This window comes from Mycobacterium angelicum (assembly GCF_002086155.1).
GTDB classification, from domain to species: Bacteria; Actinomycetota; Actinomycetes; order Mycobacteriales; family Mycobacteriaceae; genus Mycobacterium; species Mycobacterium angelicum.
The window spans coordinates 172,401-226,834 of the sequence record NZ_MVHE01000005.1 but is presented as its reverse complement, the minus strand read 5'-3'; the positions used below and the strand labels follow the sequence as shown (position 1 = coordinate 226,834).

Annotated in this window: 37 protein-coding genes, 2 tRNA genes and 2 pseudogenes (1 of these 41 only partly in view); 19 read left to right on the top strand and 22 right to left on the bottom strand. The window is 64.9% G+C overall.

Features of this window, described 5'->3' with window-relative positions:
• Positions 1-323: 323 nt before the first annotated feature.
• Positions 324-2,714, top strand: coding sequence for a PE family protein (locus BST12_RS31895; protein WP_425437387.1), 2,391 nt, complete (start codon positions 324-326; stop codon positions 2,712-2,714).
• Positions 2,715-2,768: 54 nt separating this feature from the next.
• Here BST12_RS31895 and BST12_RS06110 read toward each other — a convergent pair whose 3' ends face one another.
• The 3 genes from BST12_RS06110 to BST12_RS06100 all read right to left on the bottom strand — a co-directional run bounded on the left by BST12_RS06110 (position 2,769) and on the right by BST12_RS06100 (position 4,798).
• Positions 2,769-3,452, bottom strand: a complete 684-nt coding sequence (locus BST12_RS06110; RefSeq protein WP_083112107.1) for a uracil-DNA glycosylase — start codon at positions 3,450-3,452, stop codon at positions 2,769-2,771.
• Positions 3,449-3,739 carry a DUF1330 domain-containing protein gene (locus tag BST12_RS06105; RefSeq protein ID WP_083112106.1) on the bottom strand — a complete coding sequence of 97 codons (291 nt, stop codon included), beginning with the start codon at positions 3,737-3,739 and terminating at the stop codon, positions 3,449-3,451. The genes BST12_RS06110 and BST12_RS06105 overlap by 4 nt, the downstream gene beginning before the upstream one ends.
• An 87-nt stretch (positions 3,740-3,826) precedes the next feature.
• Positions 3,827-4,798 (bottom strand): thiamine-phosphate kinase, encoded by a 972-nt coding sequence (locus BST12_RS06100; protein ID WP_083112105.1) that lies wholly within the window; start codon positions 4,796-4,798, stop codon positions 3,827-3,829.
• Positions 4,799-4,875: 77 nt separating this feature from the next.
• Here BST12_RS06100 and BST12_RS06095 point away from each other — a divergent pair, with 77 nt between their 5' ends.
• Positions 4,876-5,412, top strand: a complete 537-nt coding sequence (locus BST12_RS06095; RefSeq protein WP_083112104.1) for a DUF3515 domain-containing protein — start codon at positions 4,876-4,878, stop codon at positions 5,410-5,412.
• Between the two features lie 55 nt (positions 5,413-5,467).
• Here the strand turns inward: BST12_RS06095 and BST12_RS06090 are convergent, their stop codons facing one another.
• Positions 5,468-6,592: a D-alanine--D-alanine ligase family protein gene (locus BST12_RS06090; RefSeq protein ID WP_083112103.1), complete on the bottom strand. Its 1,125-nt coding sequence runs from the start codon at positions 6,590-6,592 to the stop codon at positions 5,468-5,470.
• A gap of 76 nt (positions 6,593-6,668) precedes the next feature.
• On the bottom strand, positions 6,669-7,676 hold the full coding sequence (locus tag BST12_RS06085) for an NAD(P)H-dependent glycerol-3-phosphate dehydrogenase (RefSeq protein WP_083112102.1): 1,008 nt from the start codon (positions 7,674-7,676) through the stop codon (positions 6,669-6,671).
• Between the two features lie 89 nt (positions 7,677-7,765).
• Here BST12_RS06085 and cofC point away from each other — a divergent pair, with 89 nt between their 5' ends.
• From cofC to mutT1, 3 genes are all read left to right on the top strand, one after another.
• A complete protein-coding gene (cofC, locus tag BST12_RS06080; RefSeq protein WP_245850095.1) occupies positions 7,766-8,419 on the top strand; it encodes a 2-phospho-L-lactate guanylyltransferase in 654 nt (217 codons plus the stop codon).
• 102 nt (positions 8,420-8,521) lie between these two features.
• Positions 8,522-10,741 (top strand): RNA degradosome polyphosphate kinase, encoded by a 2,220-nt coding sequence (locus BST12_RS06075; protein WP_083112128.1) that lies wholly within the window; start codon positions 8,522-8,524, stop codon positions 10,739-10,741.
• A gap of 80 nt (positions 10,742-10,821) precedes the next feature.
• On the top strand, positions 10,822-11,766 hold the full coding sequence (gene mutT1 / locus BST12_RS06070) for an 8-oxo-(d)GTP phosphatase MutT1 (protein ID WP_083112100.1): 945 nt from the start codon (positions 10,822-10,824) through the stop codon (positions 11,764-11,766).
• 58 nt (positions 11,767-11,824) lie between these two features.
• Here mutT1 and BST12_RS06065 read toward each other — a convergent pair whose 3' ends face one another.
• The 3 genes from BST12_RS06065 to leuC form a co-directional block, all read right to left on the bottom strand.
• The gene (locus BST12_RS06065; RefSeq protein ID WP_083112099.1) at positions 11,825-12,424 is read right to left on the bottom strand and encodes an HU family DNA-binding protein; all 600 of its coding nucleotides are present in this window, start codon (positions 12,422-12,424) and stop codon (positions 11,825-11,827) included.
• A 222-nt stretch (positions 12,425-12,646) separates the two neighbouring features.
• Positions 12,647-13,243 carry a 3-isopropylmalate dehydratase small subunit gene (gene leuD, locus BST12_RS06060; RefSeq protein ID WP_083112098.1) on the bottom strand — a complete coding sequence of 199 codons (597 nt, stop codon included), beginning with the start codon at positions 13,241-13,243 and terminating at the stop codon, positions 12,647-12,649.
• A gap of 27 nt (positions 13,244-13,270) precedes the next feature.
• Complete coding sequence (leuC, locus tag BST12_RS06055; RefSeq protein ID WP_083112097.1) at positions 13,271-14,686, bottom strand: 3-isopropylmalate dehydratase large subunit; 1,416 nt, start codon at positions 14,684-14,686, stop codon at positions 13,271-13,273.
• 277 nt (positions 14,687-14,963) lie between these two features.
• Between leuC and BST12_RS06050 the strand changes: the two genes are divergently transcribed.
• From BST12_RS06050 to BST12_RS06040, 3 genes are all read left to right on the top strand, one after another.
• Positions 14,964-16,193, top strand: coding sequence for an aminotransferase class I/II-fold pyridoxal phosphate-dependent enzyme (locus BST12_RS06050; protein ID WP_083112096.1), 1,230 nt, complete (start codon positions 14,964-14,966; stop codon positions 16,191-16,193).
• Between the two features lie 190 nt (positions 16,194-16,383).
• Positions 16,384-16,812, top strand: a complete 429-nt coding sequence (locus BST12_RS06045; protein WP_083112095.1) for an MmpS family transport accessory protein — start codon at positions 16,384-16,386, stop codon at positions 16,810-16,812.
• Positions 16,809-19,679 carry an MMPL/RND family transporter gene (locus tag BST12_RS06040; protein WP_083112094.1) on the top strand — a complete coding sequence of 957 codons (2,871 nt, stop codon included), beginning with the start codon at positions 16,809-16,811 and terminating at the stop codon, positions 19,677-19,679. Before BST12_RS06045 ends, BST12_RS06040 begins: the two co-directional genes overlap by 4 nt.
• A gap of 46 nt (positions 19,680-19,725) precedes the next feature.
• On the opposite strand, the gene BST12_RS06035 is transcribed toward BST12_RS06040, so the two are convergent.
• The 3 genes from BST12_RS06035 to BST12_RS06025 all read right to left on the bottom strand — a co-directional run bounded on the left by BST12_RS06035 (position 19,726) and on the right by BST12_RS06025 (position 29,286).
• Positions 19,726-26,199, bottom strand: coding sequence for a non-ribosomal peptide synthetase (locus BST12_RS06035; protein WP_083112093.1), 6,474 nt, complete (start codon positions 26,197-26,199; stop codon positions 19,726-19,728).
• A 64-nt stretch (positions 26,200-26,263) separates the two neighbouring features.
• A complete protein-coding gene (locus BST12_RS06030) occupies positions 26,264-27,802 on the bottom strand; it encodes an amidase (protein WP_083112092.1) in 1,539 nt (512 codons plus the stop codon).
• 134 nt (positions 27,803-27,936) lie between these two features.
• On the bottom strand, positions 27,937-29,286 hold the full coding sequence (locus BST12_RS06025) for an ATP-grasp domain-containing protein (protein ID WP_083112091.1): 1,350 nt from the start codon (positions 29,284-29,286) through the stop codon (positions 27,937-27,939).
• 495 nt (positions 29,287-29,781) lie between these two features.
• On the opposite strand from BST12_RS06025, the gene BST12_RS06020 reads away from it, so the two are divergent.
• From BST12_RS06020 to BST12_RS06010, 3 genes are read left to right on the top strand one after another with little or no spacing between them, the layout of a single operon-like run.
• Positions 29,782-31,023, top strand: coding sequence for a radical SAM protein (locus BST12_RS06020; RefSeq protein ID WP_139801510.1), 1,242 nt, complete (start codon positions 29,782-29,784; stop codon positions 31,021-31,023).
• Between the two features lie 54 nt (positions 31,024-31,077).
• A complete protein-coding gene (locus BST12_RS06015) occupies positions 31,078-31,734 on the top strand; it encodes a nitroreductase family protein (RefSeq protein WP_170062060.1) in 657 nt (218 codons plus the stop codon).
• Positions 31,735-31,775: 41 nt separating this feature from the next.
• A complete protein-coding gene (locus BST12_RS06010) occupies positions 31,776-32,726 on the top strand; it encodes an aspartate carbamoyltransferase (RefSeq protein ID WP_083112088.1) in 951 nt (316 codons plus the stop codon).
• Here BST12_RS06010 and BST12_RS06005 read toward each other — a convergent pair.
• Positions 32,643-36,605, bottom strand: a complete 3,963-nt coding sequence (locus BST12_RS06005) for a non-ribosomal peptide synthetase (RefSeq protein ID WP_170062059.1) — start codon at positions 36,603-36,605, stop codon at positions 32,643-32,645. The two genes, BST12_RS06010 and BST12_RS06005, sit on opposite strands and share 84 nt — an antisense overlap.
• A gap of 116 nt (positions 36,606-36,721) precedes the next feature.
• Here BST12_RS06005 and BST12_RS06000 point away from each other — a divergent pair, with 116 nt between their 5' ends.
• The 3 genes from BST12_RS06000 (at position 36,722) to BST12_RS05990 (ending at position 39,693) form a co-directional block, all read left to right on the top strand.
• Positions 36,722-38,362 carry a DHA2 family efflux MFS transporter permease subunit gene (locus BST12_RS06000; RefSeq protein WP_083112086.1) on the top strand — a complete coding sequence of 547 codons (1,641 nt, stop codon included), beginning with the start codon at positions 36,722-36,724 and terminating at the stop codon, positions 38,360-38,362.
• 103 nt (positions 38,363-38,465) lie between these two features.
• On the top strand, positions 38,466-39,167 hold the full coding sequence (locus BST12_RS05995; protein ID WP_083112085.1) for an IclR family transcriptional regulator: 702 nt from the start codon (positions 38,466-38,468) through the stop codon (positions 39,165-39,167).
• Between the two features lie 13 nt (positions 39,168-39,180).
• Entirely contained in the window at positions 39,181-39,693 is a 513-nt protein-coding gene (locus tag BST12_RS05990; RefSeq protein WP_083112084.1) for a PPOX class F420-dependent oxidoreductase, read from the top strand.
• Positions 39,694-39,698: 5 nt separating this feature from the next.
• On the opposite strand, the gene BST12_RS05985 is transcribed toward BST12_RS05990, so the two are convergent.
• The 4 genes from BST12_RS05985 to BST12_RS30615 all read right to left on the bottom strand — a co-directional run bounded on the left by BST12_RS05985 (position 39,699) and on the right by BST12_RS30615 (position 42,324).
• Positions 39,699-39,771: transfer RNA gene (locus tag BST12_RS05985), tRNA-Glu, on the bottom strand.
• Positions 39,772-39,867: 96 nt separating this feature from the next.
• Positions 39,868-39,939, bottom strand: a tRNA-Gln gene (locus BST12_RS05980).
• Between the two features lie 124 nt (positions 39,940-40,063).
• Positions 40,064-41,530: a glutamate--tRNA ligase gene (gene gltX, locus BST12_RS05975; RefSeq protein WP_170062052.1), complete on the bottom strand. Its 1,467-nt coding sequence runs from the start codon at positions 41,528-41,530 to the stop codon at positions 40,064-40,066.
• The gene (locus BST12_RS30615; RefSeq protein WP_170062058.1) at positions 41,527-42,324 is read right to left on the bottom strand and encodes a fumarylacetoacetate hydrolase family protein; all 798 of its coding nucleotides are present in this window, start codon (positions 42,322-42,324) and stop codon (positions 41,527-41,529) included. Before BST12_RS30615 ends, gltX begins: the two co-directional genes overlap by 4 nt.
• Positions 42,325-42,454: 130 nt before the next feature.
• On the opposite strand from BST12_RS30615, the gene BST12_RS05960 reads away from it, so the two are divergent.
• Positions 42,455-43,663 carry an MFS transporter gene (locus BST12_RS05960; protein WP_083112127.1) on the top strand — a complete coding sequence of 403 codons (1,209 nt, stop codon included), beginning with the start codon at positions 42,455-42,457 and terminating at the stop codon, positions 43,661-43,663.
• Positions 43,664-43,696: 33 nt separating this feature from the next.
• Positions 43,697-44,752, top strand: a pseudogene (locus BST12_RS05955) (MFS transporter); the annotation flags it as partial.
• Between the two features lie 133 nt (positions 44,753-44,885).
• Here the strand turns inward: BST12_RS05955 and BST12_RS34810 are convergent.
• Positions 44,886-44,960: pseudogene (locus tag BST12_RS34810) on the bottom strand (hypothetical protein); the annotation flags it as partial.
• A 35-nt stretch (positions 44,961-44,995) separates the two neighbouring features.
• Between BST12_RS34810 and BST12_RS05950 the strand changes: the two are divergent.
• Positions 44,996-46,204: an MFS transporter gene (locus BST12_RS05950; RefSeq protein ID WP_211281216.1), complete on the top strand. Its 1,209-nt coding sequence runs from the start codon at positions 44,996-44,998 to the stop codon at positions 46,202-46,204.
• On the opposite strand, the gene BST12_RS05945 is transcribed toward BST12_RS05950, so the two are convergent.
• Entirely contained in the window at positions 46,201-47,211 is a 1,011-nt protein-coding gene (locus BST12_RS05945; RefSeq protein WP_083112126.1) for a 3-isopropylmalate dehydrogenase, read from the bottom strand. The genes BST12_RS05950 and BST12_RS05945 overlap by 4 nt on opposite strands.
• 10 nt (positions 47,212-47,221) lie before the next feature.
• A complete protein-coding gene (gene serA, locus BST12_RS05940) occupies positions 47,222-48,808 on the bottom strand; it encodes a phosphoglycerate dehydrogenase (RefSeq protein ID WP_083112080.1) in 1,587 nt (528 codons plus the stop codon).
• Positions 48,809-48,949: 141 nt separating this feature from the next.
• On the opposite strand from serA, the gene BST12_RS05930 reads away from it, so the two are divergent.
• Together BST12_RS05930 and wrbA are read left to right on the top strand one after the other, a co-directional pair.
• Positions 48,950-50,392: a phytoene desaturase family protein gene (locus tag BST12_RS05930; protein WP_083112078.1), complete on the top strand. Its 1,443-nt coding sequence runs from the start codon at positions 48,950-48,952 to the stop codon at positions 50,390-50,392.
• The gene (gene wrbA / locus BST12_RS05925) at positions 50,389-50,991 is read left to right on the top strand and encodes an NAD(P)H:quinone oxidoreductase (RefSeq protein ID WP_083112077.1); all 603 of its coding nucleotides are present in this window, start codon (positions 50,389-50,391) and stop codon (positions 50,989-50,991) included. Before BST12_RS05930 ends, wrbA begins: the two co-directional genes overlap by 4 nt.
• A gap of 63 nt (positions 50,992-51,054) precedes the next feature.
• Here the strand turns inward: wrbA and ilvC are convergent, their stop codons facing one another.
• The 3 genes in view from ilvC to BST12_RS05910 are tightly spaced (at most 49 nt apart) and all read right to left on the bottom strand, a layout consistent with a single transcriptional unit that may run on beyond the window.
• Positions 51,055-52,056: a ketol-acid reductoisomerase gene (gene ilvC, locus BST12_RS05920; protein ID WP_211281220.1), complete on the bottom strand. Its 1,002-nt coding sequence runs from the start codon at positions 52,054-52,056 to the stop codon at positions 51,055-51,057.
• A gap of 33 nt (positions 52,057-52,089) precedes the next feature.
• Complete coding sequence (ilvN, locus tag BST12_RS05915) at positions 52,090-52,602, bottom strand: acetolactate synthase small subunit (RefSeq protein ID WP_083112075.1); 513 nt, start codon at positions 52,600-52,602, stop codon at positions 52,090-52,092.
• Between the two features lie 49 nt (positions 52,603-52,651).
• On the bottom strand, positions 52,652-54,434 hold the 3' portion of the coding sequence (locus BST12_RS05910) for an acetolactate synthase large subunit (protein ID WP_083112074.1). 74 nt of this gene lie beyond the right edge of the window; only the last 1,783 of its 1,857 coding nucleotides appear in the window; its start codon lies beyond the right edge, outside the window; it ends in the stop codon at positions 52,652-52,654.

The window sequence follows — 54,434 nt, the reverse complement described above, 5'->3', positions numbered from 1 at the left end:
CCGCAGCAGGCAGCGGCGCCACCGGCGGGACCGGGTTTGCTGGCGGCACCGGCGGGCAAGGCAGCGCGGGTACCAACTCCAGCTCCCCCACGCCAGGCAAACCGGGCGGTCAAGGTGGCGACGGCGGGACCGGCGGAGCCGGCGGAGCGGGTATCGGCAACCAAGGCGGTGGCGCCGGCGGCATCGGCGGTATCGGTGGCCAGGGCGGGCAGGGCGGCACCGGCGGCACCAACACCGGCAGCAGCGGGCTGGGTGGCACCGGTGGTCAGGGTGGCACCGGCGGCACCGCGGGAGCGGCGGGGACCGGAACCGACGGCGGCGGGCTGGGCGCCATCGGGACCGGAGGCCAGGGCGGTATCGGCGGCACCGGCGGGCAAGGTTTCACCGGCACGTCCGGCGCAAATTCGCCCAGCACGCCCGTTGCCGGCACACCCGGCGGCCAGGGCGGCGCTGGCGGCCAGGGCGGTGACGGCGGCGCAGGCAACGGCGTAACCAACGGCGGCGCCGGCGGAACCGGCGGCAAGGGCGGTGCCGGCGGAAACGGCGGCAACGGCGGCAGCAACACCGGCAGCAGCGGCGGCGACGGCGCAAACGGCGCCGCCGGCGGCACCGGCGGAACTGCCGGAGCAGCCGGCGCGGGAACCGACGGCGGCCACAGCGGCACCGTCGGCACCGGCGGAACCGGCGGCGCCGGCGGCGGCGGCGGTAACGGCGGCGCCGGTACCAAAGGCAGCGGCAGCGGCGCCGGCGGTAACGGCGGCACGGGCGGCGACGGCGGTGCCGGCGGGCAGGGCGGCGCGGGTATCGGCGGGATCGGCGGCGGTCAGGGCGGCCAGGGCGGCGGCTCGGGTGCTGGCGGGGCGGGCGGTGCCGGCGGCAACCCCGGCATATTCGCCCATGGCGGCAAGGGCGGTGACGGTGGCAGCGGCGGCACTGCCGGCAATGGCGGTGCTGGCGGCAGCGGCGGCGGCGCCGGCGGGCAGGGGGGTGCCGCAGGCAACGGCGGCGATGGCGGCAACGGCGGCGTCCCGGAAACCGCGGGCTACTCGGGAGGCGAGGGCGGCCAGGGCGGCGCCGGCGGCGCCGCCGGAATCGGCGGCGCCGGCAACGGCGTCGGCAACGGCGGGGCCGGCGGTGCCGGCGGAAACGGCGGCAATGGCGGAAACGGAGGCTTCAGCCGTGGTGCGGTCCCCGGCGCACCGGCAGGTGCCGGTGGCGCGGGCACCGCCGGCGGAAACGGCGGGGCGGCCACCGGCAGCGGCATCGGCGGAACCGGCGGCGACGGCGGGACCGGCGGAAACGGCGGGACCGGCGGTGACGGCGGCGACGTCGTCCACGGCGCAGGCGGGGCGGCCGGCGCCGCCGGGGCAGGCGGCGCCGGCGGTGCCGGCGGCAACAACACCGGCACCGGCAACGGCGGAAACGGCGGCAACGGCGGGCAGGCCGGCAACGGCGGCAACGGCGGCAACGGCGGCAGCGGCGGTTTCGGAAACTCCAACCAAGGCGCCCCTGGCGCCCAGGGCGGCCTCGGCGGTGCCGGTGGGGCGGGCGGCAATGCCCTGGGCACCAGCGGCAGCGGCGGCAACGGCGGCAACGGCGGCGGTGGCGGCAACGGGGGCAAGGGCGGCGTCTCGGCGGGACTCGGTGACGGCGCCAGCGGCGGCGGCGGCGGCAATGGCGGCAACGGCGGCGTAGGCGGCAACGCCAGCGCCGGTGGAGGCACTGGCGGCCACGGGGGTGCCGCCGGCGCCGGCGGCGCCGGTGGCACCGGCGGCAATGCCACCATCGCCGGCTTTTCCGGCGGCGCCGGCGGTGCCGGCGGCGCGGCTGGAAGCGCAGGCAACGGCGGCACCGGCAGCGGCAGCGGCAACGGCGGCGGCGGTGGCGCCGGCGCCAACGGCGGGACCGGCGGCAACGGCGGCCACAGCCTGGGTTCGATAGTCGGCGGCTCTGGCGGTTCCGGTGGCGCAGGCAGCGCGGGCGGCGCCGGCGGGATCGCCACCGGCAGCGGCACCGGCGGTAACGGCGGCAACGGCGGCAACGGCGCCGGCGGCGGCACCGGCGGCAACGGTGGCAACACCGTCAACGGGGCTGGCGGCGCCGGCGGCAACTCCGGCGCCGGCGGCGCCGGCGGGGCCGGCGGCAACAACACCGGTACCGGCAATGGGGGCGCCGGCGGCAGCGGCGGCAACGCCGGCACCGGCGGCACCGGCGGCGACGGCGGCAGCGGCGGCACCGGTGATGCCAACAAGGGCGGCACCGGCGGCACCGGCGCCGTCGGAGGCGCCGGCGGCGCCGGCGGTAAAGCCCTCGGTACCAGCGGCAACGGCGGCACCGCCGGCAACGGCGGCAACGGTGGCACCGGCGGCATCGGCGGCAACGGCGGTTTCGCCTGCAACGGCGGCACCGGCGGCGGCTCCGGCCAAGGTGGCGCAGGCGGCGTCGGTGGCAACGGTGCCGGCACGGGGCAAGGTGGCGCAGGCGGCAGCGGCGGCAACGGCGGCAGCGGGGGCAACGGCGGCAACGGGGGCGGCGGCGTCACCAACAACGGCAACGGCGGCAGCGGCAGCAGCGGCGGCACCGGCGGCAACGGGGGCAGCAACGGCAAAGGCGGCCCCGGCGGCATCGGCAAGGCCGGCACGCCCGGCTCCGGCAACATCGGTCAAACCGGCGGCGGCGGCGGCAGCGGCGGTGGCGCCGGCGCCGGCGGCTGATCTAACCCAAGCCAGCGTCCCGCCGCATCGGTGCGCGCAGCGCCGTCATCTCGGTCACGGCAGCCGCCAATCGATCGGCTCGGCCCCCATTCCGGCCAGCAGCTCGTTGGCCCGGCTGAACGGCCTGGACCCGAAGAAGCCGCGCGAAGCCGACAGCGGCGACGGGTGGGGCGATTCGATGGCCACACAGTCGCCGGTGGCCAGCATCGGCTTCAGGGTGGACGCGTCGCGACCCCACAGAATCGCCACCAGCGGCCGCGACCGGGCGACCAGTGCGCGAATCGCGCACTCCGTCACCGCTTCCCAGCCCTTGCCCCGATGTGAAGCGGGGTTGCTGGGCCGCACGGTGAGGACCCTGTTCAACAGCATCACCCCGCGCTGCGCCCAGGGCGTCAGATCGCCGGAGGAAGGTTGCGGATAACCCAGATCGGCACCGTACTCATCGAAGATGTTGGACAGGCTGCGCGGCAGCGGGCGAACGTCGGGAGCAACCGAAAAACTCAGTCCCACAGCATGTCCCGGTGTCGGGTAGGGGTCTTGGCCGACGATCAGGACGCGCACCTGATCGAAGGGAAAAGTGAAGGCGCGCAACACATTCTGTCCGGCGGGCAGGTATCTGCGCCCGGCCGCGATCTCCTCACGCAGAAACTGCCCCATGTGCGCGACCTGGTCGGCCACCGGTTGCAGCGCCGCGGCCCACCCCTGCTCGACGATTTCGTTGAGCGGGTGGGCGGTCACTGCAGCCCCTTGGCCAGCAGCACGACCGTGTTGGCGCCGGCCCGGCGGTCCTTCGAAATGTCCTGATACTCCGGGGATTCCGCCCAGCTGTAGAAGGCGGCCTCGTCCGGAAACGACATCAGCACCACCTTTTCGCGGTCCCACTGCCCCTCGACCACCTGCGGCGATTCGTCGGCCGTCAGCAGCGTCCCCGGATGACGACGAAAGACCTCCAGAAACCGTGCCTGGTACCGGTCATATGCCGCCCGGTCGGTGAATTTCAGCTGGGCGATCGCGTAAACGGTCACCGCGCCACCCTAGCGCTCCGTCAGATTGCCCGCTTCTCCCCCGCAAGCGGGTGGTGCCCCCACCTCCGGCCGTACCGGCCGGCATCGTCACCGGGCTGGAAAAGACTCCCACCCCGCGTACCCATCCCACCGGGCGCCGTCGACAAGCACCCGGGCCGGCCCGTCCAGCACCCGTCCGATCACCCGCCAGCCGGCCGGCACCGGTCCGGCGAAACAGGCCGCCAGCGCATGGTCTTCGCCGCCGCCGAGCACCCACTCCCACGGGTCGGTGTCCACCGCCACGGCGGCCCGCGCCAGCGCGTCGTGATCTTCGGCGAGCGCCGCTGTGCTCAGATCGATGCCCACCCCGGACGCTTCGGCGACGTGGCGCAGATCGGCGATCAGCCCGTCGGAGATGTCGATCATCGCCTGAGCCCCGGCCGCCGCGGCCACGCGGCCTTGCCCGTACGGCGGCTCCGGTACCAGATGCCGGCGACGCAAAGCGTCGAAGCCGTCAATGCTGTTGTGCCACAGCGCATACCCGGCCGCCGAGCGGCCGAGATCGCCGGCGACCGCAAGCACCGAACCGGCCCGCGCCCCCGAGCGCAACACCGGAGCCCGCCCGCCGAGATCGCCCAGTACTGTCACCGACACCACCCATTGCCGGCAGCTGACCAGATCGCCGCCGGCGATCCCGGCGCCGACCCGCGCCGCCTCGTCCCACATTCCGTCGGCCAGCGCGCTGACCTGCTCGGCCGGCGTATCGCCCGGCGCCCCGAAACCCACCACGAATGCGGTGGGATTCGCGCCCATCGCCTCGATGTCGGCCGCGTTCTGGGCGATCGCCTTGCGGCCGACGTCGTGTGGTGTGGACCAGTCCAACCGAAAATGCCGGTCCTGCACCAACATGTCCGTCGACACCGCGGTGCGTCCGTCGGCGGCGGTCACCACCGCCGCGTCGTCGCCGGGCCCGACGGTGACGGCCGCGGGCTGCCGGCGGCCGGGAGCCAATCGGTCGATGACGGCGAACTCGCCGAGCTGCGCCAGCGTCGGGGACGGTCCCGATGCGTCCTGGCTCACGTCGCCTGCACCTTCCCCGACCTGCGGTAAGTTGAGTCCCCTGCCCGCGCCAGTCTAGGAGAAGCCGGAGGTGTTCGGTGCCCGAGCCGGACGGGCCGCCACGCGCGGTGATCATCGCCGCCGTGGCACTGGCCGTTGCGACGATCGCGGTGATTCTGGTGTTCGCGGCCAGCCGCCATCCGTCGTCGCAGCCCGTGGCCATTGCCGCGGTGCCCGCCCCGCAGGCGGCCGCGCCACCGTGCCGGTCGCTGACGGCGGCCCTGCCGCAGCGGCTCGGTGACTTTCAGCGCGTCCCCCTGGCGCAGCCCGCGCCTGAGGGCGTCAGCGCTTGGCGCGACGGGTCCGGCGGCGAGCCGGTGATCCTGCGCTGCGGGCTCGACCGCCCAGCCGATTTCGTGGTGGGTTCCCCGATTCAGATCGTCGACCGGGTGCAGTGGTTCGAGATCGCCGCACAGTCCGGGGAAAACAGGTCCACCTGGTACACCGTGGACCGTCCGGTGTATGTGGCGCTCACGCTGCCCAACGGATCCGGGCCCACCCCCATTCAGCAACTGTCCGAAGTGATCGACCACACCATGCCCGCGGTTCCCATCAACCCCGCATCGGCCCCCTAGTGCCGATCGCAAGCGCGGCGCTCGCGCCGGGCGCAGCGGGTCGGCACCATCTGGCCTAACGCAACCCCACCCCACGCGCCAGTGCAGTGTCCACCATGGTCGCCAGCAGAGTGGGATAGTCGACGCCGGTGGCCGCCCACATCCGCGGATACATTGAAATCGTGGTGAATCCGGGCATGGTGTTGATCTCGTTGATCACCGGGCCGTCGTCGGTGAGGAAGAAGTCCACCCGGGCCAGGCCCTGGCAGTCGATGGCCGTAAACGCCCGAATCGCCAACTGCCGCAACGTATCTGCGACATCGTCGTCGATCTTGGCGGGCACGTCCAGTTCCGCTGCGTCATCGAGGTATTTGGTCTCGAAGTCGTAGAAGCCGTCCTCGCGGCCCCGCACACCGGCCACCCGAATCTCCCCGATCGTGCTGGCTTCGATTGTGCCGTCCGGCATTTCGAGAACGCCGCATTCCAGCTCACGGCCGTTGATGGCCGCCTCGACGATCACCTTCGGATCATGACGGCGAGCCAGCGCGACGGCGCCGGGCAGCTGATCCCAGCTCGAGACCCGGCTGACGCCGATCGATGAACCGCCCCGGGCCGGTTTGACGAACACCGGCAATCCCAGGTGCTCGCGCTCCTGGCGGTCCAGTGTTGCCCGCGACGGGCGCAGCACCGCATACGCACCCACCGGAAGCCCCTCGGCGACAAGCAGCTTCTTGGTGAATTCCTTGTCCATGCCGGTCGCACTGGCCAGCACACCGGCGCCGACGTAAGGCAGACCCGCGAGTTCGAGCAGCCCCTGGATCGTGCCGTCTTCGCCGTACGGGCCGTGCAGGATGGGGAACACCACGTCGACCGAGTCCAGGACGGCTCCCGCGTTGAGTCCGGCGCTGCCCGCAAGCGAAACCAGTTGCCCGCCACGCTGCGGATCGGCCGGCAACGCCAGTTCGGTGCCTGATTCGGCGGTGACCGCGGGCAGTTGCCGGTTGGTGATCGCCAGCGCGTCGGGATCGCCGTCGGTGAGCACCCAGGAACCCTGCGGGGTGATGCCGATCGCGATCACCTCGAACCGCTGCGGGTCCAGATTGCGCAGGATGCTGCCCGCGGACACACACGAAATGGCGTGCTCGTTGCTGCGGCCGCCGAATACGACGGCGACGCGCACGCGGCGCTCGCTGGCATTCACAACCTGGAGAGGCTACCGGGTGAGCCGGCGCTGGGTCGGATCTGGCGTCGCGAGCTGGGCTTTAGCCACCCCGATATCACTCGGGCTTGGTGCTGCGGCCCAACAGCAGGGCTATCGCGTCGTTCACCGACAGTCCCTTGTGACAGACCCGGTGCACGGCGTCGGTGAGCGGCATCTCGACGTCGTAACTGGACGCCAGCGCAAGCACCGATTCGCATGACGTCACACCCTCGACGACATGCCCGTCGCGGCTTTGCATGGCCAATTCCACGGTCTCGCCGCGGCCCAGGCGTTCGCCGAGTGACCGGTTGCGCGAATGCGGTGAGGTGCACGTGGCCACCAAGTCACCCACCCCGGCCAGGCCGGCCAGCGTGGCGCCCTTGGCGCCCAGCGCAATTCCCAGCCGCATGATCTCGGCCAGCCCGCGGGTGATGATGGCCGCCGCGGTGTTCTCACCCAGGCCGACGCCGACCGCCATCCCGCAGGCCAGCGCGATGACGTTCTTGCAGGCTCCGCCGATCTCGGTGCCAACCACGTCGGCGTTGGTGTACGGGCGGAAGTAGCCACTGTTCAAGAAGCGCTGTAACGCAACGGCCCTGCCGGAGTCGTTGCACGCGACGACGGTGGCGGCCGGCTGGCACTGAGCGATCTCGCTGGCCAGGTTCGGCCCCGAGATCACCGCGACCTGTGCCGGATCCCATCCGGTCACCGCAACGATCACCTGGCTCATCCGCATCAGGGTGCCGAGCTCGATGCCCTTGGCCAGACTGACCAGGGTTGCCGCCTCGTCGAACAGACCCGACCACTGTTCGAGATTGGCCCGCATCGTCTGCGCGGGCACGCCCAGCAACACGGTCGTGGCGCCGCTGAGTGCCTCGGCCGCGTCCGCGGTTGCCCGGACGGCGGGCGGCAGCAGTGTGCCCGGCAGATAGTCGGGGTTGTACCGGGTGGCGTTGATCTGATCGGCGATCTCGGCCCGGCGCGCCCAGAGCGTCACCTCGCCGCCGGCGTCGGCGAGCACCTTGGCCAGGACCGTGCCCCACGCACCAGCTCCCATCACCGCGACGGTTCCCGTGCCGGCCATCTACCACCCCTGTGTCGTCCGTTACGCCCACCTGCAGCCGCTACACAGTAGACCCGGCGATGGGTTGGCGTCACGCTAATGTGGCGCTCGTGGGCCTTGAGGGCAGGGGTGCGGGTACGGGTGACGTCGGCTTGATCATCGCCGTGAAACGGTTGGCCGCGGCCAAGACCAGGCTGGCGCCGGTCTTCTCGGCGCAGACGCGCGAAAGCGTGGTGCTGGCCATGCTGGTGGACACCCTGAGCGCGGCGGCGCGAGTGGCAGCAGTGCGCTCGATCAGCGTCATCACGCCCGACGAAGCGGCGGCCGCCGCCGCGGCCCGGCTCGGAGCCGAGGTGCTGGCCGACCCGACACCGGCAGGCGATCCCGATCCGCTGAACAGCGCCATCGTCGCCGCCGAACGCGCGGTGTCCGGATCCACCCCGAATCTTGTTGTCCTGCAAGGTGATTTGCCCGCACTGCAGACGCAGGAACTCACCGAGGCGATCGCCGCCGCCCGTCAGCACCAACGCAGTTTCGTCGCGGACCGGCTGGGTACCGGAACGGCCGTCCTGTGCGCCTTCGGAACCGCGCTCGATCCACACTTCGGGGCGGATTCGTCCGCGCGGCACCGTCGTTCGGGTGCCATCGAGCTGACCGGTGCGTGGCCCGGACTGCGCTGTGACGTCGACACACCCGCCGACCTGACGGCTGCCCGCCGGCTCGGGGTGGGACCCGCGACCGCACGTGCCTTCGCACGCCGCTGATGCGACGTTGATGCGCCGATAGCCGCTCCGGTCAAGCGTCCGCCCGATGAACGCCGGGCCAACGACGGATGGATGTCGCCCGGGCGCTGGCCGCACGACCGGGTGATAAGCAATGATCGCAAGGTGACTGAAATCGACGCCAGCCCAGAGGCAGAGATGAGTGCCGACGAGAACGCCTGGGATCCAGACGACTCCGCCCTTGCCGCACCTCCCGCTGCGACCGCCAACGCGATCAGCGATCTGTTGCCCGAAGATCGTTACCTCAACCGGGAACTGAGCTGGCTGGACTTCAACGCGCGCGTGCTCGCCCTGGCCGCCGACAATTCGTTGCCGCTCTTGGAGCGCGCCAAGTTCCTGGCCATCTTCGCCTCCAACCTCGACGAGTTCTACATGGTCCGGGTTGCCGGCCTCAAGCGCCGCGACGAGATGGGCCTGTCCGTGCGCTCGGCGGACGGTTTGACCCCCCGCGAGCAACTGGCCCGCATCGGCGAACAGACCCAGCGGATCGCGAGCCGGCATGCGCGGGTTTTCCTCGATTCGGTGTTGCCCGCGCTCGGCGACGAAGGCATTTATATAGTCGCGTGGGCCGACTTGGACGATGCTGAGCGCGACCAACTGTCGACCTATTTCAACGAGCAGGTCTTCCCGGTCCTGACACCGCTGGCCGTCGATCCGGCCCACCCGTTCCCGTTCGTCAGCGGGCTGAGCCTGAACCTGGCTGTCACGGTCCGTCAGCCCGGCGACGGCACCCAGCATTTCGCCCGAGTCAAGGTGCCCGACAACGTCAATCGCTTCGTCGAACTCGAAGGCCCCGGCACAGCCGATGGGTCAGACGCCCACGGCGTAGTCCGGTACCTGCCAATGGAAGAACTGATCGCCGCGTTCCTGCCGGTGCTCTTCCCCGGCATGGAGGTCGTCGAGCATCACGCATTCCGGATCACCCGCAACGCGGACTTCGAGGTCGAAGAGGACCGCGACGAAGACCTGCTGCAGGCGCTGGAGCGGGAATTGGCGCGCCGCCGGTTCGGGTCGCCGGTGCGGCTCGAAGTCGCCGACGACATGACCGAAAGCATGCTGGAGCTGTTACTGCGGGAACTCGACGTGCATCCCGGTGATGTCATCGAAGTGCCGGGGCTGCTGGACCTGTCGTCGTTGTGGCAGGTGTACGGCCTGGACCGGCCAGACCTCAAGGACCGGGCATTCGTGCCAGCCACCCACCCGGCGTTCGCGGACCGCGAGACACCCAAGAGCATCTTCGCCACGCTGCGCGAAGGCGATGTGCTGGTGCACCATCCGTATGACTCGTTCTCCACCAGCGTGCAGCGCTTCATCGAGCAGGCCGCCGCGGACCCCAATGTGCTCGCCATCAAACAGACGCTGTATCGCACTTCCGGTGATTCGCCGATAGTTCGGGCTCTGATCGACGCGGCCGAAGCCGGCAAGCAGGTGGTGGCGATGGTGGAGATCAAGGCCCGCTTTGACGAGCAGGCCAACATCCGCTGGGCACGCGAGCTTGAGCAGGCGGGCGTGCACGTGGTGTACGGATTCGTCGGGCTCAAGACGCACTGCAAGACGTGTCTGGTGGTGCGCCGCGAGGGTTCGGTCATTCGGCGCTACTGCCACATCGGTACCGGCAACTACAACGGCAAGACCGCACGGCTCTACGAGGACGTCGGGTTGCTGACGGCGGCTCCCGACATCGGCGCCGACCTCACCGATCTGTTCAACACGCTGACCGGCTACTCGCGCAAGCTGTCCTACCGAAATCTGTTGGTGGCGCCACACGGAATTCGCACCGGCATCATCGAGCGCGTCGAGCGTGAGGTTGCCGCTCACCGTGAAGACGGCCCGGCCAAAGGAAGAGGCCATATCCGGCTCAAGATGAATGCCCTTGTCGACGAACAGGTCATCGATGCGCTGTACCGCGCATCGCAAGCAGGCGTGCGGGTCGAGGTCGTGGTGCGCGGCATCTGCGCGCTGCGCCCGGGCACCGAGGGCTTTTCCGAAAACATCGTCGTGCGCTCGATTCTCGGCCGTTTCCTGGAACACTCGCGGATCATTCACTTCCGGGCCATCGACGAATTCTGGATCGGCAGCGCCGACATGATGCACCGCAATCTCGACCGGCGCGTCGAGGTCATGGTTCAGGTCAAGGATCCACGATTGACCGCGCAACTCGACGACTTGTTCGAGTCCGCGCTCGACCCGTCCACCCGCTGTTGGGAGCTGGGGTCCGACGGACAATGGACCGCCTCGCCTCAGGACGGCCAGAACGTGCGCGATCATCAGGTATCGCTGATGGAAAGGCATACCAGTCCCTGACACTGTGCACTTGATTGCGGTTTTGCGGGCCACACTGACTACCGCGAGCGGCCCTCGCGAATTGACCTGCAGGAGTTGAAGTGTCGATCCAGAACTCGTCGGCCCGCCGACGCCCGGGAGACCGGGTCGTCTATGCCGCCGGCGCGGTGTTGTGGCGTCCCGGCAAAGCCGATTCCGGCAAGCCGGTGGAGATCGCGGTGATTCATCGCCCCCGTTATGACGACTGGTCGCTGCCCAAGGGCAAAGTGGACCCGGGCGAGACGGCCCCGATGGGGGCCGTCCGGGAGGTGCTCGAGGAGACCGGTCACCATGCGCACCTTGGCCGGCGGCTCACCACGGTGACCTATCCGATCGAGCAGGGCGTCAAGAAGGTGCACTACTGGGCGGCGCGCAGCACCGGCGGAAAATTCGTTCCCGGCAACGAGGTCGACGAGCTGATCTGGTTGCCGATTGCCGACGCGATGAAGAAGCTCGACTACGCACCGGACCGAAAGGTGTTGCGCCGGTTCGCCAAACAACCCGCCGACACCCACACCGTTCTGGTGGTGCGGCACGGCACCGCGGGCAGCAAGCAGCGTTTCTCCGGCGACGACAACAAACGTCCGTTGGACAAGAAGGGGCGCGCACAGGCAGAGGCTCTGGTGGGCCAGCTGCTGGCGTTCGGCGTCACCGACGTGCACGCGGCCGACCGGGTGCGCTGCCATCAAACGGTAGAGCCGCTCGCGGCCGAGTTGGATGTGCCGATTCGCAACGAGCCCACCCTGTCCGAAGAGGCCTACGCAAAGAACCCCAAACGCGGCCGCCATCGGGCGCTGCGGATCGCCGCGCAAAAAGGCACACCGGTGATTTGCTCGCAGGGCAAGGTAATTCCGGACCTGATCGCGTGGTGGTGTGAGCGCGACGGGATACGCCCCGACAAATCGCGCAACCACAAAGGCAGTACCTGGGTGCTGTCGCTATCGGGTGGCAAGCTCATCGCGGCCGACCACATCGGCGGCGCACTGGCCGCCAACGTGCGCGCCTAACACGCAAATACCCTTCGGGGGCATCGCTGCCGCCCGAAGGGTATTTGCTTTTACGAACTTACTTGCGACCGCGCCTGGCCGGAGCCTTCTTGGCCGGAGCCTTCTTGGCCGGAGCCTTGCTTGCGGCCTTCTTGGCCGGAGCCTTGGTGGCCGCCTTGCGAACTGGGGCCTTGGTGGCTGCCTTCTTGGCCGGAGCCTTGGTGGCTGCCTTCTTGGCCGGAGCCTTGGTGGCTGCCTTCTTGGCCGGAGCCTTGGTGGCCGCTTTCTTAGCCGGAGCCTTGCTGGCGGCCTTCTTAGCCGGCGCCTTCTTTGCCGCCTTCTTGGCTGCCGCGCTCGCGACCACGCCGCGCTTCACCGCGGGGCCTTCAGACGGGAGACGCTGTGCGCCAGCCACAACCGCTTTGAATTGAGCGCCGGGACGGAACGCCGGGACCGACGTCGGCTTCACCTTCACCGTCTCGCCGGTACGCGGATTGCGCGCCACGCGCGCTGCGCGGCGGCGCTGTTCGAACACACCGAAACCGGTAATGGTGACGCTGTCGCCCTTGTGTACCGCACGCACAATCGTGTCGACGACATTCTCAACGGCGGCGGTCGCTTGTCGACGGTCCGAGCCCAATTTCTGTGTGAGCACATCTATGAGCTCTGCTTTGTTCATCCAACCCTCCGAAGCCAGTGGTCCTCGTTTTGGAACCGACTAGTGGACACGGTAAACCCTGACCTGGCAAATTGCCAAGAGCCACGCGCAATTTCAGGCGCCGGCGATCGATATTCTCGGAATCCGATTGCCGCCCTTGACCGGTGGCGCGGGGACAAAATCGTGCCCGCATACCCGCACTGCCGCGGTTTGCAACGGTGAAATTCCGCCCCGTTCAGCCCGTCACGGGATGGGCAATGTTCGCGGTTTCCAGTCCGGGCGGGCCGCCTCGAAAGATTCGATTTCGTCGAGTTTCCGCAGCGTAAGGGCTATATCGTCAAGACCTTCAAGTAGTCGCCACGCGGTGTGATCGTCAATCTTGAACGGCAGCACCGCCGTTCCCGCGGTGATAATTCGATCTTGAAGATTGGCAGTGATTTCCAGCCCCGGACTCTGCTCGATGAGCTTCCAAAGAAGTTCGACTCCGTCTTGGTCGACTTCGGCCGCCAGCAGCCCCGCCTTGCCGGCGTTCCCGCGAAAAATGTCGCCGAACCGAGACGAGATAACCACTCGGAATCCGTAGTCCATCAGCGCCCAGACCGCATGCTCCCGAGAAGATCCGGTGCCGAAATCGGGTCCAGCGACCAACACTGAGCCCCGATCAAAGGGACTGAGGTTGAGCACGAATGAGGGATCCGAACGCCATCCCGCGAACAAGCCGTCCTCGAAACCGGTTCGGGTGACGCGCTTCAAAAAGACTGCCGGAATGATCTGATCAGTGTCGACATTGGACCGCCGCAGTGGCACACCGATACCGGTGTGGGTGTTAAAGGCTTCCATGCGCTTCCTTTTTCTTTCTGGGTGAGTTCAATTCAAATCGGCCGGCGCGGACAGGGTGCCGCGTACCGCCGTGGCTGCGGCAACCGCGGGCGACACCAAATGTGTTCGCCCTCCCTTGCCCTGGCGCCCTTCGAAGTTGCGGTTCGAGGTCGCGGCGCAGCGTTCCCCCGGCGCGAGCTGATCGGGGTTCATTCCCAGGCACATCGAGCATCCCGCTTGTCGCCATTCGGCGCCCGCGGCGGTGAAAACCTCGCCGAGCCCTTCGGCTTCCGCCTGCGCGCGCACCCGCATGGAGCCAGGAACAACCAGCATCCGCACGCCTGGCGCCACCTTGCGGCCGCGCAACACGTCGGCCACGACCCGCAGATCCTCAATGCGCCCGTTGGTGCACGAACCGACGAACACCGCATCCACCGCGATATCGCGCATCGGGATGCCGGGGCGAAGGTCCATGTACGCCAACGCTTTCTCGGCGGCCTGGCGCTGCGCATCGTCGGTCATCAGCTCCGGATCGGGCACCGCCGCGGCCAGCGGCACACCCTGGCCGGGGTTGGTGCCCCAGGTGACGAACGGGCTCAAGGATGCCGCGTCGAGGTACACCTCGGTGTCGAAGACGGCGCCGGGATCGGTGCGCAACTGTTGCCAATACGCCAGCGCGGCATCCCACTGGGCGCCGGTCGGTGCGTGCGGGCGACCCCGGATGAATTCGAAAGTGGTCTCGTCGGGAGCCACCATCCCGGCCCGGGCGCCGGCTTCGATGCTCATGTTGCAGATCGTCATTCGGCCTTCCATGGACAGCGATTCGATGGCGCTGCCGCGGTATTCGATGACATGTCCCTGCCCGCCGCCGGTACCGATCTTGGCGATCAGCGCAAGGATGATGTCCTTGGCCGAGACTCCGGGGGGCAGTTGTCCATCGGCCCCCCCATTGACGGTGACCGCCATCGTCTTGAACGGCCGCAGCGGCAATGTCTGGGTGGCCAGCACGTGCTCGACCTCCGAGGTGCCGATGCCCATTGCGATCGCGCCGAATGCGCCGTGCGTCGAAGTGTGGCTGTCGCCGCAGACGATCGTCATTCCCGGTTGGGTGAGGCCCAGTTGCGGGCCCACGACATGCACGATGCCCTGATCGATGTCGCCCATCGGATGCAGCCGGATGCCGAACTCGGCGCAGTTTCGGCGCAACGTCTCCACTTGGGTTCGTGACACCGAGTCGGCGATCGGCTTGTCGATGTCGACCGTGGGCACGTTGTGATCCTCGGTGGCAATAGTCAGATCCGGGCGTCGCACCGGGCGGCCGGCAAGACGCAGGCCGTCGCACGCCTGCGGACTGGTCACCTCGTGCACCAGATGCAGATCGATATAGATCAAGTCGGGTGCACCGTTTTCGCCCCGCACCACGACGTGGTCGTCCCAGACCTTCTCGGCCATCGTGCGCGCCATTTTCGCCTCGTTTCTGTAATGGGCGGCTCGCCAATGCTGAACTCGCGTGACGTCTCACGATGCGAGACGCAAGTATCTTCTAGTGAGACAGCATACCGGCATCAGCGTGCCCGGCAAAGCCGGGCGCCGCCGTCCGCGGCCGGCCGGCGATGTCGCTTCTGGCGCAGCGATACAGCGGCCTAATGCTATAACGCTCGATATGCCGAACGCGTAGTAAAACCAGGGGTGCTGAGCTACTGTTTCACCGGAAACCAGGGCGCGTTTACTTTGGAGCAAAATGGATCTGTTCGATAAGTTCCTCAATAGCGAAGCACCCTTGGCGCAAATTTCACATGCTGTGCACGGAGTAGGCACATATCCCAAGCTCACCGGCGATATCGGTAACCGCATGATGTGGCGCGATCGCGAACACATCGTGTGGAGCAACAACAATTATCTCGGGCTTGCCAATCTTCCCGAAGTGCGGGCAGCCGAGGAGGAGTTCACGCGCCAATACGGACTTTCGGCGCCGATGGGCTCCAGAATGATGACGGCCGAAACCGATGCGCACGAGCAGCTGGAAAGCGAACTGGCGGACCACACGAAAAAGCCGGCGGCATTCGTTCTCAACTACGGTTACCAGGGCATGGTCTCGCTTATCGATGCCCTTACCTCCCCCTCGGACTGGGTGGTGTCCGACGCGGAGAACCACGCGTGCATCATCGACGGGATTCGGCTGCACAAGAGCGGCGGCGGCCAGACCCGCACCTTCGCGCACAATGACATCGACCAGCTCGAGGCGCGCCTTGCCGAGATCGACCGGGTGCGAACCGCCGATACCGCGGTCTTGGTGGTCACCGAAGGAGTTTTCGGGATGTCCGGGGACCAGGGCCGGATACGCGAGATCGTCGAACTCAAAAAGAAATACGACTTCCGGCTACTCGTCGACGACGCGCACGGCTACGGGGCCATGGGCCCGAGCGGCAGCGGTACCGGGCATGGACAGCGTGTCCAAGACGGCATCGACATCTACTACTCGACGCTTGCCAAATCGGTCGGCAGCATCGGGTCATTCGTCGCCTCGGCAGCCGACATCATCTGGAAGCTCCGCTACACGATGCGCTCGCAGATCTTCAGCAGGGGCCTGCCCTGGCCGATCGTCGCGGGGGTCCGGGTACGTGTGCAACTACTGCGTACCCGTGACGATCTGCGCAAACAAGCGCACGCCGTGGCCTCCGAATTGCAGGGGTCGTTGACCTACAACGGGTTTGATATCGGCAAGACAAACAGCCTTGTCACCCCCGTTTACCTGCCATTGAACCCGCTGGCCGCCCTCACCTTTCTGGCCCGATTGCGTGAAGAGCACGGAATATTCTGTTCAGCGGTGACATACCCGGTGGTACCGCCCGGAATCGTGCAGTTGCGCCTGATTCCCACCGCATGCCACGAGATTGCCGATGTCGAACCCACCGTGAACGGCATCGCGTCGGTCTATAAAGAACTGACCGGGCACTCGCCTGAGCGGTAGGCAATTAAACCGGCGCACGGCAACGGAGCGGCATCAAAAAGGGCACGTTTCCACACGCATGACGCCATTTTCGCGGGAATAGTCCAACCTAATGAAGGAATTCTACGACCGCCGGCGCGGGACAGCGAGCAGTCAAGTTTTGCCAGCAGACAAGACTGAACGGGAGTTCGATGATCGGCTTAGGAGTTCGATGATCGGCTTTGCCAGGCGGATGTGGGTGCCGATCGTTATGGTCGTCGTTTTCGTAGTCGGGGCAGCAGTGGTGATGCGACTGCACGGAGTGTTCGGCTCACATCGCTATGTGCCCGACGCCGGCAACGCCGACCCGATCGTGGCCTTCAACCCCAAATACGTTCGCTATGAGATCTTCGGGCCGCCCGGAACGGTCACCACGATCAACTATCTGGACGCCGAGGCGCAGCCGCACCAGGTGGTGGGCGCGACGATACCGTGGTCGCTGACGATCGAGACCACACTGACCGCGGTGGTCGCCCACGTGGTGGCGCAGGGCGACGGTGCGGCGCTGGGTTGCCGGATCACGGTCAATGGCGTGGTCCGCGCCGAGCGTTCGGTCGGTGCTCACAATGCCGCGAGCAGTTGCCTGGTGAAATCTGCATGAGGGACCGCAAGTCGGCCCGAGCCAACACCCGCGACTGGCCTATCGCCCGGTTCATCCACCGGTGGTCACTTCCGGTCGTGCTGGTCTGGGTGGCGCTGACGATTGGCGCGAATCTGCTGGCGCCACAGTTGCAGACGGTCGCCGAAGAACACTCCGCGGCGTTGAGCCCCAACGACGCTCCATCGCTGATCGCCATGAAGCGCATCGGCAAAGACTTTCAGCAATTCGACTCCGACAACACCGCGATGGTTGTGCTGGAAGGCAAAGACAAACTCGGCGACGACGCGCACCGGTTCTACGACGCCCTGATCGCCGCGCTGTCCGGAGACCGGACGCACGTCGAACACATCGATAACTTCTGGGGCGACAGGCTGACCGCCGCCGGTTCGCAAAGCGCCGACGGCAAAGCGGCATACGCGCAGCTTTATCTCGCTGGCGGCCAGGGCACCGCGCGGGCCCACGAATCCGTCGCCGCGGTTGCGCACATCGTGGCAAGTGTGGTGGCGCCGCCGGGGATCAAGGCGTACGTGACCGGACCCGGCGCACTCGACGCCGATCAAGACACCTCCGGCAACCGCAGCCTGGAACGGCTCACCGCCGTCACAGTCGTCGTGATCGCGATCGTGCTTTTGATTGCCTACCGGTCACTTTCGACCGTTGTCGTCATGCTGCTGACCGTCGGGATCGAACTGCTTGCGGCCCGCGGCGTTGTCGCCACCCTCGCCGTTCACAACATCATCGGCCTGTCCACCTTCGCCATCAACGTGTTGACCACGCTGACGATCGCGGCCTCGACGGACTACATCATCTTTCTCATCGGCCGCTATCAAGAGGCGCGCAGTGCCGGACATGACCGAAACCTGGCCTACTACATCATGTTTCGTGGTACCAGCCACGTGGTCCTGGGCTCGGGGCTGACCGTTGCCGGCGCGATCTATTGCCTGAGCCTCACCAGGTTGCCCTACTTCCAGACCCTTGGAGCGCCGTGCTCGATCGGTCTGCTGGTGGTGATCCTGGCCTCGCTGACCCTGGCTCCGGCGATCATTGCCCTCGGCGGCGGATTCGGCGTCTTCGAGCCCAAACACACGGCCACCACTCGGCATTGGCGGCGCATCGGCACCATGGTCGTGCGATGGCCCGGCCCGGTCCTGATCGGCACGGCGCTGATCTCACTCATCGGTCTGCTCGCCCTGCCCAAGTATCAAACCAGTTACAACGAACGCCATTACCTCCCGCAAAGCGCTCCGTCCAACATCGGATACCTCGCCTCGGACCGCCACTTTCCGGCGGCCCGCATGGAACCGGAGGTGCTGATGATCGAAGCCGATCACGACCTGCGCAACCCGACGGACATGATGCTGCTGGACCGGATCGCCAAGGGCGTCTTCCACCTGCCGGGAATCGCTCGGGTACAAGGCATCACCCGACCGTTGGGCTCCCCGATCGACCACAGCTCGATTCCGTTTCAGCTCAATATGCAAAGCGCGATGACAATCGAGAACGTCGACTACCTCAAGAAGCGAATCGGCGACATGTACAGCATGATCGACGAGCTACAACACATGATCGACATCACCACGCGCCAGCAAGAGGTGGTCCGCGACCTCACCGACGCCACCCACGTCATGGATGCCCACACCAGACAGATGCGCGCCAACACCGACGAATTACGGGACCAGCTCGCCGAGTTCGACGACACCTGGCGACCGATCAGAAGCTACTTCTATTGGGAACACCACTGTTTCGACATCCCGGTGTGCTGGTCGCTGCGGTCGTTGTTCGACGCCGTCGACGGTGTCGACAAGCTCGCCGAGGACGTCGGCCATCTCACCGACGACGTCGACCGCCTCGACTCGCTGCAGCCGCAATTGCTCGCCCTGCTGCCGCCGCTGATCGCCACGATGCAGACCGTCAAAGGACTCGTGCAGACCACGGCAAGCACCCTGTCGGCGTTGGTCACCCAGATGGACGACATGACCCGCAACGCGACCGCAATGGGGCAGGCACTCGACGGTTCGAAGAACGACGACTCGTTTTTCCTGCCGCCCGAGGCATTCGACAATCCCGACTTCAAACGCGGCCTGACGCTGTTCCTCTCCCCCGATGGAAAATCGGCGCGGTTCATCATCACTCACAAGGGTGATCCCGCTACGGCCGAAGGCATCTCGCACATCGACCCGATCCTGCTGGCCGCCAGCGAGGCAGTCAAAGGAACGCCGTTGGCCGATGCCAATCTTTACCTCGCCGGCACCGCGTCGATCTACAAAGACATGCGCGAAGGCACCACCTACGATCTGCTGATCGCGGTCGTCGCGTCCCTGTGCCTGATCTTCATGGTCATGCTCGCGATCACTCGAAGCGTGGTCGCCGCCGCGGTCATCGTCGGCACGGTCACCCTGTCCCTGGGTTCCGCGTTCGGGATGTCGGTCCTTGTGTGGCAACACATCCTGCACATGCCGCTGCACTGGCTGGTGCTGCCGATGGCCGTGATCGTGATGCTGGCCGTCGGATCCGACTACAACCTGCTGCTGGTCGCCCGCTTCCAAGAGGAGATCGGCGCGGGCCTGCGAACCGGCATGATCCGGTCGATGGCCAGCACCGGCCGGGTGGTCACCATCGCCGGGCTGGTATTCGCCTTCACAATGGGCTCGATGGTGACCAGCGACCTGCGCGTGGTCGGCCAAGTCGGGACCACGATCATGATCGGGCTGCTGTTCGACACCCTCGTCGTGCGCTCATTCATGATGCCCGCGATCGCGGCCCTGCTGGGGCGCTGGTTCTGGTGGCCTCGCCGAGTGCACACCCACGCAATCCCACAGCCTGCACCCCAGCGCGTCGAGCCGGTGCGTAGCGCCCAGCTGGTTTAGTGATTTCGAAATACACAAGGTCGCAGCAACTTTGTCCGTGAGTTACCTACGCCAGGAGTCCTGGGACAAACCCGAGCAGCTGCAGATCAGTGGCGTACTTCGCGATGATGGGTGGCGTTATATGTGGAATGTCCTTGTCCGGTCCGATTTTCGCGTCTTGCACCGCCGCGCGGAACCGGTCGGATGACGCGGCCGCAGCCTCGCACGGCCGTGCGGGCTGTTGAAAATTCGGCAACAACGGCAGCAGCGAATACCGGCGCTGGCGATCAGGTAATGCGCTCAGGCTGGCACTAAACCGGTTCAGCCAGTCCTCGTAGTCGTCGATGCGCTGGATGGGATAACCATCGTCGATGAGCCAGTCGACGTACTCATCCAGTCCTATGCCGTCGTCGTGCGAATTCACCGCATGGAATGTCTGGAATCCGTCCACCAGTTGCGCGCCCAGCGTGGAGATTGCTTCCGCGATGAATTCCACCGGCAGTCCGTCGAAGTGGGCGGGCTGCCTGCGCCCGTCGCGGTCAAGCTGATAGAACGACACGGGCGCGATACCGGTCATCAGCAGGCTGAGTACCAGCCTGGTGAACGTGTCGGGCAGGTTGAGCAGCCCTGCGTATGTCGTGTCGGCGAGAATCATGCCGCAACGAAACACTGTTATCGGCAGGCCACCCAATTCGTTGGCCTGCCGCAGTAACACCTCGCTGGCCCACTTACTGGCTTCGTAGCCGTTGCCATAGCCATCATTGATAACCCGGATGGGACCGATGAGCCGGATATCGGCGTCCTCGGTGAACAGTGCCGGCGCAATCTGGTTGCCCACGCTGGCCGTCGACACGTAGATGTAGCGCTTCCGCTTCGTGGTCAGCCCGAGGCAGATCAGCTCGGCGGTGCCAAGTGTGTTGGGGTCGAACAGCTGGCTGTAGGGCAGCGCGTGGTTGACCAGAGCCGCGCAGTCAACGATCGTGTCTACGGTGTCGGCCAGCCGCTGCCAGGTCTGGTGGTTCAAGCCAAGGTTGGGCTCGGCCTTGTCGCCCGCGATCACCTCGAGGTACTGGGCAGCCAACTCCCGATAACGGTGCAGTAGCAGTGAGTCGCCGCTGTCGAACGCCTTGTCCAGGCGAGCACGTGCCGCATCGTCGGACTCGGCCCGCACTAAGCAGATGAGCTTGCCGCCGGTGAGGTTAATGCGGGTCAGCCATTCCAGCGCCAGATACCGTCCGAGGAAACCCGTCGCCCCGGTCAGCAGGATTACGCGCGCCTGGGCGATTGGACCGGGCAAGTTCGTGGCGGCGCACAGCGTCGTGGCATCAATGAATTTGCCCAGCGCGAGGTCCCGGAAGTGCACCTCGGTGACATCGCGTCCATGCACTGCCGCAAAGCGGGCTCGATTGGCACCGGGTCCCCCACTGGGTGCGCTCTGCAGCCGCTGACTCAAGCTCCGCACGGACGGCGCTTCGAAGAAGACGCGCGCCGTTAGGTCGGTGGTGCATGCGGCGTTGATCCCGGCGATGACCCGCAGCGCGGAAAGCGAGTCGCCACCCAAGTCGAAAAACGAGTCGTCGATGCCGACCTGCTCCAGCGTGAGGACCCGGGCAAAGATGCCGGCCAACACTTTTTCCAGCGTGGTGCTCGGTGTCCGATAGATACCGGTGTCGCCGTAATTGGGCGGCGGCAATGCTTTGGTGTCGAGCTTGCCGTTTACGGTTAGCGGCAGCTGTCGCAACCTCACGATCGCTGTCGGCACCATGTAGGGCGGCAACCGCTCGGCTAGCTGGGCGCGCAGACGGATCCTGTCGGCTCCCCCGGTGACATAGCCGACCAACCGCTTCTGGCCATCAGCCTCCTCGCGGGCGATCACCACCGCTTGATCCACTTCATCCAGAGCCGCCAATGCCGCTTGGATCTCACCGAGTTCGACGCGGTACCCGCGGATTTTCACCTGTCCATCGGCGCGCCCCACATAGTGCAGCTGACCATCAGCGCACCACCGCACCAGGTCACCGCTGCGATACATCCGCAACCCGGGCGCGGAAGGGCATGCCACGAATCGAGTCGCGGTCAAACCGGGCCGCCTCAGGTAACCGCAGGCCACCCCCGCTCCCGCGATATACAACTCACCGACTACACCGGCAGCCACCGGACGCAGCCACCCATCGAGGACAAAGAACGACAAATTCTGCAGCGGTGCCCCGATCGGACTGACCGCGCGGTTTGTGTCCTGCTCATCGATCTCGCGAAACGAGGCGTGCACCGTGGTCTCGGTGATGCCAAACATATTGATCAGCCGGGGCAGCCCCGGGTGGCCGCGCCGCCAGACGCACAAACGTCGAGGGTCGAGGGCCTCACCGCCGAACACCACCGCCTCAAGGCGAAGGTGGCCGCTGCGCTCCTGATGTGTCGCATCGGCGGCCTGCAACGCATAGAACGCCGACGGGGTTTGACTGAGCACGGTGACGTGCTGAGCGACCAGAAGTGCATGCAGATCCGCTGGCGACCGAGTCAGCGTTTCGGGCACCACGACCAGGCGTCCACCGTGCAACAGCGCACCCCAGATCTCCCATACCGAGAAATCGAAGGAATGCGAGTGACATTGGCCCCACACCTGTCCAGCTTCAGGTCTGAACGAAGTCATCGACCTGAACAGTTGAGTGACGTTGCGGTGGGCAATGGCCACGCCCTTGGGTGTTCCAGTAGTACCGGAGGTGTAGATCAGGTAGGCGATGTGGTCAGGGTCGGGAAAGGCCGGTGCCGTGCTGGGGTAGTTGCCCGCGGAGACGTCGTCGATATCGATCAGCGGCAGGTCGTAGCCGATCAGTTGGGAACGGAGGCCGGCATTGGTGATCGCGGCCATCGGCATAGCATCTGCGAGCATGAAGCCGATGCGGCTGTCGGGGTGGTGAGTGTCGATCGACAGGTAGGCCGCTCCGCTCTTGAGCACCGCCAAGATCGCGATGATGGCCTGCGCTGAGCGCTCCAGCAGCAGCGCGACCACCATGCCGGCACCGATCCCCTGCCGGGTAAGTAGGTGGGCCAGCCGGTTGCTGGCGTGGTCAAGCTCTCGATATGTCCATGAGCGGCCTTGATAGACCAGTGCAACCGCCTGCGGTGCGCGGGCCACCGCGCCGGCAAACAACTGCGGGATGGATGTCTGCGCTTGTGCCGCAACCGATGTCGGAGATGTCACTGCCTTGTGGTTCCCCCACCGCTGCAGTAGGGCATGCTCTCCGCGCGTGAGCAGATCAACGCCGGAGAGGCGCTGATCGGGATCGGCGGCCATGGCCGCCAATAGTTGCTGCAGCCGGGTGGTCAGAGTGCAGATGCTCGAGCGGTCGAACACGTCGGTGCGAAACACCACAGTTGCGCTGATGCCGTCCGGGCTGCCGTCCGGACTGAACCGCTCGGTGAGCGAGAACGTCAGGTCCAAGTGGGCGCTATGGGTATTGAGCTGGATGGGGGTGACGTCCAAGTCACCGATCTTCTGCCGGGCGGGAGCAGTGTTTTGCCAAGCCAGCATGACTTGGATCAACGGGTGATGAGCCAGCGAACGGGGCGGGTTGAGCCGTTCAACGAGGACCTCGAAGGGCAGGTCTTGATGATCGAAGGCATCCAGGCTGTGGTGGCGGATCTGGGCCAGCAATTGCGCAAAGCTGGGATCACCGCTGACCCGGGTCCGCAACACCAAGGTGTTGACGAAAAACCCCACTAAGTCCTCCAGCGCCGGATCGTTACGCCCCGCGATGGGAAATCCCACGGCAACATCAGTGGTGTTGCCCAGTTTGCACAACAGCACCGCTAGCGCGGTGTGAACCACCATGAAACTGCTGACCTGATGCCGGCGGGCGACCCGGTGGATCTGCTGCTGCAGCGTTGCGGGCCAGCACATTTCGATCCGGTCGCCGCGGTGATCAGCGACCGGTGGGTAGGGCCGATCGGTGGGCAGCTGCAGTCTCGGCGGGAGTCCGGCAAGATTCTGTTGCCAATACCTTAGGTCGCCAGCGATCGGGCTGTCCGGGTCCGCTGCACTACCCAGGTTCGCGTGCTGCCACAGCGTGTAGTCGCCGTACTGGATCGCCAGCGGCTCCCAATCCGGGGCCCGTCCAACACACCGACTGGCGTAGGCGGTGCTCAGATCAGCGGTCAGCGGGGCCGTAGACCAGCCATCGGTGGCGATATGGTGGGTCACGATCAGCAGCACATGGGTGTGCTGGTCGAGCCGAAACAGCCGCGCCCGCAACGGGATTTGGGTGGCCAGATCGAAACTGCGCCGCGCGTCGGCGCTGATCGCCTCGTCCAGCAGCTGGGTGCCCCAGCCGGCGGCATCGATGATCTGCCAACCTATATCGGCGTGCTCGACCGGCGCCACCACTTGCTGTGGCACGCCCCCAACCGCGGGAAATATCGTGCGCAGACTTTCGTGGCGGCCCACCACGTCACCCACCGCGGCAGCCAAGGCGTCCGCGTCGAGCACACCATTCAGCCGAGCCGCCCACCCGCTGTTGTAAAGCGGTGACGCGCCCTGCAACTGCTCGATGGACCACAACCGGCGCTGGGCAAACGACAACGGCAGCAACGCAGGACGCGGACCGGCTCGTAGCGGGCCGTAGCGGCGCGGTGAGCCGCCCAGCCGCGCCGCGAGCTCGGCGACTGTCGTTTCGAATATCATCCGCACAGTTACGTCGGTGTCGAACGTGGTGTTGATCGCGGCGATGGCGCGCATCGCGAGCAGTGAGTCGCCACCCAGATCGAAAAACGAATCGTCGATGCCGACCCGGGGCAATTTGAGGACTTGGGTGTAGATACCGGCCACCACTTCTTCCGCCGCGGTGCCGGGAGTCCGGTGAACACCGGTATCGCGGTATTGGGCATCCGGCAGCGCTGCGGTGTCCAGTTCCCCGCTGCGTGTCAGCGGCACCTGCGCGATCGCCACGATCGCAGCGGGCACCATATCCGCGGGCAGGTGCTGTGCTAGCTGCACACGTAACCGGACCGGATCGGCGGTACCGGTGACATAACCCACCAAGCGCTGACGGCCATCATCGTCGAAACGAGCGATCACTACCGCTTGATCGACCCCGTCAAGATCGGCCAGCGCCGCTTGAACCTGTTGCGGCTCAACGGCCCTGCCGGTGAGATAGATGAAGCCGTCGTCGTCGACCCAGCCGATATCACCGGTATCGAGCCATCCGTCGAATAGCTTCCCTTTGCCGTCGAGGATGAATCCCGTTGGTTGGCAACATTTTACATAGCCGGCAAACACTGTTGGACCACTGATCGCCAGGTGACCGACCTCGCCGGCCGGCAAGTCGTGCCAGCATCCGCGGCTGTCCACATGAATCGCTTTGACCATCAGATACGGCAGCCGCTGCCCTACCGAACCCGGCCGAGGGTGGTCGGGAAAGCTACGGACACTGGCGCAGGTCGCCTCGGTTTGGCCATAGCTTTCGAGCAAGATCAGGCCCGTACGCGATTGGAAATCCTGCCGGATTTCGTTCGCCAGCGCCGACGTGCCGGCGATCACCGTCCGCATGGTGCTGATGTCTGCGTCTACCGGGCATTGCGCCAATGCCCGGTAGACGTTGGGGACTGCACTCATCACCGCAATTCGGTAGTGGGCCACGATCTTCCAGAAGTCGGTGTAGATACCCGGGTCCCGGAAGCCGAGCGGGCCCGCCCACACCACTTGCTGACCACGCAACATGGGCGTCAGTACAGCCGCGACGAAAGCGACGACGTGGCACAGGGGCAGGCCGGCGAAGACCACGGAGTCCTGGGCGAGCGAGCTGTCAGCAGCAAGCATCCACGCATCGGCCACCTCGTTAGCGTGCGTATGAGCAGCCAGTTTCGAGGTCCCGGTGGTGCCTTTGGTGTGGAAGATCGCCGCCAGATCCGACGGTTCAGGCGGTTCGGCTAACAGGCGGGTATCGCCGTACCCCTTGGCTTGGTCGGTCATGTAGTGCACCACCGCACCATCAAGGCCCGACACCGCGCTGGGATCGTCCCCGGCTCCGGTCGGCCGTAACACCAGCACCGTGTCGACGACGCCATCGTTTGCAAGTTTGGTTGCCAGCCGCCAGCTGTTCTCATCGAGGCCGGGACCGGCGGCGATCACAACACGAGCGCCCGATCCGCAGATCAGCGCGGCGACGTGTTCATCCGACAAAGCGCTGTTTATCGGCGCGGCAATACCGACGGCTTGGGCTGCCAAGGTTGCGGTGATCAGCTCATCGCAGTTTGGCGAAAGTAGCGCAACCACGCTTCGCCGATTTATGCCGCACGCCCGCAACATGTTTGCCGTGCGCGTCACATCGCTGAACAGCTGCTCGAACGTTCGTCGTTGCGGCTCCCGCCACTGGGCTGCCTCCCGCAGCACCGCTATCGCCGGCTTCGCCGGCCATAGGCTGGCGGCGCGGCTGAGAATTTCATACGTCGAACGCGGCAAGCCCCGCTCGGCCAACGGCACCGCCTCGATAGCTGTTATGTCAGCAGGTTCGGCATAGCGCGGCCAGGCGAGATCAGCGTTCACGTGCCATCAACTCCTTTTCGCTGCCTTTGCGGGTCTGGAATAACGCCGACTCCGAACACTTGCCCTATTGCGGCTTGGGAGGTGCACACGACATGTTCAGCGGGCTGGGAAACCCGTTGCAGTGCGACTCGAAGGCGTCGGCGACCCGGAGCACAGTCGCATCGTCGAACTGCCTGCCGATGATCGTCATTCCGGTTGGCAATCCGTCCATCAAGCCGGCGGGCACCGAGATGGCCGGGTGGCCGGTGAGATTCAGTGGTGCGGTATTGGCGACTGTATTCAGTGATATATCTGAAATGCTTTCTGCCGAAAGCGTTCTCGCGGTCCGCCCAATAGTGGGCAAAACCAGCACATCGTATTGACGCAACGCCTCGTCATATGCGGCGCGTATGTGTGGCAGCAGACTGCGCGCCTTCGCACAAGAGGTACCGCCAAAGGTTTTCGTACTATAGTGCCCGCACAACACCGTCATCTTGATCATCGCGGATAGTTGTTCGGATCTGGCTCTACGCTGACTTACCAAGTGCCCTAGAAGCTCTGGATCGTCGCCGTGGTCGGTACCGAACCAATGACTGCTGCCGTTGAGCATCTGGTAGAAGCAGTCGGTGAAGATTACGGCGAAAATATGCAGCGCCTTCCGATGCCAGGGGACGCTGATTTCTCCTACGGTGCAACCGGTCTCGCTCAGCCGCAGCGCAGCCGAGCGGATCTGTGCGTCGACTTCTGGTCGAGAATCTGGCTGTCCGAAACCTTCGGCGAGGATGCCCACCCGCAGGCCCGCCGCGCCGCTGTCGAGTGCTGACTGGTAATCAACTACGCCAATCTGGTTCGGCTGGCGCGGATCCTTTCCATCGGTACCTGCCAGAACCGTTAGCGCCAGCGCCGCGTCGGCGACGGTGCGAGTCATCGGACCGAGGTGATCGATTGTCGACTCTATGGGAACCGCGCCGGTGTAGGGGACCAACCCGTGGGTGGGTTTGAGCCCAACGATGCCGCATAGCGACGCCGGCAGGCGGATCGATCCTCCTTGGTCGCTGCCCAGGGCAAGTTCGACGGCACCGGATGCGACCAAGGCAGCGCTCCCACTAGACGATCCGCCCGTCTCACGTGTACGGTCCCACGGATTGCGGACCGGGCCGGAAGCCGAGCTACTACTCGAGGTCGAGCCGCAAAAGTTCTCACACACGCTTTTTCCGGCGATAGTCGCACCGGAGGCGAGGATGCGCTCGACAACGGTCGCGTCCCGGTTCGGGACGAAGCCTGCCAAGGCTTTCGATCCGTTCATCATCGGAATTCCAGCTACGGCGATATTGTCCTTGATCGCCACCCGCCTACCCGACAGCAAGCCCTCAGTCACCGAACGGATTTCGGAGGTCACGCACCAGGCGTTGAGCGGGTCGTAGCCCGGCTGCGGAAATCGGTAGCTACGCCGAACCGCCCGCGGTGGGCCGAAATCGTCATAGAGTTCATCGACGACGTCGTAAGACTGCAGCGTGTACTTCACCCCGGCAAGAAACTCCGTCCGGGCACCGGCATCAAGATCAAAGCCGAAATACTCTGCCGCAGAATCGATGTCCTCAGCCGAGGGTCTCACGACCGCCACGTGGACCCAGCTCGTTGCGGCTGGGTGCACACACCCGGCTGGACACTCATACGTTCGACATTCACCAGTCCTGTCACACCTTTCTGAATTTTCGGCCACGACGACCGCAACGACGCGGAAACCAGCCAGCCTCGTTACACCCGAGCCATCGCAGCGCTGACCCCGACATGAAATTTCAAATCTGGGATAATGCGTTTGAAATCGGGAATCAATTCATATCCGTAGCGCGTAACAGTTCGATCGACCGTGAGCCGAGCAACCGTAGCGCACGGATCGGTGTCCAAATCCGGGTGTGTCAATACGTCCGCACGAAGCAGAGTTCCAGTTGCTTCGAACGCATCGACCATGTTGGTTGGGTCTATCGCTGAAGCCGTGTCCCCCGTGTGATGGACAACAATTTGCGCGCGCGGAGGTGCGCCCGTCGAAATCTCCCATAGCGAAGGATGCTCGGGTTTATGGATGCCGAGAAATGAAGCGATGTGATCCAGAAGTAAGCACCCCAGCCCCATTTCCACGGCTATGTCGCAGGACAACCGGGTAGACCCCTGGAACCGCGGATTCACCTCAGAGAACAGCGGCACTCCACCGCATACGAGAAAGTCCACACCGAACGCCCCAAGATATCCCTGGGACCGGAGCCAGCCGCCAATGGCCCGCACTGCCGACTCGATGTCTTCGACAATCTCCTGACCCAAATTTACCACCGCGGCAAAGTCATTTCCGCAGTACGCAAATTGGCGCGTAGTGCAACCTTCTATTCCAATCAACTGGATTGACGCCGGATGCACCGAGACCCCGTCGGGCCATACAACTCCCGACACATTTACCGGTATAGCATCATCGAAATATGGCGCAACGCTCACAAATGCTTCGCTCGCGGACGGCCACTCATTCTCGAGTTCTGCTGTGGATTTCACCAAACTAAAGCCCACCCCGCCGGTCGTTCTGCTGCGACGCAGCATCACGGGCCCGTCGTAGAGCAGCCGATGGGCGCGGGTGAATTCAGAATCGGCGATGTAATGCCAAGGAACCCGGGGCAGGCCCAATTTGGCAACAGCACTTTCCACCCATGGCTTGTGCTCGAACGCTTGCTGCATCCCAGCGAAAATCCCCAGGTAGCTGGCGTGTCTCTGCTTTGCAAACGTAATCGCCGAAAGGAACTCGCTGGGTCGATAAGTGAGGACCGCCGCTGGTCCGGAGAGTGCCGCATAGATGGCACTTCTCAGCACACCGACCATCACATCCTGCGGATGATCGTCGACGCTGAACGTGTCGAGATCGACGCGCTTCCTCGACACCTCCTCCAAGGACATTGCGGTCACGTGATCACTGGACGTGTAGCTATTGATGACCGAGAAAACCGCCGAGAGCTGCGGCAACTCGGCTACAGATTGGACATCGTCGCCGCGAGTCCCGAACCATACCAGCCGGCGATCTCCAAGCTTGGCAACTATCTCGTCAATCAATCGAGCACGATCAGTCATTTCGACACCACCGATAACCTGCTTGGCCGGACAAGGGATACCCGCTCCATATAGGGGCAGGCTGGAAAAGCGCTGACGCGACCGTCTAGGACGTAACCGCTGCCGGGCGAGACCTGGATGCGATCGCGGTGCCACATCGTCGCGCTCATGATGACACGCCACACAACGTATGACGACTGACGTATATATACGTCTCGCGTTACTATCAACTGCAGCTCAACCATTCCTCAATCCAGGCGTTCACCTGCGTCTTACGACACCGAAACACGAAGCGGTTATTTGTTTCAGGCTTGTGAACAATGAATGGTGAGGAACCATAACCCGACACCTGTTGGACTGCTGATCGATTCAGCGAAATGCCGGCGAATTGCCAGTAGACTTTCAGACGCAATAGACCCTCCACGGTGAGCACAAAGGTACAGTAACCGCTAGGCTCCACATCGTGCCACACGACGAATTAACCCGGGCCGTTGCTCACGCAACGGAACCCACGCCTTGCTGCTACCGCAGACAGCGCCCGTAAAGATCCGCAATCAATACGGCGGCACTCGCATATGTAGTTTCGGCGTACGAGATCATGAAAAGAAGGCGATGATGAATTCGAGGGTGATTTCATTAACCGAAGCCGAGCGTCTCAAATTTCACCTATTGCAATCTGGTATCCAGATCACGGCCGGCGCAGCGGAATACATTCGATCCCACAACGGTGACCGGCCGCTGACACCAGCGGATTACCCGTCGACGTCGGGTATTGTGTTGGTGCTGGAAGGCGAGGTGTGGGTCAACGCGCCGATCGAGGAATACAACCCGAATTTCGTCAGCAACAGCATTTTCCAGCTCTGTGTCGACAGTGCGGGCTTATGGGTTGACGGCGACGGATTCTCCTCGCGCGCAAAGTTTTGGATGCCACCGCAATTCCACGGGCAGTCCAACGGCGAAGGGATCGCCTACAGCAGCCTAGGATTTACACACACCGACCGCGTGAGAATCTCCCCGATTAGCGGTTGCGCGTTCACATGCAAGTTCTGCGATATTCCGTACGAGTTCCAGTATCGGGCCAACGACGTCAACCGATTAATTGAGCTGGTCCAGGTCGCCCTTGCCGATCCGCTGCAGCCAGCTAGTCATGTTCTGATATCCGGCGGAACGCCGCGTCCGGAGCATTACGACTACATGCGCGCCCTCTACGAGCTTGCCGCTGCCCAATTCCCTGATGTCCCAATAGACATCATGATGGTGCCGGTCGGCGACGTCATGGATCCGTTGTGGCTCGACGAGATCGGGATCAACGAAATTAGTGTCAACCTCGAGGTCTGGAGCGACGACCTGGCCCGCCGGCTCATGCCGCGAAAGCACAAAAAGGGCAGGACCCACTACTTGGACTATCTGGCGAATGCCGCGTCGGTGCTCGGCGGGCACCGGGTCCGGTCGATGTTCATGCTCGGCATCGAACCACTGGAGTCCACACTCGAAGGCATCACTGAGATCGCGAGCCGCGGCTGTACGCCAGTGCTCAGTCCGTTCCGGCCTGACCCGGCCACCCCGATGAGAGACTGGACAGTGCCCTCCGCCGAATTCATGCTCGATGCGTATTTGGCGGCCCGCGAGATCACCCAGCGCTATGGTGTCGCGCTGGGACCCAGCTGCGTTCCGTGTACGCACAACACCCTCACACTGCCCTCGACCTATCAAAATGGCGACGCTGAAATTCACCATGGACGTCCCCGCCTGATTTGATCCGGCCTTCCAGAAATCGTTAATGGGAATCTTTGGCAGAAGGGAGCCATTTTCGTGCCGGTAACCGATACGAATGCGAAGGAGTTTATCGACTTAATACTAAGGCGACGGAGCATCAGGGAAACATTTACCAGCGAACCGGTACCGACAACAGACCTGGTCCGCATCGTAGAGTGTGGGCTTGCCGCGCCCTCCTCAAAGAATGCTCAACCTTGGCGCTTCCACATTGTGCAGGACAGAGTTCTGCTCGACTCGATCGCCGACTGCGTCCAGGAAGCTAAGGGGGCGGCCGCGTATGGCCCTCAGCCTCATATATCGACGGGATTACCTCGCAAGTACTTCCCGAGCACAGTTATCGAGTCGGTCGAGATTCTTCGGATAGCACCGGTTGGCATATTCGTCGAAAATCGCGGTGTGTTCAGCGGCCGGAAAAGGCAATTGGCTTCGACAGGTACCAGCGTTAAAGCGATCACCGGGTATGGCAGTGAAATGCTGGGTATCGGTGCAGCTGTAGAAAATATGTGGCTAGCCGCGAATGCCCTGGGTTTCGGTGCTGTTTTTATGGCCGATGTGCTGGTGGCGGAAGACATTATCAAGCGAAAGCTATGCATCCGGGGCGACCTAGTGGGAGTCCTTAGTCTGGGACCGCATGACGGCGGGGGCCGGCCGTCAATGGGCGCGCGGCTTGAGGATCTGACCGTCTGGCGCTAGCGGGATTCCAATCCAGTACTGACTGAAAGGCCGTAGCCTAGATGGGTAGCAACGGCGTTCGCCACTTGCTCGACATTAATGACCTCACCGACGATGACATCGACTCGGTTATTTCCGGCCCGCATGCTGGCCGTGGGGATGTATCCGGGTCGGTTATCGGCTTAATTTTTCTGGAAAGCTCGTTGCGAACTCATTTCGGCTTCGCAGCGGCGGCAACTCGTTTAGGCGCCACTGGGCTTTCCGTAACCGAATTGCGGCACGGGCCGGGGATGCCGCGTGCCGAATCCGTGACTGACACGCTTCGAGCCATCGGTGGCATGGCCGACTTGGTAGTGATCCGGCCGGGCGAGCCCCTCGACCGTGACCATATCCACGCGGCAAGTCCGGTACCGGTAATAAACGGCGGCGACCCCGGCGGTGAACACCCCACCCAAGCGCTTATAGATTTCGTTGCCCTGCAGAGATTCGTCGGGCCCATTCAGGAAATCCGGGTGGGGATCTGCGGCGACTTGACGATGCGAGCCTCACGGTCGCTACTTCATCTACTCAACCGGCGGCCGCCACGTTCATTGAGATTGATCGCGCCATATTCGCGGTCAAACCACGGCATCGCTTTTGGCGAGGAATTAAATAGCTGCGTAACGTGGACCGAAGCTCCGGATTTTTCAGATCTCGATGCGCTGATCATCACTGGCATCACACCGGTGACCGACGGCGACAGGTCTGATTACACGCTAACGAAGCAGTCTGCCGAGTCACTACCGGCACACGCGGTAGTCCTGTCACCGATGCCGATAATCGACGACATCTCGAGCGAGATGCTCGGCGATCCCAGGGTACGAGTGTATGACCAGAGCGACCTCGGCGTATCGGTGCGGATGTCTATTCTGCAGCTCCTGCTCGATCAATCACAGAAGATGAGCTACGGGGCTGGGGGTGACCGCGGATTGTGCGCGAGACATGAAATACGACGCCAGTTGGTCACTGAATAAGTCGAGTGATTCCTTGGTCAGCATAGTGTTATGCGTGCAGTCGACAGGATATTCGCTGATATCGCCCCCGACGTATGGCCGCCAGATTCGGGCCAATGACGCGCTCCCATCGTCACCCGTCGCCGAGAAGATAACCATGTCGCCATCAAATAATTCCGGCACGTGCCGTGATAATAGTGATCCATTAGTATTGATGTTCTTGACTACGGTTCCGAGAATCGACCTGGGTGGAAGAATGGAGTCCACCGCAGTGCGCTGGCTAACCAACTCCGCAGCCGTCTGATAGGTAAGGGGCAGAACGTGCTCCGGCACGTCGATGCCAGCGGATGTCAAAAAGTACTCGAGCACATCACTTTCGGAGAACGCACCTATACCGTTGGAGGTGCGATCGTCGTTGGGGGACGAGTTGGACAGCAACGGATCGAGAACCAGCAGGCGGCGCACCAGACACCCGCGCCGCCGCAGCTCAACGGCAAGCTGATGGGCGATAACCCCGCCAATTGACCACCCCAGAAGATCGTATGGACCGTCCGGGTGAAGCCCCTGGATTGTGTCTGCATAGATCTGCGCCACGTCGCGGATTGATCCAGGCGCAGACCTTCCGTCCGGCAACACTTGTTGAATGCCGATGATTGGACAATCAACATACGGGCCCAGGGTTCGGTATGGCCAACTAAGCCCTCCCCCCGGCGGAAGACAAAACAGGGGGACGCCTGCGCCTTTCTTTAGTAACTCGACGGGAACGATTTCGACTTCATTCTCCCGGGCGCCAATTCGGCAGGACAGACTTGCAACGGTTGGCGTGTCGAATAGGGCACGCACCGTAAGCTCATCATCGAGCCTCGTGTTGATCGCCGCCACGGCGTGCATTGCCAAGATGCTGTCGCCGCCCAGGTCGAAAAACGAATCACCGACGCTAACCCGCTCAAGCCCTAAAACTTCCGCGTAGATGTCAGCCAAGGCCTGCTCGACAGGGCCGACCGGGGCCTGATACTCAGCAACGCAGCACTCCGGCAACGGCAGCGAGCTGGTGCCGAGCTTGCCGTTGACAGTCAACGGCAGCTCCGCCAGCCTCACGATCGCGGTCGGGACCAGGTACGGCGGCAGCTGCTCGGCTAGCTGCGCGCGCAGGAGTGCCCCGTCTGCCCCACCGGTTACATACCCCACCAACCGTTTGTCGCCGGGGCGGTCTTCACGCACGATGACCACCGCCTGATCCACCCCATCTAGACCGGCTAGCGCCGCTTGAACTTCGCCGAGTTCGATGCGATATCCACGGATCTTGACCTGTTCGTCAGCGCGTCCCACCCATGTCAGCTGGCCGTCGGCGCGCCAGCGCACGAGGTCCCCACTGCGATACATCCGCGCCCCAGCCGCATCCGGGCAGGCCACAAACCGAGACGCGGTCAGTCCCGATCGGCGCCAGTACCCGCAACCGACTCCGGCACCCGCGATGTACAACTCACCGACAACGCCGACAGGCACCGGGCGCAGCCATTCGTCCAGCACAAAAAACGCCGCACTCGATACCGGCGACCCGATCGGCGGCGCCCCGCACCCCGCCTGCAGGGGCGCGCTCTTGGCCAACCACATCGTCGTCTCGGTTGGGCCGTAGACGTTAACCATCACCCGCCCAGGCGCCCAGCGATCGACTAGTTCCGGTGGGCAGGGCTCGGCACCGATCACCAGCGTCGCCGACTCTAATCCCTCCGGGCATAGGATTCGCAGCGCGGAAGGCGTCTGGGTAAGTACCGTGACCCGCTCGTCGATCAGTAAGGCATGGAAATCCCCCGCAGAACCGATCACCCGATCGGGCACCACCACAAGCCGGCCGCCGTGTAGCAGCGCACCCCAGATCTCCCATGCCGAGAAGTCGAATGCATACGAATGAAACTGCGTCCACACTTGTTTCGGCGTTAGCTCCACGCCGATCTCCAGCGAGTCGAACAGCTGAGTGACATTGCGCTGGGTAACCGCCACCCCCTTCGGCACGCCGGTGGTGCCGGAGGTGTAGATGATGTGGGCTATGTTGTCCGCGTTGGGCACCGGCAACCCGTGGGTGGGTTGGTTGTTGGTCGCCGGGTCATCGACGTCGATAACCCGCAGGTTGTATCCGTCGACTCGGCTCTTCAGCCCGGCGCTAGTGATTACGGCCGCCGGGTTAGCGTCGCCGATCACGAACTCGACACGGCTGTCGGGATGTGCCGGATCGATCGGCAGATAAGCCGCACCCGCCTTAAGTACCGCCAAAATCGCGACAATGGCCCGCACGGACCGTTCCATTAGCAGCCCCACCACCTCGCCGGGGCCTATCCCGTAGTCGGTAAGTAGGTGAGCGAGCTGATTAGCGGCCTGGTCCAGTTGACGATAGGACAACGACTGACCCTCGCACACCAGCGCCACTGCTTCTGGCGTGGCCGCTACCTGAGCCGCAAACAGTGCGGGAACCGAAGCCGGCGCCGAGCGCGACGTAACGCTCGGCGCTGCCTGATTACCCCACTTCCGCAAGTGAGCGCGCTCGGCCCCGTGAACCAGATCTACCGACGACAACCGCCGACCGGGATCATCGGCCACCGCCAGCAGGATTTGCGATAGGCGCTTCGCAAAGTCGGCGGCGTCAAAGTCGGAATAAGGTTGGCCAGCCCCCACCGTGCTCAAAAGGAGCTGGTCCCCGTCCATTGTTGAGAACAGACCGAAGTAGTTCACGCGTCCATAATTTGTGCCCACGGCAGATACCGGGGCATCACCGAACGGAGTTACGGTTGCCCGCGGTAGGAAATTAACGCTCACCCTACTAGCGGTCGCGCCAGCGGCTCGGCGCTCTCCCCTATCCGCAGAACTGTGCACCGGAAAACGCTGGTGGCGCAAAGCCTCTTGTATTCGCATGTCAACATGTCCGCAAAAATCTGTGAATGCGGTATCCGGCGCCGCCTGTAACACCAGCGGCACAACCCCGCTAACCATTCCCGGAAAGGTCTTCAGCTCAGGAGTCGTTCGCCTACTGACCGGAAAATCCAGCACCACCTCCGAACTACCAGCATCCCAACTAAGGACTAGCAGTGCACATGCCGCAGTGAAGACTGCCGGTTGCCGCATGTTCAGACGTTTGGCCAGTTGTTGGGTTTGGCGGACAACATGTTTTTCAAACTGAACCGGAGCGGAAGGCGTGAAGAAGTCACGCCCTTTCTCGGCCTGCTGCAACTGATAATCCGGCCCTCTTGCGGAGCGTAGGATCGCATCCCAGTAATCGCGATCTTCGCGATAGTGTGTGGATTTCTCGTATTCTAGCTCGCAGCGAACGAGGTCCTGTAACGATCCGAAGAATGCAGGCGGAAGCGGCATCCGTGAAACCAGCGCAGAGTAAACAGATGCGATTCGATTGACTACAAGCATTATGCCGAAGCCATCGAGGACCATATGATGTGCGCACAAGAACAGATAGAATTCGTCCTGTCGCGTTTGTAACAACGTGAATTTAAGCAACGGGCCGGCCAATGGCATCGGCGTGCGTTGTATCAAGGAGGCTATCCGGTAGGCCTGCTGCACGGGATCCAGCGAGCCGGTCAGGTCATGGACGGGTAGCGTAAGACCCTCGCAATCAATGACCTCTTGGTAAAGCTTGCCATCGAGCACCCGAAATCCGACTCTTATTGGTTCGGCTTCAGACACCACACGGCGAATGGCTTGCTCAAGCAAATTGGGTTCTATCTTGCCGCTGATGATGAACATCATGCCGAGCTGCCATTCGATCGGCGAGCGGTGCAATTCCTGCAAAAGCCAGAGGTCTAACTGCGGTCGAGTTGCGGGAAGCGTTTGCCCGCCAGGCCCTATCTGAGCACCGCCCGCCGTTACGTTCTCATCGCTGGGATTGATGCTCACCGATCTCCCCAATCATCGATGTTCGCCACTGGGCTCAGCGTCAGCCGAGCGGCCTCGCCGCGATACACAACCATGCAGACAATAGTTGCTGACAACTATTGCTACGGGCAATACTTATGTGGGATTACAGTAGGAGGTCGCGCGTGAGAGCGCCAAGTTGGCGGCGGGCGAGAAGCCTTGCACCGGCCCCAACCGCCACGGTGACCCTGCTGCCAGTGGCGGACAGAACCGGCCGCCGGTATCCGGACAAGCTGGACACCTCGATATTTCGGATCGCCGGCGTGTGCGTGCTGGTTGCTGTGATGACGAACATTGACATAACCGCTATCGGTGTCGCGCAGCGGGCTTTGATCGCCGATTTCCACTCAAACCAGGCCGTCGTTGGCTGGACCGTGACCGGCTACACCCTCGCGTTGGCGGCGGCGATACCAATGGCCGGCTGGGCAGCCGACCGGTGCGGTACGAAACGGTTATTCATCGGATCAGTGCTGGTGTTCACGTCGGGTTCGCTGCTGTGTGTGATGGCACCAAATCTTCTATCGCTGATCGTCTTTCGAATGGTGCAGGGATTGGGCGGCGGGATACTGCTACCTCTGAATTTCACCATCGTGGTCCGCGAGGCGGGCACACAGCGGCTTGGCCAACTCATGGCGGTCCTGGGAATCCCGATGATGCTCGGCCCAATTGGCGGCCCCATCCTCGGCGGTTGGCTCATCGAAACCCACGGCTGGCGTTGGATCTTCGGCATAAACCTCCCGATCGGTCTGATCGCATTGGTCCTCGCCGGCATGGTGTTGCCGAAGGATCGGCCAGGTCCGGCGGCACTGTTCGACCTTGTCGGTATGCTCCTGCTTTCGCCCGGCCTGGCGACTTTCTTGTATGGAATGTCATCCATGCCGTCTCGTGGCACGGTGGCTGACCGCCACGTGTTGATACCGGCAGGCATCGGCCTGGCGTTGATGAGCGGATTTGTTGTCCATGTCCTCCACCGCACGGCTCACCCGCTAATCGACTTGCGGCTGCTCACCAACCGTTCTGTCACACTTGCCAACTTGGCTATGTTCTTGTTCGCCATTGGGTTTTTCGGCGCCGAGCTGCTGTTTCCGAGTTACCTGCAACAATTGCTCCATCAGACGCCGCTGCAATCCGGGTTTCATATGGTTCCACAAGGGCTCGGTGCCATGCTGGCTATGCCACTAGCCGGAACAACCTTGAACAAGCACGGACCGGCCAAGGCCGTGCTGGTCGGCATCACGCTGACTGGCTTAGGTATGGGCATTTTCGCCCATGCCGCGGCCAAACAGGCCGGTTACCTGCCCACGCTGTTTGGGGGGTTGGCAATCATCGGCTTTGGCGCAGGCTGCACCATGATGCCGTTATCGGCTGCGGCTGTCCAAACTCTATCTCCACATCAGATTGCGCCTGGTTCGACGCTGATCAGCGTAAACCAGCAGGTGGCCGGATCGATCGGTGTCGCGTTGATGTCAATGATCTTGACCAGCCAATTCAGCCGCAGTGAAAACATCGCCACTGCAACAGGACTCGCGCCGCTGCAACAAGACGCCACGATCCGCGAGGCGCCAGTGGTTCCGTTGGTAACGCCGCACGATGCCCTTGCCCGCGCTTTTGTTAGCAATGTTTCGCACGACCTTGCGCACGCCTACGCAACGGTATTCGTGTTGGCAACCGTCATGCTGGCTTCGATAGTTATTCCGGCGGCTTTCCTAGCGACCCGCACCCTAACCGTGCGTCGCTGACCATTAGCTCGCCCACGAAAGCACATTGAAGGCTGGGGCTCGAATCCAGCCACTTTTCCACGAAGCATCGGCATCTCAAAATACGAGACGCTAATATCCGCTTGTGAGACAACAAAGCGGTATCGGCGTCCTCGACAAGGCCGCGGGCGTACTACACGCGGTCGCGGAATCTCCCTGTGGGCTGGCCGAATTGTGTGAGCGCACCGGTCTGCCCAGGGCGACCACCTACCGGCTGGCCGCCGCGCTGGAGGTGCATCGGCTGCTGGGGCGGGACGAGGAGGGGCGCTGGCGGCTGGGCCCGGCGATCAGCGAACTCGCGGCCCATGTCAACGATCCGCTGCTGGCCGCCAGCGCGGCCGTGCTGCCCCAATTGCGCGAGACCACGGGCGAAAGCGTGCAGCTGTACCGCCGGGAGGGCACGTCGCGGGTTTGTATTGCGGCGCTGGAACCCGCTGCGGGTCTTCGCGATACCGTCCCGGTCGGCGCGCGATTGCCGATGACCGCGGGTTCGGGCGCCAAAGTGCTGCTCGCGCACAGCGATGCGGCGACGCAGGCGGCGGTGCTCCCCCACGCGAAATTCACCGACCGGGTGCTGGCCGAAGTCCGCCGCCGCGGCTGGGCGCAAAGCGTGGCCGAACGCGAGCCGGGCGTCGCCAGCGTTTCGGCGCCGGTGCGCGATAGCCGTGGCGTCGTGGTGGCCGCCATCTCGGTCTCCGGTCCGGTCGACCGGATGGGACGCCGTCCCGGGGCGCGCTGGGCCGCCGACCTACTGGCCGCGGCCGACGCGCTCACCCGCCGGCTCTGACAGACTGACGGCCATGGGAACCAAACAGCGCGCCGACATCGTCATGTCCGAGGCCGAAATCGCTGAATTCGTCAACTGGAGCCGTACCGGCACCCTGGCCACCGTCGGCCCAGACGGCCAACCGCATTTGACGGCGATGTGGTACGCCGTCGTCGACGGTGAGATCTGGCTGGAGACCAAAGCCAAGTCGCAAAAGGCGGTGAACCTCAACCGCGATCCTCGGGTGAGCTTCCTGCTCGAGGACGGCAACACCTACGACACGCTGCGCGGGGTTTCCTTCGAGGGCGTCGCGGAGATCGTCGACGATCCCGACGCACTGCACCGGGTCGGGGTCAGTGTGTGGGAGCGCTACACCGGCCCCTACAGTGACGAGCTCAAGCCGATGGTCGACCAGATGATGAACAAGCGCGTCGGCGTGCGCATCGTCAGCAGGCGCACCCGCTCGTGGGACCACCGCAAGCTGGGATTGCCGAGCATGCCGGTGGGCGGCACCACGGCCCCTGCGGTGCAGGGGACCGGTAACTGATTTTGTAGCCCCGATGGGATTCGAACCCACGCTACCGCCGTGAGAGGGCGGCGTCCTAGGCCGCTAGACGACGGGGCCAGAACCGATCCGAGCTGTCAGCATAGCCGACGCCGGGAAGCCCACCTAATCACTCGGCAGTCACTCGGGATCAGCCTTCACGTCGGTGGGACTTTGCTGGGGTACCAGGACTCGAACCTAGAATGGCTGAACCAGAATCAGCTGTGTTGCCAATTACACCATACCCCATTGACCGCATATGCCTGCCAAAAACCGCTGGTCAGAACTTGTTTTGGGGCCATTGCCCGCCCCGCGGATCAGCTCTGCCGGCCGTTGTAGGCCTTTTGAAGTCGCTGTGCACACTACCAAAGATTCAGGCCGCGTCGTCGCGCGCGGCCCGCAGCCGCCGCAAGCTGCGGTCGCGGCCGAGCAGCTCCAGCGATTCGAACAGCGGCGGACTGATCGTCGTCCCGGTGGCGGCCACCCGGATCGGGCCGAACGCCTTGCGGGGTTTGAGGCCCAGATCCTCGATCAGCGCGGGCTTGAGGGCACCCTCGATATGCGCCGTGGTCCAGTCCGTCACACCCTCCAGCGCCGCGACAGCCGCGTCGAGCACCGGCGCGGCTTCGGGCCCCAGCTCCTTGGCTGCGGCCTTGGGGTCGATCGCGTACTGCTCGTCGTTGAGAAACTTCAGCAGATCCCACGCGTCGCCCAACACGACGATGCGGGTCTGCACCAGCTCGGCCGCGGCGGCGAACTCTGCGTCGCTCAACTCGATGTGATGGCCGTGAGTGTCCAGGTAGGCCCGCAGTCTGCCGGCGAAATCGGCGGCGTCGAGCATTCGGATGTGTTCGGCGTTGAGCGCGTCGGCCTTCTTCTGGTCGAAGCGGGCGGGGTTCGAGTTGACGTCGGCGACGTCGAACGCGGCCACCATCTCGTCGAGACTGAACAGGTCATGGTCGTCGGCGATCGCCCAGCCAAGCAGCGCAAGGTAATTCAGCAGTCCTTCGGGGATGAAGCCGCGGTCGCGATGGGCGAACAGATTCGACTGCGGGTCCCGCTTGGAGAGCTTCTTGGTCCCCTCCCCCAATACCGTTGGGAGATGGGCGAATTCCGGAACCCGGTCGGTGACCCCGATGCGGATCAGCGCCTGATACAGGGCCAGCTGGCGCGGAGTGGACGGCAGCAGGTCCTCGCCGCGCAGCACGTGGGTGATCTTCATCAGCGCGTCGTCGCACGGATTGACCAAGGTGTATAACGGATCTCCGCTCGCGCGGGTCAGCGCGAAATCCGGCACCGATCCCGCCGCGAACGTGGTGGTTCCGCGAACCAGGTCGTTCCAGCTGAGATCCGCGTCGGGCATGCGCAGCCGCACCACCGGCGTGCGGCCCTCGGCGAGGTACGCCGCGCGCTGCGAGTCGGTCAGCTGCCGGTCGAAATTGTCGTAGCCGAGTTTGGGGTTGCGGCCCGCGGCGATGTGGCGGGCCTCGACCTCCTCGGGCGTCGAAAAGGCGTAGTAGGCCTCGCCGGCCGTAAGTAGCCGGTCCACCACGTCACGGTAGAGATCGCTGCGCTGTGATTGCCGGTATGGGCCGTAAGGCCCGCCCACCTCGGGGCCCTCGTCCCAATTCAGGCCGAGCCAGCGCAATGCATCCAGCAGCGCGGCATAGCTTTCCTCGCTGTCTCGCTCGGCGTCGGTGTCCTCGATGCGAAAGACGAAGGTGCCGCCGGTGTGGCGGGCGTACGCCCAGTTGAACAGGGCCGTGCGGACCATCCCGACGTGCGGGGTGCCGGTGGGCGACGGGCAGAATCGAACCCGGACGGGGACGGCTTGTGTCACGACTTTCCTTTGCGGACAACGGGATTGGTAAGGGTGCCGATCCCCTCGATGGTGACGGAGACGGTGTCGCCATCCTCGATGGGGCCGACGCCGGCGGGAGTTCCGGTGAGTATGAGATCGCCGGGCAGCAGGGTCATTACGGCCGTGATCCATTCCACGATGGCGCCAACATCGTGGATCATCAGCGAGGTGCGGCTGTGTTGCTTGACCTCGCCGTTGACCTCGGTGCGCAGTTCGAGATCGGCCGGCTCGAGGTCGGTGACGATCCACGGTCCGACCGGACAGAAGGTGTCATGTCCCTTGGCCCGCGTCCACTGGCCATCGGACTTCTGCTGATCGCGGGCCGACACGTCGTTGCCGATGGTGTAGCCGAGAATGTTGTCGGCGGCCTGCGCGGCCGGAACGTCTTTGCACGCCCGGCCGATCACTATCGCCAGCTCGCCCTCGAAATGCACCGGTGATGCGTTGGCGGGCAATCGAATCGGCACATTGGGCCCGATGATCGCGGTGTTGGGCTTCATGAAAATCACCGGGTCCGCCGGGGCTGGGCCGGTGAGGGCGGCCATCTCGGCGATGTGGTCGGCGTAGTTCTTGCCGACGCAGACGACCTTGCTGGCCAATATCGGAGCCAGCAGGCGCACGTCGGCCAGCGGCCATGAGCGGCCGGTGAACGTCGGCGTGCCGAACGGGTGCTCGGCGATCTCGCGGGCGATCAGTTCGCCGGGGCTGTCCAATTCGCCGTCGATGCTGACAAAGGCGACACCGTCTGGGCTGGCGATTCGACCAAGGCGCATTCGGGTCAGCCTATCTTGTGGGTGCGTGGCCGGCCCCGGCGAGAGTCTCCATACCCAAACCCGGACCGGTTCAGCGAGAGTGAACTTCGCGAAAACTCCTGGCAACGGGAAAGTGTGCAAGCATGGCTGGATGCCGACCGAGCAGATCAGCGCGGCCACGCGCTGGTCGATGGTCGGCATTGCGCTGGTGGTGACAGCCAGTGCGTTTTCGTTCATCAACGCGGTTCCGTTCCTGATCCCCGCATTGGACGCCGCGCGCGCAACTCCGTTGTCGCAGACGGGCCTGCTGGCCGCGATGCCGAGCGTGGGCATGGTGGTGACGCTGATCGGCTGGGGCTACGTGGCTGACCGGGTCGGCGAGCGGCTCGTGCTCGTCACCGGTTCGACCATGACCGCAGTGGCCACGTTCGCTGCCGCGTCGGTCCACTCGCTGGTGGCCATGGGCGCATTCCTGTTTCTCGGCGGCATGAGCGCGGCCAGCTGCAACCCCGCCTGCGGCCGGCTGGTCGCCGGCTGGTTTCCCGCCGACCAGCGCGGGCTGGCGATGGGAGTCCGTCAGACCGCGCAGCCGCTGGGAATCGCCATGGCCGCCTTCATGATTCCCCGTCTCGCCGAACATGGCCCGAGCGTGGGTTTGCTGTTCCCAGCGTTCGCCTGCGCGGCGTCAGCGGTGGTCGGAGCGCTCTTCGTGCGCGATCCAGCACACAAGCCCCGCGCTGCGGCCAGCGAAGAGGAGCTGGTCAACCCCTACCGCGGTAGCGCGGTGCTGATCCGCATTCACGCACTTTCAGCGCTGATGGTGATGCCGCAGTCGATGACGGTCACCTTCATGCTGGTTTGGCTGACCAGGAACCAGGGATGGGCGGTGCGCACCGCCGGAGCGCTGGTGATCGTCACTCAACTGCTCAGCGCCGGCAGCCGCATCGCGGCCGGCCGGTGGTCGGACCGCATCGGGTCGCGGATGCGGCCCATCCGCGTCGTCGCGCTCGCTACCAGCGTGACCATGCTGATGCTGGCTTTGGCCAATGTCTTGAACCCGCTGCTGGCCGTGGTCCTCATGGTCTCGGTGTCGATCATCACCGTGATGGACAACGGGCTCGAGGCCACCGCGATCACCGAATTCGCCGGCGAGTTCTGGAGCGGGCGCGCATTGGGCGTCCAGAACACCACGCAGCGGTTGATGACGCTGGCCGGGCCACCGATGTTCGGCGCCGTAATCGATTCGGCCGGCTATCCGCTGGCTTTCGCGCTGTGCGGCTTGTTCCCGCTGGCGGCGGTGCCCTTTGTGCCGATCGGTCTGCCGGTACCCGGACTGACGAGCGTTCGTTCGCGCGAGTAAACAGGCGCGTGTACAGCGTGCGAGCATGAGTGGATGTCCAAAGACCCGACCACCCCGGGAGCACGCTGGGCGATCGTGGTCATTTCACTGCTCGTCACGGCAAGCTCCTTTCTGTTCATCAACGGCGTCGCATTCTTGATCCCCGCGCTGAAAATCGTGCGCGGCACCTCACTGACCGAAGCCAGTTTGCTGTCGTCGATGCCCAGCTGGGGCATGGTGGTCACGCTGGTCGGCTGGGGTTATGTGCTGGATCGGGTGGGCGAGCGGATGGTGATGGCGGTGGGTTCGGCCCTCACCGCGGCCGCGGCCTATGCCGCGGCGTCAGTTCATTCGCTGCTGTTGATGGGCGGATTCCTGTTCCTCGGGGGCATGGCCGCGGCCAGCTGCAACAGTGCCGGAGGCCGGCTGGTGTCCGGCTGGTTCCCGCCGCACCAGCGCGGCCTGGCGATGGGCGTTCGCCAGACCGCCCAACCGCTGGGAATCGCCTTGGGCGCGTTGGTGATTCCCGAACTTGCCGAACGAAGCCCGCACGCGGGGCTGATATTCCCCGCGGTCGCATGCACGCTCGCGGCGGTGGTCAGCGTCATCGGCGTCGTCGACCCACCGCGCAAGTCACGGAAGTCGGCCAGCGTCGAGGAGTTGGCCAGTCCTTATCGCGGATCGTCGGTGTTGTGGCGGATTCACGTGGTTTCGGCGCTGCTGATGATGCCGCAGACGGTGACCGTGACGTTCATGCTGGTCTGGCTGATGAACCACCATCGCTGGTCGGTGGCGGCTGCCGGCGGTTTGGTGACGATCTCGCAGCTGCTCGGTGCCGTGGGCCGCATCGCCGTCGGACGCTGGTCCGACCGGGTCGGCTCACGGATGCGACCGGTTCGCATCATCGCGATCGCCGCCGCCCTGAACCTGTTCTTGCTGGCTCTCGTCGACGATCAGGGTTCGCGTTACGACGTGGCGCTGATGGTCGCCATTTCGGTAATCGCGGTGCTCGACAACGGCTTGGAGGCCACCGCGATCACCGAGTACGCCGGGCCGTTCTGGAGCGGACGGGCGCTGGGCACCCAGAACACCACGCAGCGGCTTGCGGCCGCGGCGGGACCACCGCTGTTCGGCGCGCTGATCACCGCGGCCGCCTACCCCCTGGCCTGGGGACTGTGCGCCTTGTTCCCGCTGGCAGCGGTGCCGTTGGTGCCGACCCGCCTGTTGCCGCCGGGACTCGAGACTAGAGCGCGGCGGCAATCCGTTCGCCGACATCGCCGGTGGCAAGCCGTTCGCTCCCGCGAGTTGCCAAGTAAGCAGCGCCGCTTGCGTTGACGTTTGTCAGCTTGATCGATGGTGAACTACCAACGGGTGCAAATAACATCGACGCGGCGTTGGTCGATGCTTGGCGTTGCGCTGATCGCGACGCTGTGCGCCACCGTCTTCATCAACGGCATCGCATTCTTGATTCCGGCACTCAACGACGTGCGAGGTATCAACTTGGCCGAGGCCGCGCTGCTGTCGGCGATGCCCAGCTTCGGCATGGTCTTCACCCTGATCGCCTGGGGATACGTGCTGGATTTGGTGGGCGAGCGAATCGTGCTCACCGTCGGTTTGGCCATGACCGCGGCGGCTGCCTACGCCGCGGCGTCAGTGCCGCACTCGATGCTTTCGGTGGGCATCGCCCTGTTTGCCGGCGGCATGGCCGCCGCCAGCGCCAATACCGCCAGTGGCCGCCTGGTCACGGGCTGGTTTCGCGCTGATCAACGCGGCCTCGCGATGGGGATACGGCAGACCGCCCAACCGCTGGGAATCGCCTTGTCCGCCTTGGTTTTGCCAGAACTCGGGGAACACGACATCTCGGTCGCACTGCTCTTCCCGGCGGCATTGTGCGCGTTGGCGGCGCTGGTGTGCGCCGTCTGGGTACGCGACCCGTCGCGCCCGGCCCGGTCCGGCGCCGACGCGAGCGAGTTGGCCAATCCTTACCGCGGCAGGACCGAATTGTGGCGGATTCATCTGGCGTCGGCGCTGCTCATGGTGCCGCAGACGGTGGTCTTGACGTTCATGTTGGTCTGGCTGATCAGAAGTCACGGCTGGTCGATCGCCTCGGCCGGTGTCTTGGTAAGCATCTCGCAGCTACTTGGTGCCGGCGGCCGGATCGCCGTCGGCCGGTGGTCTGACCACGTCGGGTCGCGAATGCGCCCAATCCGCATCATCGCTGCGGGCGCCGCCCTGGTGATGATGCTGCTCGCCGTCACCGATCACCTGCATTCGGCCCTGGCGGTGGCGCTGATGGTCACCGCGTCGGTCATCACGGTGCTCGACAATGGATTGGCTTTCACCGCCATTCCGGAGCTGGCCGGTCGCTTCTGGAGCGGGCGGGCGATGGGCACGCAGAACACCACCCAGCGGCTCAGCGCCGCGATCGGGCCACCGGTGTTCGGCCAGATGATCGACGCAACCGGATATCCGTTCGCCTTCGCGGTGTGCGGGCTGTTTCCGCTGCTGGCGTTGCCGTTGGTGCCGCAAGACGACCGAATGCGCGCGGGTGTCGCCGATTAGAGCGCGGCGGCAATCCGTTCACCGACTTCGGTGGTGGCACGGGGTACGTCGCCGCGAGTCGCCAGGTAAGTCTCGACCGCTCGATCCACCCGGGCAGCGGCCGCGGTTTCACCCAGGTGAGCGAGCAGTAGCGCCACTGACATGACTGCCGCTGTCGGGTCGGCGATGCCCTGACCGGCGATGTCGGGCGCGCTGCCGTGCACCGGCTCGAACATCGACGGGTTGGTCCGGGTTGCGTCGATATTTCCGCTGGCGGCCAAGCCGATACCGCCGCACACCGCTGCGGCCAGGTCGGTGATGATGTCGCCGAACAGGTTGTCGGTGACGATCACGTCGAAGCGGCCCGGGTCGGTGACCAGGTGGATGGTGGCCGCGTCGACGTGTTGATAGGCCACCTCGACCTCGGGGTATTTTTCACCGACCTCTTGCACCGTCCGCCACCACAACGATCCGGCGAACGTGAGCACGTTGTTCTTGTGCACCAGCGTCAGGTGCTTGCGACGCTGCTGAGCCCGCTCGAAGGCGTCCTGGACCACTCGCCGGACACCGAACGCGGTGTTCACGCTGACCTCGGTGGCCACCTCGTTCGGAGTGCCGACGCGAATCGCGCCGCCGTTGCCGGTGTATGGGCCTTCGGTGCCTTCGCGCACCACCACGAAGTCGATCTTGGGGTCACCGGCCAGGGGGCTTTGCACGCCCGGGTACAGCCGGCCGGGCCGCAGGTTGATGTGGTGATCGAGCTCGAAGCGCAGCCGTAGCAACAGGCCTCGCTCCAGGACGCCGCTGGGCACCGACGGGTCGCCGATCGCCCCGAGCAGGATTGCGTCGTGTTGACGAAGTTCGGGGACCACCGAGTCCGGGAGCACCTCACCGGTGGCGTGGAAACGCCGTGCGCCCAAGTCGTATTCGGTTTTCTGCACACCGGGCAGCACCGCATCGAGGATTTTCATCGCCTGGGCAATGACTTCCGGCCCGATGCCGTCGCCGCCGATCACCGCTAACTTCATGAGCGCCACCTCACGAAAGATCAACCACCTCAAGCTTATTGGCGCCCACTGCCGCCGCGATCGCCGAGCGCACATCCTCGGGCACGTCCTGATCCAGCCGCAGCAGAACGGTGGCGCTCGGACCCTCGGTGTCCTCGGACAGCTGCGCGGCCTGAATGTTCACCCCGGCCGTGCCCAGCAAGGTGCCGATCTTGCCCAGCGCGCCGGGCTGGTCGGCGTAATTGATCACCAGGTTGATGCCAGTGGCGCGCAGGTCGTAGCTGCGGCCGTTGATCTGGACGATCTTTTCCACCAGTTGCGGCCCGGACAAGGTGCCCGCGACGTTGACGACGGAACCATCGGAAGCGACCGCGCGCACGTCGACGAGGCTGCGGTGGTTGGGGCTCTCGGTGGCCTTGGTGATCTCTGCCGTCACGCCTCGCTCGGCGGCCAGGGCCGGCGCGTTGACAAACGTCACCGCATCCTCGATCACCGCCGAGAACAGGCCGCGCAGTGCCGAGAGCTTCAGCACCTCGACCTCCTCGGCGGCCAGCTCCCCACGCACCTGCACCGACAACGACACCGGCAGTTCGTCGGCCAGCGTGGCAACCAGCAACCCGAGCTTGCGCGCCAGATCCAACCAGGGCGCCACCTCTTCGTTGACTACCCCGCCGCCGACGTTGACCGCGTCCGGAACGAACTCCCCGGCCAGCGCCAGCCGCACGCTTTCGGCTACGTCGGTGCCGGCCCGGTCCTGGGCCTCAGCCGTGGACGCCCCCAGATGCGGCGTGACGACCACCTGGGGCAGCTCGAACAACGGGCTGTCGGTGCAGGGTTCGGTGGCGAACACGTCGAGGCCGGCCCCGCGCACGTGGCCGCTGTTGATCGCGTCGGCCAGCGCCGCCTCGTCCACCAAGCCGCCGCGCGCGGCGTTGACGACGATGACGCCGGGTTTGGTCTTGGCCAGAGCCTCCTTGTCGATCAAGCCCGCCGTCTCCGGGGTCTTGGGCAGATGCACGGAGATGAAATCGGCGCGGGCCAGCAGGTCGTCCAAGGGCAGCAACTCGATACCCAGCTGCGCCGCCCGGGCCGACGACACATAGGGGTCATAGGCGACGATGTGGGCGCCGAAGGCGGCGATGCGCTGCGCGACCAGCTGCCCGATTCGGCCGAGTCCAACCACGCCGACGGTCTTGCCGAAGATCTCGGTGCCGGAGAACGACGAGCGCTTCCAGGTGTGCTCACGCAGCGAGGCGTCGGCCGCCGCGATCTGCCGGGACGCGGCCAGCAGCAGCGCGATGGCGTGCTCTGCGGCGCTGTGGATGTTGGATGTCGGGGCGTTGACCACCAGCACACCGCGGGCGGTGGCAGCGTCAACGTCCACGTTGTCCAGGCCGACGCCGGCGCGGGCGACGATCTTCAATTTCGGGGCCGCGGCCAATACTTCGGCGTCCACGGTGGTAGCCGACCGCACCAGCAGCGCGTCGGCTTCAGGCACCGCAGCCAGCAGCTTTTCCCGGTCGGGCCCGTCTACCCAGCGCACCTCAACCTGGTCTCCCAGGGCAGCAACCGTTGATTGGGCAAGTTTGTCGGCGATTAACACAACAGGCAGGTTCACCCGAACAGCGTAGCGGCGACCGCGAGCGCGGCGGAGCCGGGCGCTGCGGGTCGCCGCCATCAGCGCCGGCGGCGACCGCGAGCGCGGCGGAGCCGGGCGCTGCGGGTCGCCGCCATGGGCAGAGTCGGCTCTAATTGACCGGTGGACGTAACCGTCGTCGGTAGCGGGCCCAATGGGCTCTCCACGGCCGTAATCTGTGCCCGAGCCGGGCTGAAAGTGCAGGTCGTCGAAGCCCAACCCACCTTTGGTGGCGGCGCCCGCAGCGCCGCCGACTTCGAATTTCCCGGAGTCTTGCACGACGTGTGCTCGGCGGTGCACCCGCTGGCGCTGGCGTCGCCGTTTTTCGCCGAGTTCGATCTGCCCGCCCGCGGCGTGACGCTGGCCGTGCCGGAGATCTCGTACGCCAACCCGCTGCCGGGCCGTCCCGCCGCCGTCGCCTATCGAGATCTGCAGCGCACCTGTGCGGAATTGGACGACGGCGTCTCCTGGCAGCGACTGCTCGGCCCGTTAGTGGCCAGCTCCGACGCGGTCGTGGCATTCCTGCTGGGTGACAAGCGTTCGGTACCCCGCTCGCTGCTACCGGTGGTGGGTCTCGGGCTGCGGATGCTGGCCCAGGGCACCCCGGCCTGGGGATCGCCGGCCGGTTACCTAACCGGAGACGATGCTCGCGCGTTGTTCAGTGGTGTTGCCGCGCACGTGATTTCGCGCTTGCCATCACTGACCTCGGCCGGCGCCGGTCTGATGCTGGCCACGCTGGGCCATTCGGTCGGCTGGCCCATTCCGGTTGGCGGGACGCAAACCATCACCGACGCCCTGATCGCGGATCTGCGCGCCCACGGCGGCGAGCTGACGTCCGGTGTCGAAATCACCGATCCGCCAAGCGGTGTGGTCGCCTTCGACACCGCACCGACCGCGCTGCTGGACATCTACCGCGACGCGCTTCCGGCTGGTTACGCTAAGGCGTTGCGCCGCTATACCTTTGGGCCGGGAGTGGCGAAGGTGGACTTTGTGCTGAACGACGAGATTCCTTGGTCGGATGCGCGATTGCAGTGCGCGCCGACGCTGCACCTCGGCGGCATCCGCGAGCAGATGGCACGCGCCGAGGCCGACATCGCCGCGGGGCGCCATGCCGAATGGCCGATGGTGCTCGCTTCCTCACCGCACCTCGCCGATCCGGGCCGCATCGACTCCGGCGGGCGCCGGCCGCTGTGGACGTATGCCCATGTGCCGTCGGGATCCACGCTCGATGCCACCGAATCGGTGATCGGAGTGTTCGAGCGGTTCGCACCGGGATTCCGCGACATCGTGGTGGCCTCCCGCAGCGTGCCCGCCGCGCGGATGGCCGAACACAACGCGAACTACGTCGGCGGCGATATCGCGGTGGGCGGAGCATCGGTGTTGCGTGCCACCTTGGGCCCTACGCCACGGCTGAACCCTTGGCGCACACCGGTTCCCAAGGTGTACCTGTGTTCGGCGGCCACCCCGCCGGGCGCCGGCGTGCACGGCATGGCCGGTTATTACGCCGCGCGCGCCCTGCTGCGCCGCGAGTTCGGCATTGCCGAACTGCCTAAGCTCTCGCCATGACCAAACTTGCGATCGTCTACTACTCGGCCACCGGCCACGGCACCACCATGGCTCAGCGGGTGGCGGCCGCGGCGGAGGCGGCTGGCGCCGAAGTGCGGCTGCGTCATGTCGCCGAAACCCGCGACCCGTCGTCGTTCGCGCACAATCCCGCGTGGACCGCGAATTACGAGGCGACCAAAGATCTCCCGGCCGCCAGCGGCGACGACATCGTGTGGGCCGACGCGGTGATGTTCGGATCGCCCACCCGGTTCGGCTCGGTTGCCTCGCAATTGCGCGAGTTCCTCGACTCGCTGGGCGGGCTGTGGGCCGAAGGCAAGCTCGCCGACAAGGTGTACGCGGCCTTCACGTCATCCAACACCCTGCACGGTGGTCAGGAGACCACTCTGCTGACGCTCTACGTCACCTTGATGCATTTCGGCGGCATCATCGTCGCGCCGGGATACACCGACCCGCTGAAGTTCGTCGACGGCAACCCCTATGGGGTCAGCCTGGTATCGACGCACGACAACATCGAAGAGTTCGACTCGGCGACGGCGGACGCGCTGGACCACCTGGCGCGCCGGGTGGTGCGTGTTGCCGAAGGCACCGCGACACTGTAGTTAACGCGACGACACGCCGAAAAGCCCCGCGCCAACTACAGTTTCGCGGCCCGCCCGCCCGGGCTACGCGGTTTCGGTGATAGGGCGGTCGACCCAGCTCATCAGGTCGCGCAACTTCTTACCGGTGACCTCGATGGGGTGCTCGGCGTTCTCCTTGCGCAGATCCTCGAGCTGCTTGTTGCCACCCTCGACATTGGCCACCAGCTTCTTGACGAAGCTCCCGTCCTGAATGTCGCGCAGAATTCCGCGCATCCGCTCCTTGGTGTCGGCGTCGATGACGCGCGGGCCCGACAGGTAGCCGCCGAACTCCGCGGTGTCAGACACCGAGTAGTTCATCCGCGCGATGCCACCCTCGTACATCAGGTCGACGATGAGCTTGAGCTCGTGCAGCACCTCGAAGTACGCCATCTCCGGCGGGTAGCCCGCCTCGACCATGACGTCGAAACCGGTCTTCACCAATTCCTCTGTGCCACCACACAACACGGCCTGCTCGCCGAACAGATCGGTTTCGGTCTCATCCTTGAAGGTGGTCTTGATGACGCCGGCGCGGGTGCCGCCAATCGCCTTGGCATAGGACAAGGCGAGTGCCTGGCCCTGCCCCGTTGGGTCCTGGTCGACCGCGATCAGCGCGGGCACGCCCTTGCCGTCGACGAACTGGCGCCGAACCAGATGCCCGGGGCCCTTGGGCGCGACCATCGCGACGGTGACGTTGGCCGGCGGCTTGATCAGGTCGAAGTGGATGTTGAGTCCGTGCCCGAAGAACAGTGCGTCACCGTCTTTAAGGTTGGGCTCGATGTCATTGGTGAAGATCTCGGCCTGTGCGGTGTCGGGAGCCAGCAGCATGATCACGTCGGCCCACTTGGCAACCTCGGCGGGGGTATCGACCTCGAGGCCCTGCTCTTCGACCTTGGCCCGTGACTTCGAGCCCTCCTTCAGCCCGACGCGCACCTGCACACCGGAGTCGCGCAGGCTCAGTGAGTGCGCATGCCCCTGACTGCCGTAGCCGATCACGCCGACCTTGCGGCCCTGGATGATCGACAGGTCAGCGTCGTCGTCGTAGAACATCTCTAATGCCACGGTGAAATTTCTCCTTGTGTGTTATTTGGCGGTGGCTATGCCGCGCGGTCCGCGGGACAGCGACACCATTCCGGACTGGGCGATTTCACGGATACCGAAGGGCTCCAATACCCGCAGCAGCGCCTCGAGCTTGCCATGATTACCGGTGGCCTCGACCGTCAGCGACTCTGGGGACACGTCAATGACGTTGGCGCGGAACAGGTTCACCGCTTCGATCACCTGGCTGCGGGTACCGGCGTCGGCCCGCACCTTGATCAGGGCCAACTCCCGCGATACCGAGTTGTCTTCGTCCTGCTCGACGATCTTGATGACGTTGATCAGCTTGTTGAGCTGCTTGGTGACCTGTTCGAGCGGAGTTTCCTCGCAGGAGACCACGATGGTCATCCGCGACATGTCCTTCTGCTCGGTGGCACCCACTGCCAGCGATTCGATGTTGAAGCCGCGCCGGGAGAACAGCGCCGCAACCCGGGCGAGAACACCGGGCTTGTCTTCGACCAGCACCGAAAGCGTGTGCGTCTTCGACGATCCAATCATTTGCGGCGCTCCTCCTCATCACTACGATCTGCATCGTCGCCGGCGCGCATCAGGCGTGTCCTTCGCTTATGTCGTCGAACAGCGGGCGGATCCCACGTGCGGCCTGGATCTCGTCGTTGCTGGTGCCGGCGGCGACCATCGGCCACACCTGGGCGTCGGCGCCGACGATGAAGTCGATCACCACTGGGCGGTCGTTGATCGCCCGCGCCTGGTTGATGACGTCTTCCACGTCTTCCTCACGCTCGCAACGCAATCCGACACAACCCAGCGCCTCGGCCAGCTTGACGAAGTCCGGGATGCGGTGCGAGTGGGTGGCCAGGTCGGTCTGGGAGTAGCGCTCTTCGTAGAAGAGGGTCTGCCACTGCCGCACCATGCCCAGGTTGCCGTTGTTGATCAGCGCCACCTTGATCGGGATGCCCTCGATGGCGCAGGTGGCCAGTTCCTGGTTGGTCATCTGGAAGCAACCGTCGCCGTCGATTGCCCACACCTCGGTGTCGGGCAGGGCGATCTTGGCGCCCATGGCCGCCGGGATGGCGAACCCCATGGTGCCCAGCCCGCCGGAATTCAGCCAGGTGCGCGGCTTTTCGTACTTGATGAACTGCGCCGCCCACATCTGATGCTGACCAACGCCCGCGACGTAGATAGCGTCCGGGCCGGCGATCTGGCCGAGCTTCTCGATCACGAACTCCGGGCCCAGGCTGCCGTCGCTCTGTGGCCCGTAGCTCAGCGGGTACGTCTTGCGAACGCCCTCCAGGTACTCCCACCACTCGGTCATGTCGAGGTTGCCGGGGATCTCGTAGTGCCGCAGCATCGCGATGAGGTCGGTGATGACGGCCTTGACGTCGCCCACGATCGGCACGTCGGCGTGGCGGTTCTTGCCGATCTCGGCCGGGTCGATGTCGGCGTGGATGACCTTGGCCTCCGGAGCGAACGATTCGAGCTTGCCGGTCACCCGGTCGTCGAAGCGGGTGCCCAGCGCGATCAGCAGGTCGCTGCGCTGCAGCGCGGCCACCGCGGACACCGTGCCGTGCATGCCGGGCATGCCTATGTTCTGCGGGTGGCTGTCGGGGAAGGCGCCGCGCGCCATCAGCGTGGTGACCACCGGAATGCCGGTCAGTTCGGCCAGATCCAGCAGCTTGTCGGTGGCCTCGCCGCGGATGACGCCGCCGCCGACGTACAGCACCGGCTTGCGCGCGGTCGCGATCAGCTTGGCGGCCTCGCGAACCTGCCGGTTGTGCGGTTTGGTGTTCGGCTTATAGCCGGGCAGATCCATCCGCGGCGGCCACGCGAACGTGCATTGGCCCTGCAAGACGTCCTTCGGGATGTCCACCAGAACCGCGCCCGGCCTTCCGGATGCTGCGATGTGGAAGGCCTCAGCCAGCACGCGGGGAATCTCGTCACCGGAGCGGACCAGGAAGTTGTGCTTGGTGATCGGCATGGTGATGCCGGAGATGTCGGCTTCCTGGAAGGCATCGGTGCCGATCAGCCCGCGCCCGACCTGGCCGGTGATGGCGACCACCGGGATGGAGTCCATCTGCGCGTCGGCCAGCGGGGTGACGAGGTTGGTGGCACCGGGACCGGAGGTGGCCATGCACACCCCGACCTTGCCGGTGGCGTGCGCGTAGCCGCTGGCGGCGTGGCCGGCGCCCTGCTCGTGGCGGACCAGCACGTGGCGCAGCTTCTGCGAGTCGAACAGCGGGTCATACACCGGAAGTACGGCGCCGCCGGGAATGCCGAAGATGATGTCGACGTCGAGCTCCTCCAGCGAGCGGATGACCGACTGGGCACCGGTAAGTTGCTCGGGCGCAACACGTTTCGGCTGTGCCGCGGGC

What these genes read in the sequence shown, in the direction of transcription:
- BST12_RS06085 (WP_083112102.1), bottom strand. Translation starts at nt 7,676, where the DNA reads ATGGCCGGCACGGGAACCGTCGCGGTGATGGGAGCTGGTGCGTGGGGC.
- BST12_RS06065 (WP_083112099.1), bottom strand. Translation starts at nt 12,424, where the DNA reads ATGAACAAAGCAGAGCTCATAGATGTGCTCACACAGAAATTGGGCTCG.
- leuD (WP_083112098.1), bottom strand. Translation starts at nt 13,243, where the DNA reads ATGGAAGCCTTTAACACCCACACCGGTATCGGTGTGCCACTGCGGCGG.
- leuC (WP_083112097.1), bottom strand. Translation starts at nt 14,686, where the DNA reads ATGGCGCGCACGATGGCCGAGAAGGTCTGGGACGACCACGTCGTGGTG.
- BST12_RS06050 (WP_083112096.1), top strand. Translation starts at nt 14,964, where the DNA reads ATGGATCTGTTCGATAAGTTCCTCAATAGCGAAGCACCCTTGGCGCAA.
- BST12_RS06045 (WP_083112095.1), top strand. Translation starts at nt 16,384, where the DNA reads ATGATCGGCTTTGCCAGGCGGATGTGGGTGCCGATCGTTATGGTCGTC.
- BST12_RS06040 (WP_083112094.1), top strand. Translation starts at nt 16,809, where the DNA reads ATGAGGGACCGCAAGTCGGCCCGAGCCAACACCCGCGACTGGCCTATC.
- BST12_RS06025 (WP_083112091.1), bottom strand. Translation starts at nt 29,286, where the DNA reads ATGACTGATCGTGCTCGATTGATTGACGAGATAGTTGCCAAGCTTGGA.
- BST12_RS06010 (WP_083112088.1), top strand. Translation starts at nt 31,776, where the DNA reads ATGGGTAGCAACGGCGTTCGCCACTTGCTCGACATTAATGACCTCACC.
- BST12_RS06000 (WP_083112086.1), top strand. Translation starts at nt 36,722, where the DNA reads ATGTGGGATTACAGTAGGAGGTCGCGCGTGAGAGCGCCAAGTTGGCGG.
- BST12_RS05990 (WP_083112084.1), top strand. Translation starts at nt 39,181, where the DNA reads ATGGGAACCAAACAGCGCGCCGACATCGTCATGTCCGAGGCCGAAATC.
- BST12_RS30615 (WP_170062058.1), bottom strand. Translation starts at nt 42,324, where the DNA reads ATGCGCCTTGGTCGAATCGCCAGCCCAGACGGTGTCGCCTTTGTCAGC.
- BST12_RS05960 (WP_083112127.1), top strand. Translation starts at nt 42,455, where the DNA reads ATGCCGACCGAGCAGATCAGCGCGGCCACGCGCTGGTCGATGGTCGGC.
- BST12_RS05950 (WP_211281216.1), top strand. Translation starts at nt 44,996, where the DNA reads ATGGTGAACTACCAACGGGTGCAAATAACATCGACGCGGCGTTGGTCG.
- BST12_RS05945 (WP_083112126.1), bottom strand. Translation starts at nt 47,211, where the DNA reads ATGAAGTTAGCGGTGATCGGCGGCGACGGCATCGGGCCGGAAGTCATT.
- wrbA (WP_083112077.1), top strand. Translation starts at nt 50,389, where the DNA reads ATGACCAAACTTGCGATCGTCTACTACTCGGCCACCGGCCACGGCACC.
- ilvC (WP_211281220.1), bottom strand. Translation starts at nt 52,056, where the DNA reads ATGTTCTACGACGACGACGCTGACCTGTCGATCATCCAGGGCCGCAAG.
- ilvN (WP_083112075.1), bottom strand. Translation starts at nt 52,602, where the DNA reads ATGATTGGATCGTCGAAGACGCACACGCTTTCGGTGCTGGTCGAAGAC.